This window comes from Streptomyces sp. NPDC093064 (assembly GCF_044754605.1).
In the GTDB taxonomy this organism is placed as follows: domain Bacteria; phylum Actinomycetota; class Actinomycetes; order Streptomycetales; family Streptomycetaceae; genus Streptomyces.
The window spans coordinates 1-54,335 of the sequence record NZ_JBIVPK010000009.1 but is presented as its reverse complement, the minus strand read 5'-3'; the positions used below and the strand labels follow the sequence as shown (position 1 = coordinate 54,335).

At 71.3% G+C, this 54,335-nt stretch carries 55 protein-coding genes, 1 tRNA gene, 1 pseudogene and 1 riboswitch (1 of these 58 running past the window's edge); of the genes and pseudogenes, 25 read left to right on the top strand and 32 right to left on the bottom strand.

Annotated features, from left to right (window positions below; all coding sequences use genetic code 11):
* The 4 genes from groL to thrC all read right to left on the bottom strand — a co-directional run.
* Positions 1-507, bottom strand: the 5' end (the start) of a protein-coding gene (gene groL / locus ACIQFZ_RS13635; RefSeq protein WP_365436971.1) for a chaperonin GroEL. 1,116 nt of this gene lie to the left of the window's left edge; 507 of the gene's 1,623 nt are visible here — the first part of the coding sequence; it begins with the start codon at positions 505-507; the stop codon falls past the left edge of the window.
* A gap of 382 nt (positions 508-889) precedes the next feature.
* The gene (locus ACIQFZ_RS13630; RefSeq protein WP_004986573.1) at positions 890-1,093 is read right to left on the bottom strand and encodes a cold-shock protein; all 204 of its coding nucleotides are present in this window, start codon (positions 1,091-1,093) and stop codon (positions 890-892) included.
* 430 nt (positions 1,094-1,523) lie between these two features.
* Positions 1,524-1,799 carry a MoaD/ThiS family protein gene (locus ACIQFZ_RS13625; protein WP_365774991.1) on the bottom strand — a complete coding sequence of 92 codons (276 nt, stop codon included), beginning with the start codon at positions 1,797-1,799 and terminating at the stop codon, positions 1,524-1,526.
* A complete protein-coding gene (gene thrC, locus ACIQFZ_RS13620) occupies positions 1,796-3,079 on the bottom strand; it encodes a threonine synthase (protein ID WP_365774993.1) in 1,284 nt (427 codons plus the stop codon). The genes ACIQFZ_RS13625 and thrC overlap by 4 nt, the downstream gene beginning before the upstream one ends.
* A gap of 18 nt (positions 3,080-3,097) precedes the next feature.
* A riboswitch (SAM riboswitch) is annotated at positions 3,098-3,267 on the bottom strand.
* A gap of 130 nt (positions 3,268-3,397) precedes the next feature.
* Here thrC and ACIQFZ_RS13615 point away from each other — a divergent pair.
* Together ACIQFZ_RS13615 and ACIQFZ_RS13610 are read left to right on the top strand one after the other, a co-directional pair.
* On the top strand, positions 3,398-4,378 hold the full coding sequence (locus ACIQFZ_RS13615) for a glucosyl-3-phosphoglycerate synthase (RefSeq protein WP_402691259.1): 981 nt from the start codon (positions 3,398-3,400) through the stop codon (positions 4,376-4,378).
* Between the two features lie 83 nt (positions 4,379-4,461).
* Positions 4,462-5,892, top strand: coding sequence for a trehalose-6-phosphate synthase (locus tag ACIQFZ_RS13610; RefSeq protein ID WP_402691258.1), 1,431 nt, complete (start codon positions 4,462-4,464; stop codon positions 5,890-5,892).
* 12 nt (positions 5,893-5,904) lie between these two features.
* Here ACIQFZ_RS13610 and otsB read toward each other — a convergent pair whose 3' ends face one another.
* A complete protein-coding gene (otsB, locus tag ACIQFZ_RS13605; protein ID WP_402691257.1) occupies positions 5,905-6,780 on the bottom strand; it encodes a trehalose-phosphatase in 876 nt (291 codons plus the stop codon).
* 53 nt (positions 6,781-6,833) lie between these two features.
* The gene (locus ACIQFZ_RS13600) at positions 6,834-7,076 is read right to left on the bottom strand and encodes a DUF3263 domain-containing protein (protein WP_141360135.1); all 243 of its coding nucleotides are present in this window, start codon (positions 7,074-7,076) and stop codon (positions 6,834-6,836) included.
* Between the two features lie 175 nt (positions 7,077-7,251).
* Between ACIQFZ_RS13600 and ACIQFZ_RS13595 the strand changes: the two genes are divergently transcribed.
* From ACIQFZ_RS13595 to ACIQFZ_RS13585, 3 genes are all read left to right on the top strand, one after another.
* On the top strand, positions 7,252-8,187 hold the full coding sequence (locus ACIQFZ_RS13595; RefSeq protein ID WP_402691256.1) for an ROK family protein: 936 nt from the start codon (positions 7,252-7,254) through the stop codon (positions 8,185-8,187).
* A gap of 7 nt (positions 8,188-8,194) precedes the next feature.
* Positions 8,195-9,337 (top strand): N-acetylglucosamine-6-phosphate deacetylase, encoded by a 1,143-nt coding sequence (gene nagA / locus ACIQFZ_RS13590; RefSeq protein WP_402691255.1) that lies wholly within the window; start codon positions 8,195-8,197, stop codon positions 9,335-9,337.
* 120 nt (positions 9,338-9,457) lie between these two features.
* Positions 9,458-10,390: a 1-phosphofructokinase family hexose kinase gene (locus ACIQFZ_RS13585; protein WP_383056423.1), complete on the top strand. Its 933-nt coding sequence runs from the start codon at positions 9,458-9,460 to the stop codon at positions 10,388-10,390.
* A 3-nt stretch (positions 10,391-10,393) separates the two neighbouring features.
* On the opposite strand, the gene ACIQFZ_RS13580 is transcribed toward ACIQFZ_RS13585, so the two are convergent.
* Together ACIQFZ_RS13580 and cdgB are read right to left on the bottom strand one after the other, a co-directional pair.
* Positions 10,394-11,302: a carbohydrate-binding protein gene (locus ACIQFZ_RS13580; protein WP_365423203.1), complete on the bottom strand. Its 909-nt coding sequence runs from the start codon at positions 11,300-11,302 to the stop codon at positions 10,394-10,396.
* A gap of 117 nt (positions 11,303-11,419) precedes the next feature.
* Complete coding sequence (cdgB, locus tag ACIQFZ_RS13575; RefSeq protein ID WP_365423200.1) at positions 11,420-13,078, bottom strand: diguanylate cyclase CdgB; 1,659 nt, start codon at positions 13,076-13,078, stop codon at positions 11,420-11,422.
* A 417-nt stretch (positions 13,079-13,495) separates the two neighbouring features.
* On the opposite strand from cdgB, the gene ACIQFZ_RS13570 reads away from it, so the two are divergent.
* A complete protein-coding gene (locus tag ACIQFZ_RS13570) occupies positions 13,496-14,014 on the top strand; it encodes a flavin reductase family protein (RefSeq protein WP_365423197.1) in 519 nt (172 codons plus the stop codon).
* 43 nt (positions 14,015-14,057) lie between these two features.
* Here the strand turns inward: ACIQFZ_RS13570 and arfB are convergent, their stop codons facing one another.
* Complete coding sequence (gene arfB, locus ACIQFZ_RS13565) at positions 14,058-14,495, bottom strand: alternative ribosome rescue aminoacyl-tRNA hydrolase ArfB (protein ID WP_365423194.1); 438 nt, start codon at positions 14,493-14,495, stop codon at positions 14,058-14,060.
* A 167-nt stretch (positions 14,496-14,662) separates the two neighbouring features.
* Here arfB and ACIQFZ_RS13560 point away from each other — a divergent pair, with 167 nt between their 5' ends.
* Together ACIQFZ_RS13560 and ACIQFZ_RS13555 are read left to right on the top strand one after the other, a co-directional pair.
* Positions 14,663-15,238: a TerD family protein gene (locus tag ACIQFZ_RS13560; RefSeq protein ID WP_361412706.1), complete on the top strand. Its 576-nt coding sequence runs from the start codon at positions 14,663-14,665 to the stop codon at positions 15,236-15,238.
* Between the two features lie 133 nt (positions 15,239-15,371).
* Positions 15,372-15,887 (top strand): GNAT family N-acetyltransferase, encoded by a 516-nt coding sequence (locus tag ACIQFZ_RS13555; protein ID WP_365423189.1) that lies wholly within the window; start codon positions 15,372-15,374, stop codon positions 15,885-15,887.
* A 39-nt stretch (positions 15,888-15,926) separates the two neighbouring features.
* Here ACIQFZ_RS13555 and ACIQFZ_RS13550 read toward each other — a convergent pair whose 3' ends face one another.
* Positions 15,927-17,375, bottom strand: a complete 1,449-nt coding sequence (locus ACIQFZ_RS13550; protein ID WP_402691254.1) for a M1 family metallopeptidase — start codon at positions 17,373-17,375, stop codon at positions 15,927-15,929.
* Positions 17,376-17,382: 7 nt separating this feature from the next.
* Between ACIQFZ_RS13550 and ACIQFZ_RS13545 the strand changes: the two genes are divergently transcribed.
* On the top strand, positions 17,383-17,883 hold the full coding sequence (locus tag ACIQFZ_RS13545; protein ID WP_225074566.1) for a hypothetical protein: 501 nt from the start codon (positions 17,383-17,385) through the stop codon (positions 17,881-17,883).
* A gap of 51 nt (positions 17,884-17,934) precedes the next feature.
* Here the strand turns inward: ACIQFZ_RS13545 and ACIQFZ_RS13540 are convergent, their stop codons facing one another.
* Entirely contained in the window at positions 17,935-18,612 is a 678-nt protein-coding gene (locus ACIQFZ_RS13540; RefSeq protein WP_402691253.1) for a pentapeptide repeat-containing protein, read from the bottom strand.
* A gap of 102 nt (positions 18,613-18,714) precedes the next feature.
* Here ACIQFZ_RS13540 and ACIQFZ_RS13535 point away from each other — a divergent pair, with 102 nt between their 5' ends.
* Complete coding sequence (locus ACIQFZ_RS13535; RefSeq protein ID WP_365423182.1) at positions 18,715-20,214, top strand: MFS transporter; 1,500 nt, start codon at positions 18,715-18,717, stop codon at positions 20,212-20,214.
* 24 nt (positions 20,215-20,238) lie between these two features.
* On the opposite strand, the gene ACIQFZ_RS13530 is transcribed toward ACIQFZ_RS13535, so the two are convergent.
* Positions 20,239-20,892, bottom strand: coding sequence for a rhomboid-like protein (locus ACIQFZ_RS13530; protein ID WP_383056425.1), 654 nt, complete (start codon positions 20,890-20,892; stop codon positions 20,239-20,241).
* Between the two features lie 22 nt (positions 20,893-20,914).
* Between ACIQFZ_RS13530 and ACIQFZ_RS13525 the strand changes: the two genes are divergently transcribed.
* The 3 genes from ACIQFZ_RS13525 (at position 20,915) to ACIQFZ_RS13515 (ending at position 24,026) form a co-directional block, all read left to right on the top strand.
* Complete coding sequence (locus ACIQFZ_RS13525; RefSeq protein WP_365775002.1) at positions 20,915-21,805, top strand: aminoglycoside phosphotransferase family protein; 891 nt, start codon at positions 20,915-20,917, stop codon at positions 21,803-21,805.
* A 90-nt stretch (positions 21,806-21,895) separates the two neighbouring features.
* Entirely contained in the window at positions 21,896-22,945 is a 1,050-nt protein-coding gene (locus ACIQFZ_RS13520) for a nitrous oxide reductase family maturation protein NosD (protein WP_383056409.1), read from the top strand.
* A 52-nt stretch (positions 22,946-22,997) separates the two neighbouring features.
* Positions 22,998-24,026 carry a methyltransferase gene (locus ACIQFZ_RS13515; RefSeq protein ID WP_361412713.1) on the top strand — a complete coding sequence of 343 codons (1,029 nt, stop codon included), beginning with the start codon at positions 22,998-23,000 and terminating at the stop codon, positions 24,024-24,026.
* Positions 24,027-24,157: 131 nt separating this feature from the next.
* On the opposite strand, the gene ACIQFZ_RS13510 is transcribed toward ACIQFZ_RS13515, so the two are convergent.
* From ACIQFZ_RS13510 to ACIQFZ_RS13480, 7 genes are read right to left on the bottom strand one after another with little or no spacing between them, the layout of a single operon-like run.
* Complete coding sequence (locus ACIQFZ_RS13510; protein WP_365430643.1) at positions 24,158-24,481, bottom strand: TcmI family type II polyketide cyclase; 324 nt, start codon at positions 24,479-24,481, stop codon at positions 24,158-24,160.
* A gap of 19 nt (positions 24,482-24,500) precedes the next feature.
* On the bottom strand, positions 24,501-24,983 hold the full coding sequence (locus ACIQFZ_RS13505; RefSeq protein WP_383062466.1) for an SRPBCC family protein: 483 nt from the start codon (positions 24,981-24,983) through the stop codon (positions 24,501-24,503).
* Between the two features lie 2 nt (positions 24,984-24,985).
* Entirely contained in the window at positions 24,986-25,243 is a 258-nt protein-coding gene (locus ACIQFZ_RS13500; RefSeq protein WP_365430641.1) for an acyl carrier protein, read from the bottom strand.
* 44 nt (positions 25,244-25,287) lie between these two features.
* Entirely contained in the window at positions 25,288-26,538 is a 1,251-nt protein-coding gene (locus tag ACIQFZ_RS13495) for a ketosynthase chain-length factor (protein ID WP_383062464.1), read from the bottom strand.
* Entirely contained in the window at positions 26,535-27,803 is a 1,269-nt protein-coding gene (locus ACIQFZ_RS13490) for a beta-ketoacyl-[acyl-carrier-protein] synthase family protein (protein ID WP_365430637.1), read from the bottom strand. Before ACIQFZ_RS13490 ends, ACIQFZ_RS13495 begins: the two co-directional genes overlap by 4 nt.
* Positions 27,800-28,243 carry a cupin domain-containing protein gene (locus tag ACIQFZ_RS13485; protein WP_172632925.1) on the bottom strand — a complete coding sequence of 148 codons (444 nt, stop codon included), beginning with the start codon at positions 28,241-28,243 and terminating at the stop codon, positions 27,800-27,802. Before ACIQFZ_RS13485 ends, ACIQFZ_RS13490 begins: the two co-directional genes overlap by 4 nt.
* Positions 28,244-28,284: 41 nt before the next feature.
* A complete protein-coding gene (locus ACIQFZ_RS13480) occupies positions 28,285-29,427 on the bottom strand; it encodes a SchA/CurD-like domain-containing protein (protein WP_383062460.1) in 1,143 nt (380 codons plus the stop codon).
* 233 nt (positions 29,428-29,660) lie between these two features.
* Between ACIQFZ_RS13480 and ACIQFZ_RS13475 the strand changes: the two genes are divergently transcribed.
* Entirely contained in the window at positions 29,661-31,307 is a 1,647-nt protein-coding gene (locus ACIQFZ_RS13475) for an FAD-dependent oxidoreductase (protein ID WP_402691252.1), read from the top strand.
* Positions 31,308-31,363: 56 nt separating this feature from the next.
* On the opposite strand, the gene ACIQFZ_RS13470 is transcribed toward ACIQFZ_RS13475, so the two are convergent.
* Positions 31,364-31,441, bottom strand: a tRNA-Thr gene (locus ACIQFZ_RS13470).
* Positions 31,442-31,677: 236 nt separating this feature from the next.
* Here ACIQFZ_RS13470 and ACIQFZ_RS13465 point away from each other — a divergent pair.
* The 3 genes from ACIQFZ_RS13465 (at position 31,678) to ACIQFZ_RS13455 (ending at position 35,007) form a co-directional block, all read left to right on the top strand.
* Positions 31,678-32,814 (top strand): sn-glycerol-3-phosphate ABC transporter ATP-binding protein UgpC, encoded by a 1,137-nt coding sequence (locus ACIQFZ_RS13465; protein ID WP_365430630.1) that lies wholly within the window; start codon positions 31,678-31,680, stop codon positions 32,812-32,814.
* A 243-nt stretch (positions 32,815-33,057) separates the two neighbouring features.
* Positions 33,058-33,513, top strand: coding sequence for a hypothetical protein (locus tag ACIQFZ_RS13460; RefSeq protein ID WP_383062457.1), 456 nt, complete (start codon positions 33,058-33,060; stop codon positions 33,511-33,513).
* 762 nt (positions 33,514-34,275) lie between these two features.
* Positions 34,276-35,007, top strand: coding sequence for a nucleotidyltransferase family protein (locus ACIQFZ_RS13455; RefSeq protein ID WP_365775008.1), 732 nt, complete (start codon positions 34,276-34,278; stop codon positions 35,005-35,007).
* 40 nt (positions 35,008-35,047) lie between these two features.
* Here ACIQFZ_RS13455 and ACIQFZ_RS13450 read toward each other — a convergent pair whose 3' ends face one another.
* The 7 genes from ACIQFZ_RS13450 to ACIQFZ_RS13420 form a co-directional block, all read right to left on the bottom strand.
* A complete protein-coding gene (locus tag ACIQFZ_RS13450) occupies positions 35,048-36,787 on the bottom strand; it encodes a DoxX family protein (protein ID WP_402691251.1) in 1,740 nt (579 codons plus the stop codon).
* 149 nt (positions 36,788-36,936) lie between these two features.
* A complete protein-coding gene (gene rlmB / locus ACIQFZ_RS13445; RefSeq protein WP_365430284.1) occupies positions 36,937-37,878 on the bottom strand; it encodes a 23S rRNA (guanosine(2251)-2'-O)-methyltransferase RlmB in 942 nt (313 codons plus the stop codon).
* A 97-nt stretch (positions 37,879-37,975) separates the two neighbouring features.
* A complete protein-coding gene (gene cysS / locus ACIQFZ_RS13440; RefSeq protein WP_402691250.1) occupies positions 37,976-39,376 on the bottom strand; it encodes a cysteine--tRNA ligase in 1,401 nt (466 codons plus the stop codon).
* 106 nt (positions 39,377-39,482) lie between these two features.
* Positions 39,483-39,887 (bottom strand): PPOX class F420-dependent oxidoreductase, encoded by a 405-nt coding sequence (locus ACIQFZ_RS13435; RefSeq protein ID WP_365430280.1) that lies wholly within the window; start codon positions 39,885-39,887, stop codon positions 39,483-39,485.
* 78 nt (positions 39,888-39,965) lie between these two features.
* Positions 39,966-40,460, bottom strand: a complete 495-nt coding sequence (gene ispF, locus ACIQFZ_RS13430; protein ID WP_361424710.1) for a 2-C-methyl-D-erythritol 2,4-cyclodiphosphate synthase — start codon at positions 40,458-40,460, stop codon at positions 39,966-39,968.
* A complete protein-coding gene (ispD, locus tag ACIQFZ_RS13425; protein WP_361424713.1) occupies positions 40,450-41,214 on the bottom strand; it encodes a 2-C-methyl-D-erythritol 4-phosphate cytidylyltransferase in 765 nt (254 codons plus the stop codon). Before ispD ends, ispF begins: the two co-directional genes overlap by 11 nt.
* A 309-nt stretch (positions 41,215-41,523) precedes the next feature.
* Positions 41,524-42,006, bottom strand: a complete 483-nt coding sequence (locus ACIQFZ_RS13420) for a CarD family transcriptional regulator (RefSeq protein ID WP_003953493.1) — start codon at positions 42,004-42,006, stop codon at positions 41,524-41,526.
* A gap of 691 nt (positions 42,007-42,697) precedes the next feature.
* Here ACIQFZ_RS13420 and ACIQFZ_RS13415 point away from each other — a divergent pair.
* Positions 42,698-43,363, top strand: coding sequence for a copper chaperone PCu(A)C (locus tag ACIQFZ_RS13415; protein ID WP_402691249.1), 666 nt, complete (start codon positions 42,698-42,700; stop codon positions 43,361-43,363).
* A 113-nt stretch (positions 43,364-43,476) separates the two neighbouring features.
* Here the strand turns inward: ACIQFZ_RS13415 and ACIQFZ_RS13410 are convergent, their stop codons facing one another.
* The gene (locus ACIQFZ_RS13410) at positions 43,477-44,157 is read right to left on the bottom strand and encodes a response regulator transcription factor (RefSeq protein ID WP_010358452.1); all 681 of its coding nucleotides are present in this window, start codon (positions 44,155-44,157) and stop codon (positions 43,477-43,479) included.
* On the bottom strand, positions 44,154-45,419 hold the full coding sequence (locus ACIQFZ_RS13405; RefSeq protein WP_365429878.1) for an ATP-binding protein: 1,266 nt from the start codon (positions 45,417-45,419) through the stop codon (positions 44,154-44,156). The genes ACIQFZ_RS13410 and ACIQFZ_RS13405 overlap by 4 nt, the downstream gene beginning before the upstream one ends.
* A gap of 235 nt (positions 45,420-45,654) precedes the next feature.
* Here ACIQFZ_RS13405 and phoU point away from each other — a divergent pair, with 235 nt between their 5' ends.
* The 3 genes from phoU (at position 45,655) to ACIQFZ_RS13390 (ending at position 47,651) form a co-directional block, all read left to right on the top strand.
* A complete protein-coding gene (gene phoU / locus ACIQFZ_RS13400; protein WP_365429880.1) occupies positions 45,655-46,344 on the top strand; it encodes a phosphate signaling complex protein PhoU in 690 nt (229 codons plus the stop codon).
* A 130-nt stretch (positions 46,345-46,474) separates the two neighbouring features.
* Positions 46,475-46,630: a hypothetical protein gene (locus tag ACIQFZ_RS13395; protein ID WP_172632924.1), complete on the top strand. Its 156-nt coding sequence runs from the start codon at positions 46,475-46,477 to the stop codon at positions 46,628-46,630.
* 454 nt (positions 46,631-47,084) lie between these two features.
* Positions 47,085-47,651 carry a lamin tail domain-containing protein gene (locus ACIQFZ_RS13390; protein WP_365775017.1) on the top strand — a complete coding sequence of 189 codons (567 nt, stop codon included), beginning with the start codon at positions 47,085-47,087 and terminating at the stop codon, positions 47,649-47,651.
* A 166-nt stretch (positions 47,652-47,817) separates the two neighbouring features.
* Here ACIQFZ_RS13390 and ACIQFZ_RS13385 read toward each other — a convergent pair whose 3' ends face one another.
* A complete protein-coding gene (locus ACIQFZ_RS13385; RefSeq protein WP_365429884.1) occupies positions 47,818-48,384 on the bottom strand; it encodes a nucleoside deaminase in 567 nt (188 codons plus the stop codon).
* 111 nt (positions 48,385-48,495) lie between these two features.
* Here ACIQFZ_RS13385 and ACIQFZ_RS13380 point away from each other — a divergent pair, with 111 nt between their 5' ends.
* The 3 genes from ACIQFZ_RS13380 (at position 48,496) to ACIQFZ_RS13370 (ending at position 52,496) form a co-directional block, all read left to right on the top strand.
* Positions 48,496-49,416: an antibiotic biosynthesis monooxygenase gene (locus tag ACIQFZ_RS13380; RefSeq protein ID WP_383063408.1), complete on the top strand. Its 921-nt coding sequence runs from the start codon at positions 48,496-48,498 to the stop codon at positions 49,414-49,416.
* Between the two features lie 39 nt (positions 49,417-49,455).
* Positions 49,456-50,835 carry an FAD-binding oxidoreductase gene (locus ACIQFZ_RS13375; protein WP_402691248.1) on the top strand — a complete coding sequence of 460 codons (1,380 nt, stop codon included), beginning with the start codon at positions 49,456-49,458 and terminating at the stop codon, positions 50,833-50,835.
* Between the two features lie 290 nt (positions 50,836-51,125).
* On the top strand, positions 51,126-52,496 hold the full coding sequence (locus tag ACIQFZ_RS13370; protein WP_383063416.1) for a phosphatase PAP2 family protein: 1,371 nt from the start codon (positions 51,126-51,128) through the stop codon (positions 52,494-52,496).
* 47 nt (positions 52,497-52,543) lie between these two features.
* Here ACIQFZ_RS13370 and ACIQFZ_RS13365 read toward each other — a convergent pair whose 3' ends face one another.
* Positions 52,544-53,206, bottom strand: a complete 663-nt coding sequence (locus tag ACIQFZ_RS13365; RefSeq protein ID WP_365775025.1) for a DUF4232 domain-containing protein — start codon at positions 53,204-53,206, stop codon at positions 52,544-52,546.
* 533 nt (positions 53,207-53,739) lie between these two features.
* Positions 53,740-53,961 (bottom strand): hypothetical protein, encoded by a 222-nt coding sequence (locus ACIQFZ_RS13360; RefSeq protein WP_361424740.1) that lies wholly within the window; start codon positions 53,959-53,961, stop codon positions 53,740-53,742.
* Positions 53,962-54,164: 203 nt separating this feature from the next.
* On the opposite strand from ACIQFZ_RS13360, the pseudogene ACIQFZ_RS13355 reads away from it, so the two are divergent.
* Positions 54,165-54,335 (top strand): annotated as a pseudogene (locus tag ACIQFZ_RS13355) (DNA-directed RNA polymerase subunit alpha); the annotation flags it as partial.

Here is a 54,335-nt window from a genome sequence, read left to right as displayed (position 1 = left end):
CTTGCCGACCTTGTCCATGGCCTCGGCGATGAGCTCGCCGATCTGGGTGTCGGCGGCGGAGATGGAGGCGGTGGAGGCGATCTGCTCCTTGGTCTCGACCTCCTTGGCCTGGTCGAGCAGGGCGGCGGAGACGGCCTCGACGGCCTTCTCGATACCGCGCTTCAGGGCCATCGGGTTGGCACCGGCGGCGACGTTGCGCAGGCCTTCCTTGACGAGGGCCTGGGCGAGCACGGTCGCGGTGGTCGTACCGTCGCCGGCGACGTCGTCCGTCTTCTTGGCGACTTCCTTGACCAGCTCGGCGCCGATCTTCTCGTACGGGTCCTCGAGCTCGATCTCCTTGGCGATGGAGACACCGTCGTTGGTGATCGTGGGGGCACCCCACTTCTTCTCGAGGACGACGTTGCGGCCCTTGGGGCCGAGGGTCACCTTGACGGCGTCCGCGAGCTGGTTCATGCCGCGCTCGAGGCCTCGCCGCGCCTCCTCGTCGAACGCGATGATCTTGGCCATGTGAAGTGGTCCTCCCAGGACTGGGGGTGATTACTTCGGACCGCGCCCGCGCCCGCGACGGACGGCCCCCGACCGGTGGTTCCTTGCCCCACCCGGCCCGTGGCCTCACCGACCCGGTCCTTCGTTGTCACTCTCACCTTCAGAGTGCTAACGCCAATGATTAGCACTCGACCCCTTCGAGTGCAAGCGCCTTCGGGGGTCGGCGGGGCACTCGGCCGGGCGCGAACACGGGCGTACCGGGCCGTGCGGGCGCGCGGTGCGCGGACACGGGCGTGCCGACCGCCGGACGGGGAAGTGCGCCGACACAGCGAAGGGCCCGCACCCCGGCAGCGGAGGTGCGGGCCCTTCCGAAGAAGAACGTCGCTTGCGGTGGTCGCGCGATTCAGGCCGTGACACGGACCATGTCGGCCTGTGGACCCTTCTGGCCCTGCGAGATCTCGAACTCGACCCGCTGGCCCTCTTCCAGCGTGCGGTAGCCGTCCATCTGGATCGCGCTGTAGTGGACGAAGACGTCCGCACCACCGTCGACCGCGATGAAGCCGTACCCCTTCTCCGCGTTGAACCACTTGACGGTGCCCTGAGCCATGCCTAACTCCCCTATTACTGGCCCTTGCACAGATCCACACTTCGCGGACCCGGGTCAGACCTCACCCCCCGTGGATCGGGGGCGTGCGCCGGAACGCGTCGACCGCGGCTGAATGTATCTGTCCAACTGCCGTCTGCAACAGGTCAATCGGACGAGAAATCTGGACGTACGCGGTCCGGAATATAGGAAGAATTCACGCGAATTCAGGGCAAGTCGGGCCCCGCAAACAAGGCAAATGCCACAAAAGGCCCGCAGACTTTGGCTACTTCTTGCCGGGCTCGCGGCAGGAATCCATGGCCCCGGATTCGGAGTTGGAGGGCGCGTTCCCCAACTCTACCGCGCTCAACCACACAGAATTGCCCCCTCCGCTTCTCTCACGGAGGGGGCAATTCGATGAACTCTGCGTAATCGGGATTACCGAAGGTAATGATCAGCCGCCGGCGACCGCCGGGATGATCGAGACGCCCGCGCCGTCCGGGGTGGCCGTCTCGAGGCCCTGCTCGAACCGGACGTCGTCGTCGTTGACGTACACGTTGACGAAGCGGCGCAGCTTGCCCTGGTCGTCCAGGACCCGTGCCGAGATGCCCGTGTGGTTCTTCTCCAGGTCCGAGATGACCTCGGACAGGGTCGCGCCCTCGGCGTTCACCTCGGCCCGGCCGCCGGTGTAGGTGCGCAGGATGGTGGGGATGCGAACGGTCACGCTCATGCCAGGCCAGCCTCTCGGAAGGAGTCCAGGGTCGGACGGATCGTCGCGGTCAGGCCGGTGCCGGCCACCGCGTCCAGCGTCTTCAGCCCGTCGCCGGTGTTGAGGACGACGGTGGTCTTCGTCGGGTCGAGGACGCCGTCCTCGACCAGCTTCTTCGTCACGCCGACCGTCACACCGCCCGCGGTCTCGGCGAAGATGCCCTCGGTCCGCGCCAGCAGCTTGATGGCGTCGACGACCTGCTCGTCGGTCACGTCCTCCACCGCGCCACCGGTGCGGCGCGCGATGTCCAGGACGTACGGGCCGTCGGCCGGGTTGCCGATGGCCAGGGACTTGGCGATCGTGTTCGGCTTCTGCGGCCGCACGACCTCATGGCCGGCCTTGAAGGCGGTGGACACCGGCGAGCAGCCCTCGGCCTGGGCGCCGAAGATCTTGTACGGCTTGTCCTCGACCAGCCCCAGCTCGATCAGCTCCCGCAGGCCCTTGTCGACCTTGGTGAGCTGGGAGCCCGAGGCGATCGGGACGACGATCTGGTCCGGCAGCCGCCAGCCGAGCTGCTCGCAGATCTCGTACGCCAGCGTCTTGGAGCCCTCGGCGTAGTACGGCCGCAGGTTGACGTTGACGAAGCCCCAGCCCTCGCCGGCCGGATCGCCGATCAGCTCGGAGCAGAAACGGTTCACGTCGTCGTAGTTGCCCTCGATGCCGACGAGTTCGCCGCCGTAGATCGCGGCCATCACGACCTTGCCCTGCTCCAGGTCGTGCGGGATGAACACGCAGGAGCGCAGCCCGGCGCGGGCGGCCGCGGCGCCGACGGCGCCGGCCAGGTTGCCGGTCGAGGAGCAGGAGAGGGTGGTGAAGCCGAAGGCGCGGGCCGCCTCCAGTGCCTGGGCGACCACGCGGTCCTTGAAGGAGTGCGTGGGATTGCCGGAGTCGTCCTTCACGTACAGCCCGCCGGTCACCCCCAGTTCGCGGGCGAGGCGGTCGGCCCGGACGAGCTTGGTCCAGCCCGGGTTCAGGTTCGGCTTGCCGGCGACGTCCGCGGGGACGGGCAGCAGCGGCGCGTAGCGCCAGATGTTCGCGGGGCCCGCTTCGATCCTCTTGCGCAGCTCCTCGGTGTCGTAGGCCGAGAAGTCGTAGGCGATCTCCAGCGGGCCGAAACACTCCTCGCAGGCGAAGACCGGGCCGAGGGGGACGCGGTGACCGCACTCGCGGCAGCTCAGCGCCGCTGCGGGGCCGAGGTCCACGGTGGAGTCGGTGCTGCTTACAACGGTCTGCACAGCCATGTGAGGCGAGGCCCTTTCTCCTCATCTTCCTCACGACGCATCTCGCCGTGAGACGGATTTGGCACCTTCCCTAGCCGGGAGCCTCGCGAAGACGATCGGCTGTGCAGGCACAGCAGTCGATACGAGAACCGGCTGGAGGGTTGCCGGGGCTTCATCGGGCCGTGTCCCTCTGCCCCTCTGGATGAGCTGTATTCGGTTGTGACGCGGAGGTGACCCCCGGCATGGGATGGTCGTCCGCGTTGTTCAGACTGTAACGGAAGGCCAGGACGGCTGAGTCAGTCGTCCGAAGCGCGAGACAACAGTGAGGAGCCGCTGACCGTGCTGGAAGAAGTCGAGTGCTGGCTGGCCACCCGCTCCTGGTCCGTGGCCGACCGGCCGCTCCACCAGATTCTGGCGGCCAAGCAGCGCACCGGCCAGTCGGTCTCCGTGGTGCTGCCCGCGCTGAACGAGGAGGCGACGGTCGGCGACATCGTCGCGGTGATCCGCCGCGACCTCGTGGAGCGTGCGCCGCTCGTCGACGAGATCGTCGTCGTCGACTCGGGCTCCACCGACCGCACCTCCGAGGTGGCCGCCGCCGCGGGCGCCCGCGTGGTGCACCGCGACGAGATCCTGCCGCGCCTGCCGGCCGTGCCGGGCAAGGGCGAGGTTCTGTGGCGCTCCCTGCTCGTCACCCGCGGGGACGTCATCTGCTTCGTCGACGCCGATCTGCGGGAGTTCTCCTCCGACTTCGTCACCGGCATCGTGGGCCCGCTGCTCACCGAACGCGACGTCGACCTGGTCAAGGCGATGTACGACCGGCCCTTCACCGTGCCCGGCGGGCACACCTCCAAACCGGCCGCGGCCGGGCAGGCCGGGCAGGGCGGACGGGTCACCGAGCTGATGGCACGCCCGCTGCTCAACATGCACTGGCCGCAGCTGGCCGGCTTCGTGCAGCCGCTCGGCGGCGAGTACGCGGCCCGCCGCTCACTCCTCGAACAACTGCCCTTCCCGGTCGGCTACGGCGTCGAGCTGGGCATGCTGGTCGACGCGCTGCACCTGGTGGGTCTGGACGCCCTCGCCCAGGTCGACGTCGGCGTGCGCAGGCACCGGCACCAGGACGGACAGGCGCTCGGCCGGATGGCCGCCGCGATCTACCGCACCGCCCAGCTGCGCCTGGCCCGGGGCCACCTCGTGCGCCCCTGCCTCACCCAGTTCGTCCGCGGCGAGAACGGCTTCGAGCCGCGGACGTACGGCGTGGACACGGAGGAGCGTCCGCCGATGGCCGAGATCGCGGAGTACGCGGCCCGGCAGGTGGCGTGAAACACCGGTCCCGCCCGTCGTCCGCCGGCTACGAAGCGGAACCGTACGTTTGAGCGTTTCGGGGCCGGGCTAAGTTGAGGCGTATGGCTTCTACGCACGGTGCCGAGGTACTGGTCGCGTCCAATCGCGGCCCGGTTTCGTACGAGGTGCGCGAGAACGGCTCGCTCCACTCCCGGCGCGGAGGCGGGGGGCTGGTGTCCGGGCTCTCCGCGATCGGTCCGGAGGCGGGCGCGGTGTGGGTGTGCGCCGCGCTGAGCGACGCCGACCGGGAGGCGGCGGGCCGCTTCGAGGGCGGGCGCCGGCTGCCGTCGGAGGCGACCGGCGGGCAGCAGGTGCGGATGCTCGACATCGACGCGAAGGTCTTCTCCGACGCCTACAACGGCATCGCCAACTCGGTGCTGTGGTTCGTCCACCACATGCTGTACCAGACCCCGCTGGAGCCGGTCTTCGACGCGGAGTTCCGGCGCCGCTGGAAGTCCTACGAGGCCTACAACCTGGCCTTCGCCGAGGCGCTGGCGGAGGAGGCGGCCGAGGGGGCGGCCGTGGTGGTCCAGGACTACCACCTGACGCTCGTGCCGGGGATGCTGCGCGACTTCCGGTCCGATGTGCGCATCGGGCACTTCTCGCACACGCCGTGGGCGCCGGCGGACTACTTCCGGATCCTCCCCGACGACATCGCCGAGCAGGTGCTGCGCGGGATGCTGGGCGCGGACCGGCTGGGCTTCCTCACCCAGCGGTGGGCGGACGCGTTCGCCGGCTGCTGCGACGCGCTCGTCGGCGGGCTCGGGGGCACCCGGATCGGGGTGCACGGGCTGGGCGCGGACGCGGAGTTCCTGCGGGAGCGGTCGCACCGTGCCGACGTCGACGAGCGGATGGCGGCGCTGCGCGAGGAGGTCGGCACCGGATCGGACGGGAACCCGCGCCGGACGATCGTGCGGGTGGACCGGACCGAGCTGTCCAAGAACATCGTGCGGGGGCTGCACGCGTACCGGCAGCTGCTGGAGGACCGCCCCGAGTGGCGCGAGCGGGTGGTGCACGTGGCGTTCGCCTACCCCTCACGGCAGGACCTCGCGGTGTACCGGGAGTACACGGAGGAGGTGCGGCGGGTGGCCGAGGAGATCAACACCCGCTACGGGACGCCCGGCTGGACCCCGGTCCTGCTGCACGTGGAGGACGACTTCGCGCGCTCGCTCGCGGCGTACCGGATCGCCGACGTGGCGCTGGTCAACCCCATCCGGGACGGGATGAACCTGGTCGCCAAGGAGGTGCCGGTCGTCTCCGACTCGGGGTGTGCGCTGGTGCTGTCGCGGGAGGCGGGCGCGTACGCGGAGCTGGGGGAGGACGCGGTCGTCGTCAACCCGTACGACGTGGTCGGGACGTCCGGGGCGCTGCACCGGGCGCTGAGCATGCCGGAGCACGAGCGGGCGGAGCGGACGAAGCGGCTGGCCGCCGCCGCGACCGCGCTGCCGCCCGCTCGGTGGTTCCTGGACCAGCTGGAGGAACTGGGCGGCTGAGCGGCCGAGTGGCTAGGCGAGGCGGTCCGCCAGGTTCCTCAGCAGTGCCACCACCCCGGCCGGGCCGTCCACCACCAGGTCGGCCCTCTCCGACACCTCCGTGACCTCCGTGCTGCCGCTGCAGACCAGGACGCCCGGAATCCCGTCCGAGCGGAGTTTGTCGACCGCGGCGAAGGCCGGCAGGTCGCCCAGGTCGTCGCCCGCGTACAGGACCGACGTGGCGCCCAGGTCGCGGGCGCAGTCCAGGAGGGCGACGCCCTTGTCCATGCCCGGAGGGCGCAGTTCGAGGACCATACGGCCGGGCTCGACGATCAGCCCGTGTCGGCGGGCCAGGTCGGCGAGGGGCTCGCGCAGCGCCTCGAACGCGGCCTGCGGGTCGTCCGCACGGCGGGTGTGGACGGCGAGCGAGCGGCCCTTCTCCTCGATCCAGGTGCCGTGCCAGGCGCCGATCCGGTCGAGGAGGCCGGGCAGTTCGGCGCGGACCGCGGCGACACCGGGGTGCGGGGGCGGGGCGGTGACCGTGCCCGTGGCGGCGTCCCAGCGCTCGGCGCCGTAGTGGCCGAGGACGACCAGGTGTTCCAGGCCGGGTACGCCCGCGAAGCCGCCGTGGCGCACCGCGACGCCGGGCGGGCGGCCGGTGACCACCGCGACGGCGGCCACCTTCGGGGCGAGCGCGGAGAGCGCGGGCACGGCGTCCGGGTGGGCGCGGGCCTGGTCGGGGTCGGGGACGATCGGGGCGAGCGTCCCGTCGAAGTCGAGCGCGATCAGCGCGTGCTCCGGCCGGGCAAGGATCGCGGCGAGCCCGTCCCGGCCCGCCAAAGTGGCGGGCGTCGGGAGGGAGGAGACGGGGGCGGTCGAGTCGGTGGCGTGACTGTCCTGGCTTCCCATAGGGCGAACCTATCCCTCCACGGCCGCGGGCACTCCTCCGTTCCGGGCGGGTCTCAGCGCTCGGCGCGCCGGGCCTCGCGCACCCGGCGCAGCCGGTTCACCGTGACCGGGTCGTGGGCGAGGGCACGGGTGTCGTCGAGGAGGGCGTTGAGGAGCTGGTAGTAGCGGACGGGCGAGAGGCCCAGTTCCTCGCGTATCGCGCGCTCCTTCGCGCCGGGGCCGGTGAAGCCGCGGCGCTCCAGGGCGAGGATGTCCCGCTCCCTGCGGCCGAGCCCCTGCTCCTCGTCGTCGTCCATACAGGGCACCGTAGCCTCCACCACCGACAGCGGCCCTCGTCGGACCCGACTGTCACGGCTGGGCCGGTGCCGCCGCGCCGTTCCGACCGTACCGGCGTCACCATGTGGACACAATTGGTCTGCACCAAGTAAGTGGACTAGACCTCTCCCGGTCGACGGGTCCACACTGTTCCACGTGAAACACGTCATCGCCCTCGATGTGGGCGGCACCGGGATGAAGGCTGCCCTGGTCGCCGCCGACGGCTCGCTGCTGCACCGGGCCCGCCGGGCGACCGGCCGCGAGCGCGGACCGGACGCCGTCGTCGAGGGCATCCTCGACTTCGCCGCCGAGCTGCGGGCGCACGGCGTCCGGCACCTCGGGGAGGAGGCGGCCGCGGCCGGTGTCGCCGTCCCCGGCATCGTCGACGAGGCGCGGGGTGTCGCCGCCTACGCGGCCAACCTCGGCTGGCGTGACGTACCCCTGCGCGACCTGCTCGCCGAGCGGCTCGGCGCCCCCGTGGCCCTGGGCCACGACGTACGCACCGGCGGGCTGGCCGAAGGCCGGATCGGGGCGGGCAAGGGCGCCGACCGGTTCCTCTTCGTGCCGCTCGGCACCGGGATCGCGGGCGCCATCGGCATCGACGGCCGGGTGGAGGCGGGCGCGCACGGCTTCGCGGGCGAGATCGGCCATATCGTCGTACGCCCCGGCGGCCTGGCCTGTCCGTGCAGGCAGCACGGCTGTCTGGAGCGGTTCGCCTCCGCGTCGGCGATCAGCCAGGCGTGGGCCGAGGCGTGCGGGAACCCGGACGCGGACGCGGCGGACTGCGCCAAGGCCGTGGAGTCCGGGGACGCGCGGGCGCGGGCGGTCTGGCAGGAGGCGGTCGACGCGCTCGCCGACGGGCTGGTCACCGCGCTCACCCTGCTGGACCCGCGCACGCTGATCATCGGCGGCGGGCTCGCCGAGGCGGGCGAGACGCTGTTCGCGCCGCTGCGCGAGGCGGTCCGGCGGCGCGTCACCTTCCAGAAGCTGCCGTCGATCGTTCCCGCGGCCCTCGGGGACACCGCCGGATGCCTGGGCGCGGGGCTCCTGGCCTGGGACCTGCTCAACACTTCTACGACTTTCCGGAGGTAGCCACCTGATGGCCCCCAGCAAGGTTCTGACCGGAGCCCGGGTGGTGTTGCCCACCGGGATCGTGGACGGCGGCCGTGTGATCGTCGACGGCACGCGGATCGCCGACACCGCCCGGGAGGACGCCGAGATCCTCGACGTACGCGGGCACTGGCTGGTCCCCGGCTTCGTCGACATCCACAACCACGGCGGAGGCGGCGCCTCCTTCTCCGGCACGGCCGACGACGTGCTGACCGCCGTCCGCACCCACCGGAAGCACGGCACCACCACCCTGGTCGCCTCGACCGTCACCGACGACATGGGCCTCCTCGTCAAGCAGGCGGGGCTGCTGTCGGAACTCGCCGAGCAGGGCGAGATCGCGGGCGTCCACTTCGAGGGGCCGTTCATCTCGCCGTGCCGCAAGGGAGCACACTCCGAGGAGCTGCTGCGCGACCCGGACCCCGCCGAGGTGCGCAAGCTGATCGACGCCGCCCGCGGCCGGGCCAGGATGATGACCCTGGCCACCGAACTGCCCGGCGGCATCGACTCCGTACGGCTGCTCACGGAGCACGGCGTGATCGCGGCGATCGGGCACACGGACGCGACGTACGAGCAGACGGTGGAGGCGATCGACGCCGGAGCCACCGTCGCCACCCACCTGTTCAACGCGATGCCGCCGCTCGGCCACCGCGCCCCCGGCCCGATCGTGGCCCTGCTGGAGGACGAGCGGATCACGGTCGAGCTGATCAACGACGGCGTGCACCTGCACCCCGCCGCCCTGGAGATGGCGTTCCACCACGCGGGCGCCGGGCGGGTCGCGTTCATCACCGACGCCATGGACGCCGCCGGGATCGGCGACGGCCGCTACCTGCTGGGCCCGCTCCAGGTCGAGGTCGACGGCGGGGTGGCGCGGCTGGTGGAGGGCGGCTCGATCGCGGGCTCGACCCTGACCCTGGACCGGGCGTTCCGGCGGGCGGTCACGATCGACCGGCTGCCGGTCACGGACGTGGTCGCCGCGCTGTCCGCCAATCCGGCCCGGCTGCTCGGGATGGACGACCGGGTGGGTTCCCTGGAACCCGGCAAGGACGCCGATCTCGTCCTGCTCGACGAGGACTTCGCCCTGAACGGCGTGATGCGGCAGGGCGCATGGGTGGTTGAGCCCCAACTGGGCTGATCCGTCCGCCCGTCCGGCCGCGGTGGCCGGTCCGAGGGGTGGGCGGTGGGCCGGGTCTTTGGCATGATCGAGTCTTCGGAACTTCGCGGCGGACGCGCTTACTCGGGGGAGGTCGGCCCGGTGATCCTCACGGTCACGCTGAACACCGCTCTCGACATCACCTATCGGGTGCCGTCCCTGCGGCAGCACGCCTCCCACCGAGTGTCCGAGGTGACCGAGCGGCCCGGCGGCAAGGGCGTCAACGTGGGCCGCGTGCTGGCGGCCCTCGGTCACGAGGTGACGGTCACCGGCTTCGCGGGCGGGGCCACCGGGCACGAGGTACGCGACCTCCTCGCGTCCGAGGCACCGGGCGTGGTGGACGCGCTGGTCCCGGTGGCCGGCGCGACCCGGCGCACGATAGCCGTGGTGGACCAGCACACCGGCGACACCACCCAGCTCAACGAGCCCGGCCCGGTCATCACACCGGCCGAGTGGTCCGCCTTCCAGGACGTCTACGAGGACCTGCTCGGCTCGGTGTCGGCGGTGGCGCTGTGCGGCAGCCTGCCGCCGGGGCTGCCGGTGGGCGCGTACGCCGGTCTGGTGCGCACCGCGCGCGCCGCGAACGTGCCGGTGCTGCTGGACACCAGTGGCGAGGCGCTGCGCCGGGCCGTGGCCGCCCGTCCCGACATCGTCAAGCCGAACGCTGACGAACTGGCCGAACTCACCGGCTCCCACGAGCCGCTGCGCGCCACCCAGGACGCCCGCCGGCGCGGCGCCCGCGCGGTGGTCGCCTCCTTGGGCGCGGAGGGCCTGCTCGCGCACACCTCCGACGGCCTGTGGCGGGCCGCCCCGCCGTCCCGCGTCCGGGGCAACCCGACCGGCGCCGGTGACTCCGCGGTCGCGGGCCTGCTGGTGGGTCTGGTGGAGCAACTCCCCTGGCCGGACCGCCTGAGCCGCGCGGTCGCCCTGTCCACGGCGACGGTCCTGTCCCCGGTGGCCGGCGAGTTCGACCGCGCGGCCTACGAGGAACTGCTGGGGCGGGTGGCGGTGACGGGGGAAGCCACCGCGGCGTGAACGTCAGCCCGACGTGACCCAGCCCTTGACCAGCCACAACTGGTCAAGGTTCGCATCACACTGGTTACCCTGCTCGCACGAGATCCTGATGGTGTTCGTGCCCTTGTTGAGCTGGATCCAGTTGTAGGTCTTCGTCCAGCCCTTCTCGTAGTCGCCCTCGGCTGCGTTCGTCCAGTTTTTCAGGTTGATCGGCCTGTCGGACACGGTGCCGTTGACCGTCAGAGTGGCGGTGCCGTCCTTTCCCGGGACGCCGTAACCGATGAACACGGTGTACTTGCCGTCCTCGGGGATGCCGTCGACGGTCCAGGTGGCCGAGGCGCCGACGTTGTTGAAGTTCGCCACATAGACGCCGCCGGCCGCCTTGGCGCCCTTGATGTCCGAGGCTTTGGTGGCGCCGCCGTCCAGCGGCAGCGCCTCGGCGTCGGTCTTCGGCAACTCGCCGTCGCTCGCTGCGCTGCTGCTCGCCGACGGGCTCGGCTCGGTGCTCTGCGTGGCCGTCGGGGGCGTACCGCCGGCCTGGTTGTCGTCCTTCTTGCCCGAGTCGTCGCCGATCATCGCCACGCCGATGCCGATGACGACCGCGGCGACCACCGCGATGGCGCCGATCAGCAGGCCCTTGGTGTTCGGGCCGCGGCCACGGCCGCCACCACCCTGGGGCTGCTGCCGCGTCGAGGCGCCGCCGGGGAGGGTCTCGGGTGCGGCGTAATGGGCGCTCGGCTGGCCGTACGCGCCTTGCTGCTGCGGGACCTGGCCGTACTGCCGCTGACCGACCGCGCGGACACGGTTGACCGAGTTCGGGTAGCCGTATCCGCCCGAGGGCGGCTGGGCTCCGTTGGCCTGGCCGTCGGCGTACAGGTAGCCAAACGGGTCGTCGTCCTCGGGCGTGCTCGCGCCGCTGTTGCCGGGCGTCATCCCTTGGTACTCCTCAACAGGTGCGGGTGGTGCGGTACGTCGTGAGAAAGGCGAGCCTACCCGCTTCGTGGGACCCAAACGGGTGACTCATGCCGCACAGGGTGGCTGACCTGCGGATCATCCGGCGCGGCGATGCTGTTTGGGACGAGATCGTTTCTCGACGTACATCCGTTCGTCGGCTGATTTCAGCACTTCGTCCGCCGTCATGCCGCAGTGCGCCCACCCGATGCCGAAGCTCGCCCCGACCCGGACGGCCCGGCCCTCGGCGCGGATCGGCTGGATGATCTCGTTGCGCAGCCGTACGGCGAGGTCCTGAGCGTCGGCCCGGCCGAGGCCGTCGGCGAGGATCACGAACTCGTCGCCGCCGAGCCGGGCCACGGTGTCGCCGTCGCGCACGCCGTTGCTCAGCCGCCGGGCCACCTCGATGAGCACCGCGTCGCCCGCGTTGTGCCCGAACCGGTCGTTGATCGACTTGAAGCCGTCGAGGTCGCAGAAGAGGACCGCGAGGCCCTTGGCGCCGTCGTCGTGGTCGCCCTCGGGGGCGACGGTGTGGACATGGTGGTCGTAGGCGTCGTAGGCCCGGGCGCCCGGCCGGAAGTCGAAGCCGTGGTCGCCGACGTCGTAGCCGGGGTGGCCGTAGGCGGTGTCCTGCGACTCGGCGTCGCCCGCGTGCGCGGACTGGGGCCGCCGGCACAGCCGGGCGGACAGGCGGGCGCGCAGCTCGGCGGAGTTCGGCAGGCCGGTGAGGGAGTCGTGGGAGGCGCGGTGGGCGAGCTGGAGCTCGCGGCGCTTGCGCTCCTCTATGTCCTCGACGTGGGTGAGCAGGAAGCGGGGCCCGTCGGCGGCGTCCGCGACGACGGAGTTGCGCAGGGACACCCACACGTACGAGCCGTCGCGGCGGCCCAGGCGCAGCTCCGCTCGGCCGCCCTCGGCCGAGGTCCGCAGCAGGGTGCCTATGTCCTCGGGGTGGACGAGGTCGGAGAAGGAGTAGCGGCGCATGGCGGAGGCGGGGCGGCCCAGCAGGCGGCACAGGGCGTCGTTGGTGCGCAGGATCCGGCCGTGCTGGTCGCCGCCCATCTCGGCGATGGCCATGCCGGAGGGCGCGTACTCGAAGGCCTGGCGGAAACTCTCCTCGCTGGCGCGCAGGGCCTGCTGCTCGCGCTCCAGGCGTATGAGGGCGCGCTGCATGTTGGAGCGCAGCCGGGCGTTGCTGATCGCGATGGCCGCCTGGAAGGCGTACATCTGGAGGGCCTCACGGCCCCAGGCGCCGGGCCGACGGCCGTTGCGCGGGCGGTCCACGGAGATCACGCCGAGCAGCTCGCCGGAGGAGCCGCCGGACCCGCCGGGGACGTCCATGGGCGCAAAGAGCCGGTCGGCGGGGTGCCACTCGTCCTCGAAGCGCGGCGCGGGCCCGTCGGTGTACCACGTCGGGACGTCGTCGTCGTCGAGGACCCAGCCCTCGGTGTGGGGTATGAAGACCAGGCCGTCCCACTGCTCGCCCATGGCCAGCCGTCGGTCCCAGGACTCCCGCGAGCCGACGCGGCCGGTGATCAACGCCTCCGCGGCGGAGTTCCCGGCGAAGGCGGCGACCACGAGGTCACCGTCGGCACGCACGAGGTTGACGCAGGCCAGCTCGTAGCCGAGGCCCTGCACGACGCCGTCGGCGACGGTCTGCAGTGTGTCCGCCAGGCTCCTCGCGGTGTTCATGTCCGCCATGACCTGGTGCAGTTGCCGCAGGGACGCCAGGCGGACGTACGGCTCCGAGTCGGTCTCCATGCTCGCCCTCCCCCCGAGACCTCGCCAGCGAATCAAGGGTGCTGTTCGGCGTTCGTCTGCGCATTCTCCGCCACTGAATCACAGCGCGAAGCCCACTCGGTACACAGGGTCAACAATTCACAGCTCTTGTGACTCAAGTCACAGACGAACGTGAACAATTGAGTGCGGTTTCTGTCTTTTCCCTGTGCGTTTGGTGAACGCGGGCCGCGCGGCCGTGGGGACATGATGCACGACATACTCGTCCGCTGGTCCTAGGTCCGGCTTCGGGCGGAGGCCCGATGCGGCGACCGCGGACCGGTGGTTAGCGTTCCGTGTGTGTTGAAGACTTCCTCCGTACCGCCCTCCTCCCCCACCGCCTCTGCCGAGCTCCGGGCTCCGCTCGGGCAGGGGGGACCCCCGCCCGGGCATGCTGAGGGGGTGACCAACGAGGAGTTCCGTGCCGCGATGTCCAGGCTGGCCGCCGGTGTGGTCCTGGTGACCGCGCAGGAGCCATCGCTCGACCCGGACGACCCGCAGGCGCCGGCCGGCGAGGACGCGGGCATGACGGCGACGGCGTTCATGTCGGTGTCCCTGGACCCGCCGCTGGCCCTGGTCAGCCTGCGCGAGGGCTCCCGCATGGACGACCTGCTCGCCGAACAGCCCCTGTGGGCGGTCTCGGTCCTCACCGACAGCCAGCACACCGCCGCCGGCCGCTTCGCCATGAAGGGCCGGGTCAGCGACCGCCTGCTGTTCAGGGACCTCCCCCACACCCGCGGCGAGGTCTCCGGCGCCCCGCTGCTGACCGACGCCCTGGCCACCCTGGAGCTGCGCACCGAGCAGCGGGTGCCGGCGGGCGACCACACCCTGGTCATCGGCCGGGTCCTGACGGCCCGCCTGCCCGGCACGGGCGGCGAACCGCTGCTGTACTACCGCGGCCGCTACCGCCGGCTGGGCTGACGCCCCGCCCGCGTCCGGCGTCCCGCCGGCGCCGTACCCGGGGCTACCCCCAGTTCTTCCCGGAGCGCCCCCGCTTCGTCTCGGAGCGCTGCTTCTTCTCGCGCAGCCGCCGCTCGTTGATGCCGCGCGGGATCCGGGTGGGCCTGCGCGGCCTGGGCGGGGGCGCGGTCGCCTCGGCGAGGATCGCGGCGAGGCGCACGGCGGCGGCCTCGCGGTTGCGCCACTGGGAGCGGTGCTCGGAGGCGCGCACGCTGATGACGCCGTCGACGAGCCGGTCCGCGAGGCGCTCCAGCGCGCGCTGCTTCCACACCTCGGGCAGCGCCTCGGTGCCGGCGAGGTCGAAACGCAACTCCACCTGGGAGTCCGTGGTGTTGACGTGCTGACCGCCTGGCCCGGAGGACCGCGAGAAGCGCCAGGCCAGTTCGGCCTCGGGGAGCGCGACGGAGCCGCGGATGAGATGGGGACCGGACATGTCGTCCATGTTCCCCTTCCCCACCGCGTCACGTCATCCTGTTTTCGCCGCGGACGCGTTCGATCGGGGTGGGTAAAAAAGGTAAAGGGACGCGGAACCCGCAGGACCCTCCTCGGCGTTCCTATGGGTGGCGGTAGCTTCGTCCGCACACGCAACGAGGGAAGGGACTCCCAACAATGGCTGTAAGCCTGTCCAAGGGTGGCAACGTCTCGCTCACCAAGGAGGCTCCGGGCCTGACCGCCGTCACCGTGGGCCTCGGCTGGGACGTCCGCACCACCACCGGCACGGACTTCGACCTGGACGCGTCCGCGATCGCGGTCAACGCGCAGGGCAAGGTCTACTCGGACCAGCACTTCGTCTTCTTCAACAACAAGCAGACCCCGGACAACTCCATCGTCCACACCGGCGACAACGTCACCGGCGAGGGCGAGGGCGACGACGAGGCGATCAACGTCAACCTCGCCGGGCTCCCCGCCGACGTCGACAAGGTCGTCTTCCCGGTCTCCATCTACGACGCCGAGAACCGCGGCCAGAACTTCGGCCAGGTCCGCAACGCCTACATCCGCATCGTCAACCAGGCCGGCGGCACCGAGATCGCCCGCTACGACCTGTCGGAGGACGCGGCCACCGAGACGGCCATGGTCTTCGGCGAGCTGTACCGCAACGGCGCGGAGTGGAAGTTCCGCGCCGTCGGCCAGGGCTACGCCTCGGGCCTGGTCGGCATCGCCCAGGACTTCGGCGTCAACGTCTGACGGACGCGGTCCACCGCCCGCAGCCCCGGCCCGCGCAGGGCCGGAGCTGCGGGCGCTGCTTCCCACCGCTCCGGTCGGCCGTCCTCCGCGCCAGGGGGCACCCGGGGCGTGTGGCGCGCGGTACGTTGCCCGGGTGTTCCTCGAGCCCCTGACCCTCCCGCCGGACCGCGGCCTCCCGGGCGAGCTGCTGACCGAGCTCACCGCGCTCTACGCCTCCCAGCGCGACTTCCACGCCCTCAGCGGCGACTTCCCCGACCCGGACGACATCCGCCCGGAACAGGTGGCGACCGCGCTGGCGGACGAACTGGCCGCCCCGGACGCGGAGGTGCTGCTCGCCCGCAGCGAGGGACGGCTCGTCGGAATCGCGATCACGCTCGCCCACCATCCCGACCCGGCCGACCCGGACCCGTGGATCGGCCTGCTGATGATCGACGCGGGCGCACAACGGCACGGCTACGGGCGCCGGTTGGCGTCCCTCGTCGAGGACCGCTTCCGTGCCGCGGGCCGCACCGCCGTGCGCCTGGCCGTTCTCGGGAACAACCCCGGGGGCCTGGCGTTCTGGACCGCCCTCGGCTACCGGCACCTCGCCCACCGCCGGGACCGGCGCATGGGCCGCCCGTGCGTGGTGCTGCGCAAGCGGCTGGACTGAGGAAACGGGCCGGCCGGCGAAGGGACCGGCCGGCCGCGGTCAGGGACCCGTCGGCTTGCCGTCCCCGTACAGCCAGTCGGCCCAGATCCCGCCGAAGTCCGTGCCCGGGGCCTTCTTCTCCACGTAGGCGGTGAAGTCGGTGGTGTCCGCGTTGCCGTGGCGGTGGGCCGCGGCCCAGCCCCGGACGATGTCGTCGAAGGCGTGGTCACCGACCGCCTGGCGGATCTTGTGCAGAACCATCGCGCCGCGTTCGTAGACGGGGCGTTCGGAGATGTGCGCGGCGTCGACCGGCTTGGCGGGTGGAAAGGACCACACGGCCCTGTTCTGGGCGTCGTCGGCGAAGTAGTCGCCGCGTTGGAGCGCGTCGAAGGCCTGCTGCGCGGTCCGGCCGCCGTGATCCTCGTCCCACAGCCACCGCGCGTACGTCGCGAAGGCCTCGCTCAGCCACATGTCCCGCCAGCTCTTCGGGGTGACGGAGTCGCCGTACCACTGGTGGACGAGTTCGTGGACGAGGGTTCCGATGTCGGGGGCGCCGGGGAAGACGGGCCGGTTCTGGGTCTCCAGGGCGTAACCGGCGTCCTCGCGGCGGCCGACGATCGCGCCGGTGGACGAGAAGGGGTACGGGCCGAAGCGGCGCTCCGCCCACTCGACGACCTCGGGAATCCTGGCCGGCACGGCCCCGCTCTCCCGTACCTGGGACGGCTCCACGGCGACGTACACCGGCAGACCGCTCCTCGTGGTGGAGCGGGTGATCTCGAAGCGGCCGATCGCGACGGTGGCCAGATAGCTCGCCATCGGCTCGGCGCTGCGCCACCGGAACGTCGTACGCCCCCCGCTGGTCGTCTCGCTCCTCAACTCGCCGTTGGAGACCGCCCGCAGCCCTTCGGGCACGGTGACCGAGATGTCGTACGCGGCCTTGTCGGAGGGGTGGTGGTTTCCCGGGAACCACGCCATCGAGCCGACCGGCTCACCGAGGGCGAGAGCGCCGTCGGCGGTGGGCAGCCATCCCTCCCGCGCCCCGTCGGGGTCGACGACGACCTGTGGCCGCCCCGAGTAGCGCACCGTCGTGGTGAACGTCTTCCCCTTCAGCAGATCGTCGTGCGGGCGCACGGTGAGTTCCTGCCCGGCCCGGCTGAACCAGGCGGCCCTCCCCTCCACCGTGACGCTCCGGACGTCGAGCCCCACGAGATCGAGGTCGAAGGCGGACAGGTCCTTGGCGGCCCGGGCGGTGATCACCGCCGTACCCGTGAGGTGACGTCGGTCCGGGTCGTAGTCGAGGGTCAGGCCGTAGTGGCTGACGTCGTACCCGCCGTTGCCCGCCCTGGGGAAGTACGGATCGTGCACCCCGGCCCCGCCCGGGGTGCCCCGGACACCGCCGTCGCACCCGGTCAGCGTCAGCGCGAGCAGGGCGCAGCCGGCCGCGGCGGTCCGAACAAGCAGGGCAGATCGATACACGCGCGCGATCCTATGCGGGGCACATGACACCATCGCCTACGTGCTCGACATCGGCTACGCCCTCTCCAACCGCTTCCCCGACCCGCCGCAGACGGACTACCGCCGCGCGGACGTGCGGGCGCTGCGGCACGACCTGTTCTGCGGCGACGTCTACCTGGCCGACACCGAGTCGGACCGCGAACTGGCCACGGCCTGGGGCTGGGTGCCCGTGCTCGACTTCGCCTGGGCCCTGTGCGACATCGTCGAGCGGCTGGACCGGGACCCGGCCGGCTCCCGCGCCTCCCGTCCGCAGCGGGCGGAGCTGGACTTCACCGAGTCCACGGACCGCATGCTCTTCGAGCGCCGCTTCGGCTGGGTCGACATCGAGTCCGACTGGATGCCCGTCGAGGAGTCCCCGCTGACCTTCTCGCACTCGGCGCTGCGCCGCGAGGCCCGTGACTTCCTGCACGACCTCGTCGCCGATCTGTGCGACCTGCACGAGGACCTGGCGGAGAACCCGGCGATCTGGACCCTCCAGGCCCGCTACCCCCGCGTCTCCTGACCCCCTCTTGGCCGGAAGCCCCTTTCCAGCCCTTCAGCCCTTTCAGTCCCCTCACCCCTCCACCCTGATCCCCAGCTCCGCCGCCAGCACCGGTGCCAGGTCCAGGAGCTGACCGGTGCTGATCACCGCGCCGGCCAGCCGGTCCAGCCCGCGCGCGATCTCCAGGGACGCGGCGCCCCGCAGGTCCACGTCCGAGAGCGTCGCCGCGCTGAAGTCGACGCCCTTGACCACGCAGTCCACGAACTCCACCCGCTCAAGCCGGGCGCCCCCGAAGTCCGGCTCGACGAGGACGCAGCCCTCGAAGACGACGTCCCGCAGCCGGGCCCTGCGCAGGTTCAGGTAGTCGATCTTGCCGCCGCGGATCCACACGCGCTCCAGGACCGCACCATGGCACTGCACACCGCCGAGGCGGGCGTCGACCACCTCCACATCACGCAGGGTCGCGTCGGCGAGGTCGGTGCCGACACCCCGTATGCCGGTGAGGACCGAGTCCAGGAAGCGGGCGTGCCGCAACGACGCGTCGTCCAGCGCGCAGCCTCCGAGCGCGCAGTCCAGGAACCGGGCCCCCGCCCCGTCCTGCCCGGCGAAGTCCTCCTCCCGGAACTCCAGCCCGTCGTAGTCCCCGTCCGGCGCCAGTCCCTCGCCGCCGTACGCCTCCAGCGCCGGCAACCGCACCTCGGGCCGCCGCGCGCCCTTCACACCGGCCCTACCGCTCGCTCCGCTCACCATGCCCCCATGCTGCACCCCGCCACTGACAATCCCCCTCCCGACCGCGGGGCGCCCTGCACACACGAGGATGCGATACCTCCCGATTCATGGTCTTCTGGCCAGATGAGCGCCGCCCTTCCAGGCCAAACCCCCTCCCGGGACACCGACCGGCACCGCTGGTGGGCACTGGTCGTCATCGCGCTCGCGCAGCTGATGGTGGTCCTGGACGCGACGATCGTGAACATCGCGCTCCCCTCCGCTCAGCACGCCCTGCACATGTCCGACGGCAACCGGCAGTGGGTCATCACCGCCTACTCCCTCGGCTTCGGCGGGCTGCTCCTGCTGGGCGGGCGGATCGCCGATCTGGTGGGCCGCAAGCGCACGTTCGTCGTCGGGCTGGCCGGGTTCGCCGCCGCCTCCGCGTTCGGCGGCGCGGCCACCTCCTCGGGCATGCTCTACGGCGCCCGCGCCCTTCAGGGCGCCTTCGCCGCCGTCCTCGCCCCCTCCGCGCTCAGCCTGCTGACCACGACCTTCACCCACCCCAGGGAGCGCGGAAAGGCGTTCGGCATCTACGGCGCCCTGGCGGGCAGCGGCTCGGCGATCGGCTTCATCGTCGGCGGCGTGCTGACGGAGTTCCTGAACTGGCGCTGGTGCCTGTACGTCAACGTGCCCATCGCCGTCGTCGCGGTCCTCGGCGCCCTGGCCCTGCTGCGCGACAGGCCGGGCCGGGCGGGCGCCCGGCTGGACCTGCCCGGGGCGGCGCTGGGCTGCGGCGGCCTGGTCGCCGTCGTCTACGGGTTCAGCGAGGCCCAGCCGCGCGGCTGGACCGACCCGCTGGTGCTGAGCCTGTTCGCCCTCGGTGCGGCGCTGCTCCTGACGTTCGTGTGGTGGCAGAGCCGGGCGCCGGTGCCCCTGCTGCCGCTGCACGTCCTGCGGGACCGCGTCCGGGCGGGCTGCCTCCTGACCATGCTGCTGGCGGTGATCGGCATGTTCGGGCTGTACCTGTTCATGACGTACTACCTGCAGGAGATCCTCGGCTACTCGCCGCTGCGCACCGGTCTCGCCTTCCTGCCGCTGACCGCCGCGATCGTCACCGGTTCGACGCAGATCTCGGCCCGGCTGCTGCGGCACGTGGCGCCGCGCGTGCTCATGGTCCCCGGCATGCTCCTCGCCGCGGGCGGGCTGCTGCTCCTGACCCGGCTCACGGTCGACTCGCGCTACCCGAGCGAGGTGCTGCCCGCGTTGGTGCTGATGGGCCTCGGCATGGGCCTGACCTTCATGCCGGTGTTCGCCACCGCCACCGCGGGCGTCGCTCCGCAGGACTCGGGGGTGACCTCCGCGACCGTGAACACCTCGCAGCAGGTCGGCGGTTCCATCGGCACCGCCCTGCTCAACACGGTCGCCACGACCAGCGGCGCCGCCTACGTCACCGCCCATCTGCGCAGCCCGGCGGACCGGGTCCGGGTGGTGCCGGAGGGCATCGTCCACGGCTACACGGTCGCCCTCTGGTGGGCGGCCGCCGTCATGCTGGTGGCCGGTCTGATCGCGGGCCTGATGGTGACGGGCAGGGCCCCCAAGCACGGGGCCCCGACGGAGGCGCCCGTATCGGAACCAGTGGCATGAGGCACAGGGCCCGAGGGCCGGGCGCTAACGCCTCAGGGCGAACAGCGCCTTCCCCGGGTTCCACGGCTCTCCCCGGCCCCTGACCAGCGGATAGCAGCCCAGGCCGATCAGGACGGCGGCGAAGTGCCCCAGATCGGTGAAGGTGTGCCTGGTCACCAGCGACACGGCGTAGAAGGCGAGGACGGCGGCCAGGTACAGGTACCGCCAGGGCGGGGCGATCCGGTACATCAGCACCCCCATCACCCCGGCCAGGGCGTAACTCACACCGACGTCCAGAGTGTTGACGGCCGACTCGGGCACCATGTGCCGCTGGATCGCCCACAGCACGGCGCCCTCGCTGATCAGCGTCGCCAGCACGTGCGCGGTCACGCACACCAGCAGCCAGCGCAGGGTGCCCAGCCAGCGCTCGGCCTGGGCGTGGGAGATCGTGTAGAGGACCGCGTACGGCAGCCAGTGGCCGCTGTCGATCCACATGGCGCTGGAGAAGAGCACCCGCACCGGGTCGTTCGACAGCTCGCGCAGGTTCGTCGAGCGGTGGCGCAGGAAGTGCTCCTCGAACTGCGGCGACATGTGGTGCAGGGCGACGGTGGTCAGGAACAGGATCAGCAGCCAGACGTACGTCCCCGGAGCGCTGCGGACGTACGCCGTCGCCGCCCGGAGCCCACGCCGCATCCGCATGACCCAGCTCACACGCGCAAGTATGGTCGTCGGTGTGATCGAGGTGCCCGGCGCGCTGGCCGCTTCCCAGGAGAAATTCAACGGGGCGGCGGGCCGCGCGTTCGTCGCCGGTCTGCCCCGGCAGGTGGCCGGCTTCCTCGACCGGTGGCGGCTGCGGATCGACGGGCCGGCGATGCACGGCGTGTGCGCGCTGGTCCTCCCGGTCGTCCGCGCCGACCGCCTGCCCGCCGTCCTGAAGCTCCAACTCCCCGACGAGGAGAGTGCGGGAGAGGCGCCGGCGCTGCGCGTGTGGGACGGCGCGGGGGCCGTACGGCTGCTGGAACACGACGAGCCGACCGGCACGCTGCTGCTGGAACGGCTCGACTCCGCCCGCCCGCTGACACGCCTGCCGGACACCCGTGAGGCCGTCCTGGTGATCGCCGGCCTGCTGGCCCGCCTGACCTCCGTACCGGCCCCGGCGGGGATACGGCGGCTGGGTGACATCGCGGGTGACCTGCTGGAGCGGACTCCGCGCGCGTTGCGGCGACTGCCCGGCGGGGACGACCGCCGGCTGCTCGCGGACTGCGCCGCCGCCGTGCGCGAGGTCGCCGGCGAAAGCGGCGACCGGCTGCTGCACTGGGACCTGCACTACGACAACGTCCTCGGCGCCGACCGCGAGCCCTGGCTGGCCATCGATCCCAAGCCGCTCGCCGGGGACCCCGGCTTCGAGCTGCTCCCGGCGCTGTTCAACCGCTTCGAGCCCGCCGAGGTCGTCCCGCGCTTCGAGGCCATGACCGGGGCGCTGGGCCTCGACCGCGACCGGGCCCGCTCCTGGACGCTCGGCCGTGTGCTGCAGAACGCCCTGTGGGACCTGGAGGACGGCCGCCCCCTGTCCCCCGAACAGCTGTGGATCGGCCGCGCCCTGCGCCGGTGACACGCCGCCGGACCGCGCCCGCGCCGATGACACGCCGCCGGACGGCCCATCGGGCGTTCCAGCCGACTATCGGGCCATACCGTACAGAATATGACGAAACGCCATATCGCTCTGCTCCTGAGCGCCGCCGCGCTGGCCGGCTCGGGCATCGCCGCCGCCCCACCGGTCCTGGCGCCCAGGACGCACCTGGTGCATCCGGGCGAGTCGATCCAGCGGGCGGTGGACTCCGCGAAGCAGGGTGACACCGTGCTGGTGCTGCCCGGCGTCTACCACGAGAGCGTCAAGGTGACGACACCCCGTCTGACCCTGCGCGGCAGCCGCGGCACCGTCCTGGAACCGGGCGGCCGGAGCGACTGCGGCAAGCGGGGCAACGGCATCTGCGTGATGGGGACCAAGGCCAAGCGCCTGGAAGGTGTCACCGTCTCCCGTCTGACCCTGACCGGCTTCTCCCACACCGGCCTGATGGCCGTGGGCACCGACCGGCTGACCGTGCGGCAGGTGACCGCCGAGAAGAACGGGATGTGGGGCATCGCCGAGGAGCGGTCCGTTCGCAGCGAATACCGGAGCAACACCGCCCGGGGCAACGGCGACGCGGGACTCTTCCTGGCCAACACGGTCACCGCCGAGCAGGGCGCCGCCGACACCGGCGGAACGCTGATCGCCGGCAACCGGCTGGAGGGCAACCGGATCGGCGTCACCGTCCGCCGGCTGCGCAACCTCACCGTCGCGAGCAACGACGTCTCCGGCAACTGCGTGGGCGTGTTCGTCGTCGGCGACGAGAACAAGCCGCGGGCCGGCGCCCTGACCGTGCGCTACAATCGGGTCGCGGAGAACAACAGGTTCTGCCCGGCGACCGCCCGCCTGCCCTTCCTCCAGGGCTCGGGCATCGTCCTGACCGGCACCGAGCAGACCGACGTGTTCCGCAACCTCGTCGTCCGCAACTCGGGCAGGTCCCCCTTCTCCGGCGGCATCGTGCTGTTCAAGAGCTTCGTCGGCGCGGCCGGCGAGCGGAACCGGGTGAGCCGGAACGTGCTCGACGGCAACTCCCCGGCGGACCTGGTCAACCAGGAGAGCGCCGCGCACCACAACACCTTCGCAGAGAACTCCTGCCGGGTCTCCAAGCCCGCGGGACTGTGCTGAGGCCGTAGCCACTCGTGGAACCCACGGAACCGAGAAGGAAGGAAGGCGGCACATGACGACCGCTCAGTCCGCCCCACCGCCGTCCATGCGGCTCAGGGAACTCGCGTTCGGGGCGGCGTGCGCCGCCGCCCTCCGCGCGGCCGCCCGGCTCGGTGTGGCCGACGCGCTCGGGGACGCACCCATGGCCGTGGAGGACCTCGCGGCCGCCGTGAAGACCGAACCGAAGCCGCTGCGCCGGCTGCTGCGGGCGCTGACCTGCTACGGCGTCTTCACCGAGCAGCCCGACGGAACGTTCGCGCACACCGACATGTCCCGGCTGCTGCGCGAGGACGACCCGGGCAGCCTGCGCTACATCACCCTCTGGTGCACCGAGCCGTGGACCTGGGACGCCTGGCCGAAACTGGACGAGGCGGTGCGCACCGGCCGCAACGTGGTGGAGGACCTGTACGGCAAGGAGTTCTTCGTCCACCTCAACGAGGACGCCCCCGAGTCGGCGGACGTCTTCAACCGGGCCATGACGACCTCCAGCAAGCAGTCCGCTCGGGACGTCGCCGCGCTCCTCGACCTGTCCGGCGCCTCCTCGGTCGCCGACATCGGCGGCGGACAGGGGCACGTGGTGGCGAGCCTGCTGGAGAAGTATCCGCACATGCACGGCACCCTGCTGGACCTGCCGCGAGTGGTGGACAACGCCGACCCCCGGCTGCGCGCGGGCGGCTCGCTGGCGGACCGGGTGCGGATCGTGCCCGGCGACTGCCGCGAGGCCATCCCGGTCAGGGCCGACGTCTACATCATCAAGAACATCCTGGAGTGGGACGACGACTCCACCGCCCGCTGCCTGCGCAACGTCATCGAGGCGGGCGGGCCCGGGGCGCGGGTCGTGGTCATCGAGAACCTCGTCGACGACACCCCCTCGATGCGGTTCAGCACCGCCATGGACCTGCTCCTGCTGCTGAACGTCGGCGGCGCCAAGCACACCAGCGCCAGCATGGCCGACCGGCTGAAGGCGGCCGGCCTGGTCATCGACGACATCAGCCCGGTCAACGCCTATCTGCACGCCTTCGACTGCGCGGTGCCCGCCTGACCGGACCCCGCCGGCGGCGCCGCCGCGACCTCCTCGGACACCGGCCGCCGGGCCCGCGACAGTGCGGGCCCGGCGGCCGGTGGCCGTCCGTGAGGGACCGGACGGCGCGTCAGGTGGCTCGGTCCGGCGGCTCAGTCGCGCTCCCACAGGTAGAAGCGCTGGGCCATCGCGTCCTTGGGCGAGCGCCAGGTCTGCGGGTCGTAGGCGCTGACGTACGCCGACAGCCGCTCGCTGATGCCCCGGAACTCGGGGTGGTTCGCCACCTTGGCGATGGAGGGCCCCGGGTCCCGTTCCGCATCGATCAGGTGCATGTACACATCGCCGAACTGGTAGAGGCTGCGTCGGGTGACACCGACCAGGTGCGGCAACTCCCCCCGGTCGGACTCCTCGAAGATCCTGGCGATGTCCGGGGCCGAACCCGGGGCCATTCGGGCGACGATCAGTTCTTGGTACACGGTCCTCTCTCCGTCCGGCTCAGTCGGTGGTCAGGGCCGGCTCGGCCCGGTGCCCGGCGGCGGCCTTCTCGATCCTGTCGCGGATCAGGGCCATCTGGACCTTGGAGTTCTTGTTGATGTTGTCGGTCATCCAGTCGTCGTCGACCGGCGCTTCCGGCTTCATCGCGAAGTCCTGTGTCCAGATCATCCGCGTGCCCCGGGGGACCTCCTCGTACCTCCAGTGGATGTTCATGTGGTCGAAGGGGCCCGTCTCGACCCGGCGGGCCCTGACAGAGAGCGTGGCCCGGTCGGGCTCGCGCTCGGAGACCCAGCTCCACACGGTGCCGTTCTCGTCCGGGTGCATGGTCAGACGGAAGGTGCACCTGTCGCCGTCCTGGGAAAGGATCTCGGCGGAGGCGTACTCGCTGAAGAGCCGTGGCCAGTTCGCCACATCGTTGGTCATGTCCCAGACGAGATCCACCGGCGCGGCGATGGTGACCTCGTTCTGCGTGTGTCCGGCCATGTCTACGCTCCTGCCAGAAGGGTGCTGTTGACGAGGTCGAGGAACTTCCTGGGCGTCTTGCAGCGCTCCGCGTCGGCCGGCATCGGGATACCGTGCCGGTTCTCCAGTTCGCCCACGATGCCGAGCAGGCCGAGCGAGTCGATGCCGATCTCGTCGAATGCGGTCTCGGACCGGTCTGCCAGCTCCTGCGGGCTGACGGTGATCCCGGCGGCCTTCTTCATGAGTTCGGCCAGTTCCTCCACTGTGATTCGGTCACTCATGCGGTTCCTCTCCTTGTTGCTCCCGGTTGATCCTGGCTGCCTCGCTACGAGGCGTCGGCGGCGCCGTGCCGCAGCACCAGCGCCGAGTTCGAGCCCATGAGCCCCCGGCTGAGGACCAGCGCCGTGCGCACCTCGGCGGCACGGGCACGACCGGTCACCAGGTCGAGGTCATGGCAGATGTCGGAGATGTTCGGGGTGGGCGGGATCAGGCCGTGCTCCATCGCGAGGACCGCCGCCGCCGTGTCCAGCACCGGCGCGGCGCAGTACGCCCGGCCGGTGCCCGTCTTGGGTGCCGTGACCGGCACGCTCCGGCCGTGCGCGCCGAGCGCGTCGGCGATCGCCAGCGCCTCGGCCCGGTCCGCCTCGGGGACGCCGAGGGCGTCGGCGAAGACGACGTCGACCTCCTCGGGTGCGCACCCGGCCTCGGCCAACGCGCCGCGGATCGCCTCCGCCAGCCCCTCCCGGGACAGCTCCCAGCGGGAGGCGCCGGTGAAGGTCGCCGCGTGCCCGGCCAGGACGGCCCGTACGGGCACGCCCCGCTCCCGGGCCGCGTCGGCCGCCTCCACGGTGAGCATCGCGCCGCCCTCGGCCGGCACGAACCCGCAGGCGTCCTCGGTGAACGGGCGGTAGGCGCGCTTCGGATCGGCCACCGGGCTCAGCTCCCGGTAACCGAGCTGGCAGACCATCGAGTACGGGGCCAGCGGCGCCTCCGTCGAACCGGCCACGATCACGTCGGTGCCGCGCTTGACGGCACGGGCCGCGTGCGCCAGGGCGTCCAGGCCGCCCGCCTCGTCGGCGGCGACCACCGAGCAGGGGCCCTTGAAGCCGCGCCGGATGGAGACCTGGCCGGTGCTGGCCGCGTAGAACCAGGCGATGGACTGCCAGGGGCCGACATAGCGGCTGCCCTTGCTCCACAGCTTCTGCAGCTCCCGCTGGCCGAACTCGCCGCCGCCGGACCCGGCCGCGGTGACCACGCCCGCGGAGAACGGGGCCGCGTCGGTGTCGGCCTGCCCCAGCCGGGCGTCCTGGAGGGCGGCGTCGGCCGCAGCCATCGCGAAGTGCGTGAAACGGTCGGTCTGGACGAGATAGCGCTCCTCGACCGCCGCCGAGGGTTCGAAGGACCGCACCTCGCCGGCCACCTTCAGCGGCAGGTGCTCGCAGCCCTCACGGGTCACGCGGTCCAGGACGCTCACGCCCTCCTGGGTGGACTTCCAGAAGGTCTCGGTGTTCGTGCCGCCGGGCGCGACGACACCGATGCCGGTGACGGCGGCCCGCCGTTCGCGCGGTGCGCTCATCGTGTCCTCTCCCTCTGCCGGGTCAGGATCACCGCGGACTGGAAGCCGCCGAAGCCGCTGCCCACGGAGAGCACGCTGTTCAGCTTCCGCTCACGGGCGATACGCGGGACGTAGTCCAGGTCGCACTCGGGGTCGGGGGTCTCGTAGTTCGCGGTCGGCGGGACCATCTGGTGGGCCAGGGCCAGCACACAGGCCACCACCTCGATCGCCCCGATCGCCCCGAGCGAGTGGCCCACCATCGACTTGATGGAGCTCATGGGGGTGCCGTAGGCGTGGTGGCCCAGCGCCCGCTTCACCGCGGCCGTCTCGTGCCGGTCGTTCTGGCGGGTCCCGGAGCCGTGCGCGTTGACGTAGTCGATCGCGGAGCCGTCCAGTCGGGCGTGGTCCAGCGCGGTCTCTATCGCCCGCGCCATCTCCAGGCCCTCGCTGGTCAGTCCGGTCATGTGGTAGGCGTTGCCGAACGTGGCGTAGCCGCTGAGTTCGCAGTACACATGGGCGCCGCGGGCCCTGGCGTGCTCCAGCTCCTCCAGGACGAGCACCGCGCCGCCCTCGCCCATGACGAACCCGTCACGGTCGTTGTCGAAGGGGCGGGAGGCGTGGGCGGGGTCGTCGTTGTTCGACGACGTCGCTTTGATCGCGTCGAAGCACGCCATGGTGATCGGTGATATCGGCGAGTCCGACGCTCCGGCTATGCAGATGTCCGCCCTCCCCTCTTCCACGGTGTGCAGCGCGTAGCCGACCGCGTCGAGCCCGGAGGTGCAGCCGGTGGAGACGGTCTGCACCGGCCCGCGGGCCCCGAACCGCTCGGCCACCGTGGAGGCCAGCGTGCTCGGTGTGAAGGCCCGCTCCAGATGCGGCCGGGCCCGCTCGTGGTCCACGTCCCAGCGCTCGCCGCGGTGGCTGACCAGGACGTAGTCGTTCTCCAGCCGGGTGGTTCCGCCGACCGCGGTACCCAGCGAGACCCCGACCCGCCAGGGGTTCTCCCCGGCGAGGTCGAGTCCGGAGTCCGACACCGCCTCCTGGCCGGCGGCCAGGGCGAACTGTATGTAGCGGTCGCAGCGCGCGACCTGCTCCTCGTCCAGCCCCGAGGCCGCCGGGTCGAAGTCGCACTCGGCCGCGATCCGGGACCGCAGACCGGCCGGGTCGAAGAACGTGATGCCCCGCGTCGCGGTGCGCCCGTTCGCCAGCAGGTTCCAGAAAGCGGCGGCGCCGATACCGCCCGGCGCCACGATGCCTATGCCGGTGACCGCCACCCGCCTGGTCATGATCGGACCTCTGCCACGCCCGCGGCCGGCGCCTCCGCGCCGGCCGCCGCCGGCTCGGTGCCCTCCGTGTCGACGTGGCCGAGTTGCGGGCGCGGGGCGAGCGGCCCCAGGTGGAAGACGATCCGCGCCTCCACGTCGCCCACGTTGCGGAAGCGGTGGCGCATGTAGGCGGGGATCATCAGGCCCTGTTCCGGCCTGAGCGGGTGCGGCTCGCCGTCCAGGTCCACCTCGAGGTCGCCGCAGACGACGTACACGAACTCCTCGGAGTACGGGTGGTAGTGCTCCCCGATGCGGTCGCCGGGCTGCACGATGGCCACGCCCATGAAGCCGCTGGTGGAGCCGACCGTGGCCGGGGTGAGCATGGCGCGCAGATCGCCTCCGCGCTTCGTGTTGGGCTCGGTCTCGCCGAGCTCCACGATCCTGGGCCTGGGTTTGATCACGTCGTTCCTCCGGTGGTGTGGTACGTCGGCTTCGGAATGCGTCAGGCGTCCGGCGCGGACCGGCGGTCGGTGATGAGGTCCATACGGGCGAGGGTGAGCAGACTGGCCAGGTCGCCGTCCTTCTTGGCGGCACCCGCGTCGAGCAGGGCGGCCAGCTCCGACACCTTCGCGGCATCCGCCACGCCCAGCGCGGCGGCCGGGTCGGCCTCCAGCCCGCCGTGGATGTCGATCAGGCGGACGACGACGTCGTCCCGCTCGAAGACCGTGCTGCGCAGCACCGGGCTGCCCGGGTCCGCCGCGGCCCGCTCGTCCTGATGGGACAGCAGCTCCGCCAGCTTCATGCCCATGCCCTGCCGCGCCGGGTAGTACAGCGCGTGCCGCTCCGCCTCCGGACTCTCCTGGTCGGCCGTCACGTGGTGCACCGCGGGCAGCGCCGCCCGGGTGAAGAAAACCCGTGCGGACTCCTGGTCGTTGAGGTCGCGGTCCTGCTCCAGGTAGGGGTTGAGGTCCTCCTCGACCTTCCGGATCTGCGGCTGCTGGGCCACGTGCCGCAGCGCCGCGAGGAGGTCGCCGCGCACCTCGATCGCCCGCACGACCCGGTTGCCGTGCATGAACAGGGAGGTGCGGCACAGCCGGGTGGTGCCGTCCACGTTCGCCTCGGGCGGCTCGTAGTCGGCCAGGATCTGGGCCACCTTCCGCTCGCTGCCCGGCTTCACCGTGAAGGTCAGCGCGTGCCGGATCACACCGTCCCCGATCCGCGGCGAGGTCTGGAGCCGGCGCTCGGCGGAAGCCTCGCCGACCGCCGTGTGTCCGGTCTCACGGACGATGTGGAAGCGCAGCGACCGGGTGTCCCGGATGCAGCCGTGCATCGGCTGCACCATCCGCACGTGCTCCTCGCTGTTCACCCAGGCGAGGAACGGCGGGGCGCTCTCCCACTCGCTGGTGATCAGCCACTGGGAGGGGTTCTCGATGGACTGGCACAGCTGGTCGCTGACGTGCCCGGGGACGGACGCGACCTGCTTGCACATCTCCTCGTACGCCTCCAGGAACTGCTGCTGGGCGCCGTCGTAGACGTTCACCAGCAGGATGACCCGGAGCCGGGAGCCGTCGAAGACGGACTGGGAGACACGTTTCGCGGCCTGCTGCTCGGTCGGTTCTGAAACTCGCTCAGAGATGGCGGTCATCTGCGTACGTCTCCTTGGCGGTGCGTGGCGGGGCAGAGGAAACGCCGGCCGCGGGTGACGCGACGTCAGCGTGATCTCGATCCTGAGCCGGTCCCGATCGGTGCGCGACTCGTGTGCACCACGCGGGTGATCACACGGGTGATTGGTGCCGTGGGCGCACGCACGACGACCCCCGGCAGGGCATGGACACTCCGACGCGCCCCGCACCCGCACCCCCGCTCCTGGAGGCATCGATGCGCCGAGAAGCCGACCACCGGGTACCCGTCCTCATCGTCGGCGGCTCCCTGGTGGGCCTGTCCACCTCCCTGTTCCTGGGCCGCCACGGCGTACCGCACCTGCTGGTCGAGCGGCACTCCGGCACGTCCATTCACCCGCGTGGACGCGGCAACAACGTGCGGACGATGGAGCTGTTCCGGGTGGCCGGCGTCGAACCGGAGATCAAGACGGCAGCATCGCTGCTCGCGGACAACCACGGCATCCTCCAGACGCCCACCCTGGCCGGCGACGCGGGCGAGTGGCTGTTCAAGCACATCGACCCGGACGGCGGCCTCGCCAGGTTCAGCCCCACCACCTGGTGCCTGTGCAGCCAGAACGATCTGGAGCCCGAGCTGCTGAGGGGCGCCCGGAGGCTCGGGGGCGATCTGCGCTACTCCCACGAGATGGAGTCCTTCGAGCAAGATGGCGAGGGCGTGACCGCGGTGGTACGGGACCGGGGCACCGACGAGCGGTACACCGTCCGTGCCGACTACCTGGTCGCCGCCGACGGCCCGCGCAGCCCGGTCCGGCGCCGCCTCGGCATCGCGCACAGCGGGCCCGGCGACCTGTTCGCCAACGTCAGCGTCACCTTCCGCTCCAAGCTGCTCGCCGAGGTGGTGGGCGAACGCCCCTTCATCTGCTGCTACCTCACCGGCCCGGACGCCGACGGGGCCCTGCTGCCCGTCGACAACAAGGAGCACTGGGTCTTCCACGCGCCCTGGCACCCGGAGCGGGGCGAGACGCTGCAGGAGTTCACCGAGGACCGGCTCCAGCGGCACATCCGCCGCGCGATCGGGGCCCCCGACCTGGATGTGGAGATCACCGGCAAGGCGTCCTGGCGTGCCGCCGAACGGGTCGCCGACCGCTACTCGGCCGGACGGGTGTTCCTCGCCGGGGACTCCGCGCACGAGATGTCCCCCACCGGCGCCTTCGGCTCCAACACCGGCATCCAGGACGCGCACAACCTGGTCTGGAAGCTGGCCGCCGTGCTCGGCGGCTGGGCCGGCCCCGGCCTCCTGGAGACCTACGACACCGAGCGCCGCCCCGTCGCCACGGCGACCAGCGCCCGCGCCTCCGCCCGCTCCGTCGAGCACAGCCACCCCGGCTTCGCCCCGGCACCCGGCATCGGCGGCGGCAAGCGCGGCGGCATTCTCAACGTCGTCCTCGGTTACCGCTACCCGCGCGGCGCCGTCGTGGGCGCCGACCCGGACCAGGAGGTCGTGCCCGAGGCGATGCGCCTGACCGGCGAGCCGGGCAGCCGGGCGCCCCACCTGTGGCTGCGCCGCGGCGGCGAGCGGATCTCGACGCTCGACCTGTACGAGCGCTCCCTGGTGCTGCTGAGCGACGCCCAGTCGACGGCGGGCTGGCACACGGCGGCCCTGCGCCTCGCCGAGAGCGACGGCGTGCGCCTGGACTCGTACCGCGTCGGCGCCGAGCTGACGTACGACCCGCACGACGGCGCGGACGGGGCGGCACCCGACTGGGCGCGGGCCCACGGCACGACGCCCGACGGGGCCGTACTGGTCCGCCCGGACGGGTTCGTCGCCTGGCGGGCGGCAGCCGCCGCACCGGACCCCGAGGCGACGCTCCGTCAGGTCGTACGGACGCTGCTCAGAACAGCCTGACCTGCGAAAACGAACGGAGGCCACCCGCACCTCGCGGCGCGGGTGGCCTCCGTGTGTGGAGCCCCCTGTCGGATTCGAACCGACGACCTGCTGTTTACAAGACAGCCGCTCTGGACCAGCTGAGCTAAGGAGGCCTGTATGGGTGTGTCCGTGCAGTGTACCCAGGTCCCCGCAGCGGCCCGGCAGGAATTTCCGTGAAGTTCACCAGCCCCCAAGTACTGACAGACCAGGTGAACGCCAGGTACCGTCCTGTGCCAGTTCACCCGTGTGGACTACACCATCACCACAACGGATTCACCCGTAGTGGCAACCACCTTCCTACAACGGATCGTCCGGCACGTTCCTGCCGGTAGAAGGGGGCCCATTCACCATGGCCACTGTCCAGTTCGACAAGGCGACCCGGATCTACCCGGGTTCCGACAAGCCGGCCGTCGACGCGCTCGAGATCGACATCGAGGACGGTGAGTTCCTCGTCCTGGTCGGCCCGTCCGGTTGCGGCAAGTCCACCTCCCTGCGGATGCTCGCGGGCCTGGAGGACGTCAACGCCGGGGCCATCCGGATCGGTGACCGCGACGTCACCCACCTGCCGCCGAAGGACCGGGACATCGCCATGGTGTTCCAGAACTACGCGCTGTACCCGCACATGACGGTCGCCGACAACATGGGCTTCGCGCTCAAGATCGCCGGCGTCAACAAGGCGGAGATCCGGCAGAAGGTCGAGGAGGCCGCGAAGATCCTCGACCTGACCGAGTACCTCGACCGCAAGCCGAAGGCGCTCTCCGGCGGTCAGCGCCAGCGTGTCGCCATGGGCCGAGCGATCGTGCGCGAGCCGCAGGTGTTCCTCATGGACGAGCCGCTGTCCAACCTGGACGCCAAGCTCCGGGTGAGCACCCGTACGCAGATCGCCTCGCTCCAGCGCCGGCTCGGCATCACCACCGTCTACGTCACCCACGACCAGGTCGAGGCCATGACCATGGGCGACCGCGTGGCGGTGCTCAAGGACGGTCTGCTCCAGCAGGTCGACTCGCCGCGCAACATGTACGACAAGCCCGCGAACCTCTTCGTCGCCGGCTTCATCGGCTCGCCCGCCATGAACCTCGTCGAGGTGCCGATCACCGACGGCGGTGTGAAGTTCGGCAACAGCGTGGTGCCGGTCAACCGCGAGGCGCTCAAGGCCGCCTCGGACAAGGGCGACCGCACGGTGACGGTGGGCGTGCGCCCCGAGCACTTCGACGTGGTCGAGCTGGGCGGCGGCGCGGCGGCCTCGCTGTCGAAGGACACCGAGGACGCTCCGGCCGGCCTCGCCGTCTCCGTGAACGTGGTGGAGGAGACGGGCGCCGACGGGTACGTCTACGGCTCGGCCGAGGTCGGCGGCGAGCAGAGGGACCTCGTCGTCCGCGTCAGCAGCCGTTCCGTCCCGGAGAAGGGCTCCACGCTGCACGTCGTGCCGCGGCCGGGCGAGACCCACGTGTTCTCGACCTCCACCGGCGAGCGCCTGTCGGACTGACGCGTCCGCGGCTGACGCCTTACGGCTGAAACCTCGGGACACTCCCGGGGGATTCACCCAAGTTGACGAGAAGGGCCCCGCGACCTGGCCGCGGGGCCCTTCTCCATGCCTCCGAACCACCCTGGCACACCGGACATTTCGAGCGGTGTGCGTCAACACGTCACCCGGGAGAGAGCGTCTGACCACCCCCCGAAGAGGTGACTAAATGTCGCCAAATCATTACCGGGCGCTACCCTCACTCGCGTGAAGCACTCCACCAACCACCCCACGCGACGCGGCCCGGGCCCCGCCCGCCGGATCGGCCGCTCCCTCGCCCTCGTCCTGCCCGTCGTCCTGGTGCTCTCCGGAACCCTCGCGGTCACCCGGGTCAACTGGTCGGGGAGCACCTCGAACTCGGTGCTGACCGCGTCGGACGCCGTGGCCGTCGGCGCCCCGGCAAAGTCCCGCGCCCGCGCCCCGCAGGACGTGCTGCGTGACCAGTTGCTGACCGAGTTGCAGGACCGGAACCCGGGCTTGGTCCTCACCCACCTCCAGGAGGCGGTCAACGGCCGCCCGTCGCTGGCCGGCCACTGCGCCTCCATCGCCCGCTCCCTGGGCCGCGCGGCCGTCCGCATCTACGGCCCCACCCGCGCCCAGTCCTACGCCCGCCCGGTCTGCGACACCTCCTTCGCCTCCGGCATCCAGTCCACCCACAACTGACACGCCGCGGCCCCCTGGCCGATTGAGCGAGTCCTTCGTGTCCAGGGCGGGGCACTTCGCGGGGGCCCGCCCTGGACACGACCGGGCAAGCCCACGGCGCGGCCTGTGGCAGCCCCGGGGCCAGGGCGAGGCCGCCCCGCGGAAACCGGGCAACCCACGCGGCCCGAGGGGGCCCAAGCCACGGCACAGCACGGCAGCGCGGGGCCGAGCCCACGTCTCGGCCCGACAACTCAGCGGGGCAGCCCCGAGCCTGGACACGGGCACTCGTGACGCGCGCCCCGAACGCCAAGTCCACCGGCCGACGGGCTTGGCGCCCCCACACACCTGGGCCCGCCGGGCCGACCCGCCCCCGCCGAACCGGGCCCCACGGCTCCGCGCCGCGAACCCCGCAGAGAGCCCGTCTCTTCCACTGGCGCACCGCCCGCCTCACCCTCCCCCCGACGGCGGCTCGCGCCCTGCCGTGCCAGTCCACCGCGCTGAACCGGCCCACACTGCCTCGCACGGCTGTCGAGCCAACCGCGCCGGACGCCTACGGCACGTACGGTGATCGCCCCTACCGGCCGCCCCTCTGCCGACCGGCCCGCCCCCACGGCAAGGCCCGACCGTACGTTCCTGCCCGAAGGGCACCGCACCCGCCCGTCCGTAGGGCCGGCCTCGCGCCCCCACCCGAAGGGCCCGATCCGGGTCGGAAGTCGGTTATCAGTCGGCAGGGAATTCCTTGGCGGCGGACGGGGCCCGAAGCGTGGGTCGTACAGTGCGGGCATGACCCATCCGAATGCGGCGTCCCGCCCCACTCAAGCCGTCGTCCTGGCCGGAGGCCAGGGCTCCCGGCTGCGGCCCTACACCGACGACCGGCCCAAGCCGATGGTCGAGATCCCCGGCACGGGCACCCCGATCATCGGCCACCAGCTCGCCTGGCTGGCCGAGGAGGGTGTGACGGACGTGGTGGTGTCCTGCGGCCACCTCGCCGAGGTGCTCCAGGACTGGCTGAAGTCGGCGGACCTGCCGGTCCGTGTCTGCACGGTCGTGGAGCCGGAGCCCCTCGGCCGTGGCGGCGGCCTGAAGTTCGCCGCCGCCCAGCTGCCCCACCCGGACCAGCCCTGGTACGCCACCAACGGCGACATCTGGACCCGGTTCTCGCTGCGCGACATGGCCGACTTCCACACCGAGCGCGACGCGGTGGCCACCCTCGCGCTGGCCCGCCCGCGGATTCCGTGGGGCGCCGTGCGGACGGACGGCTTCGGCCACATCACGGACTTCATCGAGGCCCCGCCCTCGACCTTCGAGATCAACGCGGGCGTCTACGTGTTCTCGCCCGAGTTCGCCACCCTCCTCCCGGAGCGCGGCGACCACGAGCGCACCACCTTCCCGCACCTGGCCCGTGAGCGAAGGCTCGCCGGCTTCCCCATCCCCCAGGGCGCCTACTGGCGCGCCATCGACACCGCGAAGGACCTCACGGAGGCCGCGAAGGAGCTGGCGGCGCTGGGGAGGTGAACCCGCAGCGCCGCACCCGTACGGCGAACCGGAGGGCGGGCTACCCCAGCAGTCCGCCCACCAGCCCCGGCTGACCCGAGGACGAGCCGCCGCCGTTGGAGCCGCCGCCACTGGAGCTGGGCCCCCCGGAGCCACCGCCCGATCCTGTGCTGCCACCGGTCTCGGTACCGCCGGAGGTCGGCCCCGAACTGGTGCTGGGTGCCTGCTGCGCCGGGACGGAGTGACGCGGCGGGGTCTGGCCGGTGCCCTGGGTCTCGCTGGGCACGCCGCCGGTCGCGGTACCGCTCTCGCGGGTCGCGCCCGGCGTGCTCGCGGGGCCGCGGGACGGGCCGGCCGAGGAACCGTGCCGGGCGGTCGACGAGGTCGACGCCGACGGCGACTTCTGCTGTCGCTCGCCCGTCTCCTTCGGCAGCGGCGAGCCGGGCAGCTCGTTGCGCGGGGCCTCGTCGGGTCCGGGCACGACCACCCGGTCGGCGTCGCGGACGGCTCCACCGAGCAGCGAGCCGACGAGCAGTGTCAGACCGGTGACGACCACCGTGACCAGGGCGCCGCGACGCAGCACGAACCGGCGCAGCTCCCAGATGTCGGAGCGCGGTCCGAGCCGTCGCCAGGCGGAGGCGGCGAGGCGGCCGTCCACGGAGTACACGGGTGCGCCGGCGATGACCAGCGGGGACCAGGCGGCGAGGTAGATGATGTCCGGCGCGTCGTAGACGGGCACCGTCTTCCAGCTCACCGTCACGATCAGCGCGGCCGACAGCAGCGCGCCGATCGCCGCGGCGACCCGCTGCCAGCAGCCCAGGACCGTGAGCATCCCCACGATGACCTGGAGGAAGGCGATGACGAGCCCGGAGCCGACGGGGTGCTGGAGCGCGAACTGGCGCAGCGGCTCGGCGACTTCCCAGGGGTGCAGGGTGTTGAGCCACTTGACCATGGAGCCGCGCTTGCCGCCGTCGAAGTAGAGCGGGTCGCACAGCTTGCCCATGCCGGCGTAGAGGGAGATGAACCCGAGGAAGATGCGCAGCGGGAGCAGCACGACGCCGAGGTTCATGCGCCGGCCCGGGTAGTACGCGTGCCGGGACGGGTCGTCGGCGTGGCGCCTGCCCTGCCGGTGCCCGCCCTGCTCGCCGTACGCGTCGTACGCACCGCGCTCGTCGTCCGCGAAGTCGGCGTCGTCGTACGGCGGTTGGCCGTACGACGGGGTGCCGTACCCGTTCTCGCCGTACCCGGCACCGCCGTGGGCGGACTCCTCGTAGGCGCTGCCCGCGGTCCGCATGTGCGGCAGCAGCCGGGTCCCACCGGGCCGGGGCGTGCGCTGGGCGCCGACGACGGGGGTCTCGACCGTCTGCGCGAGGTCGTAGGGGTCGTGGCCCGGCGCACCGCCGATACGCGGCATGACCTGCGTGGCCCCGGCGTCCGCGGACGGCTCCTCGGAGCACCACACGCTTCCGGTCCGCACGGCCTGGAGCAGCCGGTGGGCGCCGGTGTCGTCCGGGGCTGACCGGCCGCTCCAGACGACCGGGCGGCGGTGGGTCGCGGCCCCGGCCCGGCTCGCGGCGAAGGGCACGCGGCCGGTGTTCTCGGTGCCGCCGGGGTACCGGGCGATCCGCAGGGACTGGAAGCGCCTCGAGGTGGCGCCCAACTGCACGCGGAAACTGGCGTGGTTGACGATGACCTGCGCCGGATCGCTCGGCACCTTCACCATGCTCAGCGCGGGAGCGTCGTCGTATCCCGACGAGCGGTCCCCCGTGGGTGTGCGGGGTGTTCTGGTGTCCACACTCATCTAACCGAGTGACGACGAGTTAGGACACTGCCGTGACGCGTCGGATCTGTCCGGACCGCGTCAAGGTTGTACGGATCGCCCGGTTCCACCCGGGCGGGTGATCGTACGGACGACCGTTCGACCACCCGCGCGCGGCTCCGGACAACCGGTCAGGCGCGCCTGCGGGCCGCCTCGTAGAGCACGATCCCGGCCGCGACACCGGCGTTCAGCGACTCCGCGCCGCCCGGCATCGGGATCCGCACCCGCAGGTCGCAGGTCTCGCCGACCAGCCGGGACAGGCCCTTGCCCTCGCTGCCCACGACGATGACGACGGGCCCCTCCAGGGCCTCCAGGTCGCCGAGTTCCGCCTCGCCGTCCGCCGCGAGGCCGACCACCGTGATGCCCGCCTTCTGGTACGTCTCCAGGGCGCGGGTCAGGTTGGTGGCACGGGCCACCGGCGTACGGGCGGCCGTGCCGGCGGAGGTCTTCCAGGCACCCGCGGTCATACCGGCCGCGCGCCGCTCGGGGACGACCACGCCGTGCCCGCCGAAGGCGGAGACGGAGCGGACGACCGCGCCGAGGTTGCGCGGGTCGGTCACCCCGTCGAGGGCGACGATCAGCGGGTCCTCGCCCTCGTCGTAGGCGGCGTCGGCGAGGTCCTCGGGGTGCGCGTACTCGTACGGCGGCACCTGGAGGACCAGGCCCTGGTGGTTGAGCCCGTTCGTCATCCGGTCGAGCTCGGGGCGCGGGGCCTCCATGAGGTTGATCCCGCCGCGCTCGGCCGCGAGCTGGAGCGCCTCGCGGACCCGCTCGTCGTTGTCGATGAACTGCTGGACGTAGAGCGTGGTGGCGGGCACGCCCTCGCGCAGCGCCTCGACGACCGGGTTGCGGCCGACGACGAGCTCGGAGGACGACCTGCCCGAGCCGCGCCGCTGCTGCGGGCGGCCCTGGGCGCGGCGAGTCTTCGCATGGGCGGCGCGCTGCTTGGCGTGGCCCTTGCGCATCTCGGCGGGGGGCGTGGGCCCCTTGCCCTCGAGTCCCCGGCGCCGCTGGCCGCCGCTGCCGACCTGCGCGCCCTTCTTGCCGGACATGCGGCGGTTGTTCCCGGCCATGACCTACCTGTCTGTTGAAGCGTCGTACGTACGTCTATGCAGTGTGCCGCCCGGGAGGCCGGGCGGCACAATCGATCTTCCGCGCTCGCGGGCGGGCTCAGCGCGCGCCCAGGCTCCAGCGCGGTCCCTGCGGGCTGTCCTCGATCACCAGGCCCGACTGGTTCAGCTGGTCGCGGAGGGCGTCGGCGGTCGCCCAGTCCTTGCGGGCGCGGGCCGCCTCGCGCTGGTCGAGGACCATGCGGACCAGGGTGTCGACCACGCCGTGCAGGTCCTCGCCGCGCTGCTCGCCCCCTCCGGCCCAGTGCGGGTCCAGCGGGTCGAGGCCGAGGACGCCGAGCATGGCGCGCACCTCGGCGAGCCGGGCCACGGCGGCCTCCTTGTCGTCGGCGGCGAGCGCGCTGTTGCCCTGGCGGACGGTGGTGTGCACCACCGCGAGCGCCTGCGGCACGCCCAGGTCGTCGTCCATCGCCTCGGCGAACGCGGGCGGCACCTGCTCGGCCGGCTCGACCGGGCCCGCCTTCTCCACCACCCGCTGGACGAAGCCCTCGATCCGGGCGAACGCGGACTCGGCCTCGCGCAGCGCCTCCTCGCTGTACTCGATCATCGAGCGGTAGTGCGGGGTGCCCAGGTAGTACCGCAGCACGATGGGCCGCCACTGCTCGACCATCTCGGAGACCAGCACGCTGTTGCCCAGCGACTTGGACATCTTGTCGCCGGCCATGGTCACCCAGGCGTTGTGCACCCAGTACCGCGCGAATTCGTCGCCGTAGGCCTTGGCCTGGGCGATCTCGTTCTCGTGGTGCGGGAAGATCAGGTCCAGGCCGCCGCCGTGGATGTCGAAGGCGCTGCCGAGGTACTTGTGCGCCATCGCCGAGCACTCCAGGTGCCAGCCGGGACGGCCCGGCCCCCACGGGGTGTCCCAGGTCGGCTCGCCCGGCTTGGCCGCCTTCCACATGGCGAAGTCGCGCGGGTCGCGCTTGCCGGTCTCGCCCTCGCCGGAGGGCTGGAGCAGGTTGTCGAGCTCCTGCCGCGACAGCTCCAGGTAACCGGGGAAGGAGCGCACGTCGAAGTAGACGTTGCCCTCGGCGGCGTAGGCGTGACCGCGCTCGATGAGGCCCCGCATCATCTCGATCATCTCCGGCACATGGCCGGTTGCGCGGGGCTCGTAGGTGGGCGGCAGGCAGCCGAGCGCGGTGTAGCCGTCGTCGAACGCGCGCTCGTTGTCGTAGCCGATCGCCCACCACGGGCGGTGCTGCTCGTGCGCCTTGGCGATGATCTTGTCGTCGATGTCGGTGACGTTGCGGATGAACGTCACCTCGTAGCCGCGGTAGGCGAACCAGCGGCGCATGATGTCGAAGTTCAGCCCCGAGCGGATGTGCCCGATGTGCGGGGCCGCCTGCACGGTGGCGCCGCACAGGTAGATCGAGACACAACCCGGCTCGAGCGGGGTGAAGTCACGGATCTGCCGGGCGCTGGTGTCGTACAGGCGAATAGTCACCACACCAGGGTAGTGGGCCCCGGGCAGTACCTCGCTTGCCTCCCCGCCGCGTGCGCGCTGCTTTTCCGCACATGTTCCGCACATCCCCCGCGCGGCAGTGCCGCGGTCACAGGATCCCGACGACCTTCCGCGGCCTGATCCGTACGATCACGCGCTCGGCGTCCTGCACCGAGGAGGGGTTGAACTCGGCGTACTTCTTGCCGGTGTACTTCAGGGACAGCTCGTCGATGAGCTGCCGGCCGCCCACGGTGGTCAACTCGGCGGTGCCGCGGATCTCGGCGTACTCGTAGGGGGAATCGGGGTCCTGGACGACGACGCTCGCGCGGGCGTCGCGGTCGAGGTTCTTCTTCTTGCGGCGGTCGACGGTGGTGGAGACGAGGATGTCCTCGCCGTCCCGCTTCGCCCATACCGGGGACAGCTGCGGACTGCCGTCGGGCTGGATCGTGCCGAGGACGACGAAGACGGGACCGTCGAGCAGTGACTTGAGCCGGTCGGGCAGGGCGGCGGACATGGGGGACCTCCGTGAGCCTGGTCGGGCGTCGGGTGCCCGCGTCGGGGGCGAGGGGTACGCGGGTACCCTCGCACGCCGTCAGCCCGCTCGCACCACGAGCGCCGTGGCCACCGCCATCAGCCCCTCGCCGCGGCCGGGGAAGCCGAGCCCGTCGGTGGTCGCGCCGGAGACGGTGACCGGCGCTCCGGCCGCCTCGGACAGCACCTTCTGGGCCTCGTCCCGGCGCTTGCCGATCTTCGGCCGGGGGCCGACGACCTGCACCGCCACATTCCCGATCCGGAAGCCCGCCGCGCGTACGATCCGCGCAGCCTCCGCCAGCAGGGTGACCCCGGACGCGCCGGACCACTCGGGGCGCCCGGTGCCGAAGTGCTGCCCGAGGTCACCGAGGCCGGCGGCCGAGAACAGCGCGTTGCACGCGGCGTGCGCGACGACGTCGGCGTCGGAGTGCCCGGCCAGTCCCGGGCCCTCGCCCTCCCACTTCAGGCCCGCGCACCACAGCTCGCGGCCCTCCTCGAAGGCGTGGATGTCGGTGCCGATGCCGACCTGCGGAAGCAGGGGCGCGTCAGAAGCCATCGTTCAGCCTCCGCCGGGCCAGGACCGCCTCCGCGAGGACCAGGTCCAGCGGACGGGTGACCTTGAAGGCCTCCTCGTGGCCGGGCACGGCCACGACCCGCTCGCCGAGCTGCTCGACCATGCTCGCGTCGTCGGTGACGTCGTCGGTGACCGTCTCGTGGGCGCGGACCAGCGTCGCCCGGTCGAAGCCCTGCGGGGTCTGCACGGCCCGCAGCCGCGACCGGTCGGGCGTGGACACCACCGGCTCGGGCCCGCCGGGCACCGCCGCGGGCTCGACCTGCTTGACGGTGTCGGCGAGCGGCAGCGCCGGCACGACGGCGGGCGCCCCGGCCTGCACGGCCTCGATGACCGCGTCCACGGTGTCCACCGGCACCAGCGGGCGGGCCGCATCGTGCACGAGGACGATGTCGTGGCCCGGCGGCAGCGCGTCCAGGCCGAGCCTGACCGACTCCTGGCGGGTCTCGCCGCCCGGCACGACGAGGAAGTCCGTGCGCTCGGGCAGCGCGTGCGCGTCGAGAAGCGACTTGACCTCGGCGGCGCCGTCGGACGGGGCCACGACGACGACCAGGGAGACCGCCCGGGAGGCGGCCATGGCCCGCACGGCGTGGATGAGCATGGGCGTGCCGTTCAGCGCGCGCAGTGCCTTGGGGGCGCCCGGACCGAGGCGTACGCCCCGGCCGGCGGCCGGAATCACGGCGGCGACGGGAGCTCCCGGTCGGCCGCTCGTGGGTGAGGGGCGCGAATCGTCAGACATGGTTCCTGTCAGGTTTGTGTTGCGGCCCGGCGTGGGTATGGCCTGGGGGAGCGCCCCCCTGCTCGTAGAGCCCGGGGGGAATGCCGGGCATGCGGCCTCGACCGGACCCTTCCGTGACCCTGGTCGAGTCGGCTGCCCGGGCCCGGCACACAGTATCGGGGGGGCCTCCCCGGCCGTACGGCATGGAGGACACCCGCGCGGACGCGCGCGGGTACGAACATGCCGCAGCGCCCGGCGACGTGAAACGCGCCATCGGGCACCGCGGCATTTTCTGTGCTGAACTGAGGCGGGTGTGGCAGTCGCCTCGCGTCAGGACGCGAGAACCTCGTCGAGCAGGGCCTCGGCCTTGTCCTCGTTGGTGTTCTCCGCGAGGGCAAGCTCGCTCACCAGGATCTGGCGGGCCTTGGCGAGCATGCGCTTCTCACCGGCGGAGAGTCCGCGCTCGCGCTCGCGACGCCACAGGTCACGCACGACTTCCGCGACCTTGATGACATCGCCGGAGGCGAGCTTCTCCAGATTTGCCTTGTAACGACGCGACCAGTTCGTGGGCTCCTCGGCGTACGGAGCGCGCAGGACCTCGAAGACCCGGTCCAGCCCGTCCTGACCGACCACATCACGCACGCCGACGAACTCCGCATTGTCCGCTGGCACACGCACCGTCAGGTCACCCTGGGCGACCTTCAGCACCAAGTAGGTCTTGTCCACGCCTTTGATCTGGCGAGTTTCGATAGCCTCGATCAGCGCGGCCCCGTGATGGGGATAGACCACGGTGTCGCCAACCTTGAACGTCATGTGACAGGTACCCCTTCCGTGGCTATCCAGGGTAACACGGATACGGCGTCTTCTGAATGGCGTTTTCGCAGGTCAGGGCATATCTCGGGGCTTGACAACAGCGACGGGGACGTGCTTCGGAAGGGTCACGGGGGTCAAGGGGAAGCAGGTATTCGCAGGTCGGAGGGGCTCTCCACGCGGGGTGAAACGCGTACGTTACACACATCCGGCGCCCCGTCCAAACGGCTGAACATCCCGTTTTGTCTGGTTCCAAGCGCTCGACTTCCGCTACTCCGTTCGGTGCTCCGGAGCCGTCTCCAAGACGAATCCGGAATTGATCACGCCGTTCGCGCCATCCCTCGGACGGACGGCCGGTGATCAATTCCCGCCCCCGGCGCGCATTCCTTCACCGGAAATCCCCGGCAGGCCGATGACGGGCTATGAGCGGGCTATGCGGGGGTGCTTATCGGAAAGGCGGACGGCCGCCCGGCCCAATGCGCGGGCGTCTGCACGACCCCGGCCCGCACGACCGGATTCGGGGCGCCGGGACGGCCGCGCCGCGGGGGCGCGGGGTGTGGCGGAAGGCACAGGGGGCGGGTCGGGTGCGGGCCCGTGGGAACGGCTCGGTAACCTATGGCCGCTGACAGACGCTTAGGACGGCTTTATAAGGGAGCCGCCCTGTTCCGCCCACGTTCAAGGAGTTGCCGCCGCCGTGAGCAGCAGCCTTCGACGCGGCGCCCTCGCCGCCGCCGCCATCGCGTTCTCGATCGCCTCGCTCGCCGCGTGCGGCGCCGGCAACGATGCCCAGACGCTCCAGATCCGCCCCGACCACGCGGCCACAACGGTCGGCACGATCAAGGTCCAGAACGCGGTGGTCGTCACCCAGCCCGGCGTCCAGACCAAGGGCCCGGCCGTGATCATCGCGACGCTCTTCAACAACGGCACGACCGACCAGACGCTGGACGGGATCCGCGTCGACGGCGACGGCTCCGCCCAGATCACCCCGGCACAGGGCGGCGGCAAGCTGACCATCCCCGCGCACGGCTCCGTGATCCTCGGCGGCAAGGGCAACGCCTCCGCCGCGCTGACCAACCCCGGCCCGGTGCTCAAGGACGGCAACGCGCAGAAGATCACCTTCACCTTCAGCAAGACCGGTGACGTGAGCCTGCGCGCCTTCGTGGTCCCGGCCCAGGGCTACTTCGACAAGTGGGGCCCGAGCAACATCCCGGCGGCACCGGGCGAGCCGGCCGCGTCCCACTCCGCCGCGGGCGAGCAGTCGAAGTCGCCGGCGGCCCAGCGGTCCGGGTCGGCCTCCGCGTCGGGCGGCGACGCCGCCGCCCCCAGCGACTCGGCCTCGCAGTCGACGGCCGGCAACTGAGACCCGGTCCGCGACAAGCACGGCAAGCACGCCGAGGGCGGCACCCTCTTCAGGAGGGTGCCGCCCTCGGCGTGCAGGGGACGGACGGTGCGCGCTGCGCGGCCCGCACCGGTCTACGGCTCGAACTTGTAACCGAGCCCCCGGACCGTCACCAGATAGCGCGGGGCGCCCGGATCCGGCTCGATCTTCGCGCGCAGACGCTTGACGTGGACGTCCAGCGTCTTGGTGTCGCCGACGTAGTCGGCACCCCAGACGCGGTCGATGAGCTGCATCCGGGTCAGGACCCGGCCGGCGTTGCGCAGCAGCATCTCCAGCAGGTCGAACTCCTTGAGGGGGAGGTCGACCTTGGAGCCGGAGACCGTGACCACGTGCCGGTCGACGTCCATACGGACCGGCCCGGCCTCCAGGGCCGCCGGAGTGACCTCCTCCGGCTCACCGCGCCGGCGCAGCACCGCGCGGATACGGGCGACCAGCTCGCGGGAGGAGAACGGCTTGGTGACGTAGTCGTCCGCGCCTATTTCCAGGCCGACGACCTTGTCGATCTCGCTGTCCTTGGCGGTCACCATGATCACGGGAACGTTGGAGCGGCCGCGCAGCTGGCGGCACACCTCCGTGCCGGGCAGCCCCGGCAGCATCAGGTCGAGGAGGACGAGATCGGCGCCGTTGCGCTCGAACTCGTCGAGTCCGTCGGGCCCCGTGGCCGCGACGGCGACCTCGAAGCCTTCCTTGCGGAGCATGTACGACAGGGCGTCGGAGAAGGACTCCTCGTCCTCGACGACGAGCACTCGGGTCACGGAAGGACCTCCGGGGCGGGAAGCGGTTCGTAAGGGGCTGGTTGGGTGAGTGGCTGCCCGGCCTCCTCGTCGAGGGCGGGGTGCTGCTGCGCGCGGTCGCGGGCCTCTCGGGCCGCGGCCGCCTCCGGCAGCCGCAAGGTGAAGGTGGAGCCCTGTCCCTCGGCGCTCCACAGGGTGATCTCCCCGCCGTGCGAGGCGACCACGTGCTTCACGATCGCCAGACCCAGGCCGGTGCCCCCCGTGGCACGCGACCGGGCCGGGTCGACGCGGTAGAAGCGCTCGAAGATGCGCTCCTTGTCCTTGTCCGAGATGCCGATGCCCTGATCGGTGACGGCGATCTCGATGAGGTCCCCGCCGGGGACGTTGACCCTGCGGGCGGCGATGCCGACGCGGGTGCGGGACGGGGAGTAGTTGACGGCGTTCTCCACGAGGTTGCCGAGGGCGGCGGCGAGCTGGCCGCGGTTGCCCCACACACGCAGGTCGGCGGTGCCGCCGGCGGCCATCGTGATCTGCTTGGTTCCCGCCTGGTGGCGGCAGCGGTCGATGGCCTCGGCCACCAGCTCGTCCACGCGGACGGGCTCGGCGTCCTCCAGCGGGTCGTCGTTCTGCACCCGGGACAGGTCGATGAGCTCCTGCACCAGGTTGGTGAGCCGGGTCGCCTCGATCTGCATGCGCCCGGCGAAGCGCTCCACGGCCTCCGGGTCGTCGGAGGCGTCCATGACGGCCTCGGACAGCAGGGAGAGCGCGCCGACGGGCGTCTTCAGCTCGTGGCTCACATTGGCAACGAAGTCGCGTCGTACGGCCTCGATGCGGCGGGCCTCGGTCAGGTCCTCGACCAGGAGCAGGACCAGCCGGGAGCCCAGCGGCGCGACACGCGCGGAGACCGCGAGAGCCTCGCCGCGTCCGGTGCCGCGTCGCGGCAGGTCCAGCTCGACCTGCCGTATCTCTCCGTCCCGCCTGGTGTCCCGGGCCATCTGGAGCATCGGCTCCACGGCCAGCTTGCCGCCGCGCACCAGCCCGAGGGCGTACGCTGCGGAGCTGGCCTTGACCACGGCGTCGGCCTCGTCGAGGACGACCGCGGAGGAGCGCAGCACGGAGAGGACGGTGTCCACACCCGGCGGCAGGACCGGGTCGATGTGCAGGGAAGTACGGGTCGGGCGCCTCTGCTCGCGCTCGCTCCAGCGGAACGCCAGCATGGCGATGACGCCGGTGAGCACTCCGGCGATCGCTGCCGCTGCGGCGACCGCCGCGTTCACGTCCATGCGTCCAGGTTAGGCACGGGACAGGACCCGTCCACAGCCGTCGAGGTGCGACCTCGGACACTCGTCGCCCAGAGTTCACCTTGGAGCCAGTAATGGTTCATTTGGGGTGACGGAAACGGACGCGTACGCCCCGGACCGTGGGAGCGTGGGGTTCGTACCCCAGGCTCCGCCGTGGCCTCCGGCCCCGGAAACCCCTACCGAACCCCCGAACGACGACGCACGAGAGGGAACCCTGATGCGGGACGCGTACCACGAGGAACTTGACTCGATCGGCGACGGTCTGGTGGAGATGGCCCGGCTGGTCGGGTCGGCGATCGGGCGCGCCACGACCGCCATCCTGGACGCCGACCTGAAGCTGGCCGAGAGCGTGATCGAGGCCGACCAGAGGGTCGACGAGCTCCAGCACGACCTGGAGGCCCGGGCGATAGCCCTGCTGGCCAGGCAGCAACCGGTGGCGACGGACCTCAGGATCGTCGTCACGTCCCTGCGGATGTCCGCCGACCTGGAGCGTTCGGGCGACCTGGCCCAGCACGTGGCCAAGCTCGCCCGGCTGCGCTTCCCGCAGCGCGCGGTCCCGCAGGACCTGCACGCCACCATCCTGGAGATGGGGCAGCTGGCCCAGCGCCTGATGGCGAAGGCGGCCGAGGTGATCGTGACCAAGGACGTCGACCTGGCCCTCCAGCTGGAGCAGGACGACGACGAGATGGACCTGCTGCACCGCACCCTGTTCCAGCACCTGATCGACGACCGCTGGAAGCACGGCATCGAGACGGCCGTGGACGTCACCCTGCTCGGCCGCTACTACGAGCGGTACGCCGACCACGCGGTGGCGGTCGCCAAGCGGGTGGTGTACCTGGTGACCGGTGAGCACGCGGACGACCTCCAGCAGGACATCCAGCCGGTGACGGGGGTGGAGGGCGCCTGACGGCCGGGGGCCGGCCGGGGACCGGCGCGAAGCGGGGACGCCGAGGTGTGCTCGAGCCACCGTGCGCCGTTGATGCGCCCAGTGCGGCGGGCATGAAATGGGCAAAGGCACCAGCCTCGAGGAGGGACCCATGGCCGAATCCCCCAGCACCACACCCGACCCCACGCAGGAACGCGAGACCGAGCAGCCCGCCGAGATCAGGAGCCTCCCGCTCTTCGGCGCCTGCGGCTGCGGCTCGGGCTGCGGCTGCGGCTGCCAGTCGGGCGGCCCCTGCCAGTGCGGCTGACGGGCCGCCGACGCCCACCACGTCCACCTGTCTCGGTTCACCTACATCCGCACCGCTGCACGTCGCCGCGGTGGTCGCAGGGCCCCGGTGCTCCACCGGGGCCCTGCGCCGTATGCGCCGGCACCCGCACCGGCTGTTACCCACGGAGGAGTGACGGCCGTGCCGCGTCCGGGGTGGCGCGCCATGGCGAGCGCGCGCTGCGGCTCAGTGCCCGCAAGGGCCTTCCCGCCGACGGCCCGTCAACTGTCCGTGTTCGGTGAGTGAATGATCCCTACAGGCAACCGTCACAGAAATATGGGCACTCTGTAACACCAGTCGGGAATTACCGTCATGTCCGGGAATCGGCGGACAAGGTGTGAGGGAGCGGCCGGCCGGCCGCCACCGCACAGCGCACACCCTCCCGCGCGGCTCGTCCCCGCAGGCGGAGTGTGCTCGCACCAAGCAGGGAGAGCCTGTGTCCGTTTCCGTTTCTGTGACCGCTCGTCGTCTGGCCGCCACCGTTGCCGCCGCCGGAGCACTGGTCGGTACGGTCGCGCTGCCGGCGTCCGCGGCCGACCACGCCCGGCGCTCGCACCGCGAGAACGTGGTGATCAGCAACGTGCACCTCGGCACCGAGGGCCGTGACTACCGCTCCAACCGCGCCCTGAACCAGGAGTGGGTGGCGATCACGAACAACAGCCGCCAGCACGTCAACCTGAGCGGCTGGACGCTGTCCGACAAGCACGGACACACCTACACCTTCCGCCACTTCCGCCTCAGCGGCCACGACACGGTCCGGGTCCACACCGGCGTGGGCCGCGACACACGAAACGACTTGTTCCAGGACCGCCGCAACCAGGTCTGGGACCGCCGCGACACCGCCACCCTGCGCAACGAGCGCGGCCGCGTGGTGGACACCGCCGCCTGGAACAACGACCGCCACGACCCCCGTGACACCCGCGGCTCGCACAACGACCGCGACGACGCGCGTGACACCCGCGGCTCGCACAACGACCGCGACCACCACGGCGGCCGTCGCTGACCCCTGGCACCCTTTGCTGACGGCCCGGGCAGGCCCCGACCACTGAAAGGCCCCCGGCCGGCGGAGATTCCGCCGGCCGGGGGCTCCTTCGTGCGGGCCTTGCATCCGCGCCTACGGCCTTCTCTCCATGCCGCGGGACGCCGGCGCACCCACGAGCGAGCGACCGTCAGTACGGATGGTGGTTCGGCTTGTCCTGCCACGCCTGGTAGGCCTGGGCGCCCAGCTCGGGGTACATCTGCTTGATGCTGATGCTCCGCTGGTCCGGAGGCCGCTGGAAGTCCTCGTACTGGAAGTCGTCGCTGAACCCGATCTCCTCGGTGGCCTTCCAGTCACAGCTGTAGTAGACGGCGCCGATTCGCGCCCAGTAGATGGCGCTCATGCACATGGGGCAGGGCGCGCCGCTGGTGTAGATCGAGCACCCCTGGAGCATGCGGGCACGCTCCGGCAAGATGTCCGGGGACCCCTCGGGACGGGGCACCAACTCCAGTGTGTACTCGTTCTGGTGGTCTTCCGAGACAGTGGGAGCATCCGGGTTGAGGTACTGGATGGCCTTGCGTATGGCCTCCACCTCGCCATGCGCGGTGGGATCCGCCGTGAGCAGCACGCGGTTCTGGCCTCGAGCGATCACCTCGCCATCATGGGTGATCACCGCACCGAAGGGGCCTCCCCAGCCGTTCTCGACGGATTCGGTGGCCAACCGCGCCGCTTCGGCCAGGTGCTCCCTGTGTCCCATCTCGGCGCCTCCGGTCCCACGTTACTTTTGCGGCATATGGGGCTTTTATCTACTCTAGGAGGCGTGAGTCCTCGTGCAACTCCTGGCTCCCACGGCGACAGTGCGACCGTCGTGATCTCACAGAAGGTCCGTCCGGGATGTGAAGACGACTACCTGCGCTGGCAGGATCGAACCAACGAGGTCGTAGGCGAATTCGACGGGTTCGAGGGAACGGAGCAGTACCCTCCGCCCTCCGCCGAGGGAAACGAGTGGGTCGTCGTCTTCCGCTTCTCCCATCTGGATCAGCTGACCGCGTGGATGAGCTCCGATACGCGCCGCGAACTCCTCGAACAGGGACGCGAACTGTTCGAGGAGGCCCCCACGCAGGAAGTTCTCGCGGGTGGCACGCCGGTCCATGACGCCGTCACCGCGGTGATCTCGCACGACGTGCGACCTGACCAGGAACGGGCGTTTGTGAGCTGGCAGGAGAAGATCCTGTCGGCTCAACGAAGGTTCCCGGGCTTCATGGGCTCGGAGTTGTTCCGGCCCGTGAAGGGGATCCAGGACAAGTGGGTCACCGCCTTCCGCTTCGACACCCGTCAACACCTGGACAGGTGGCTCGAATCCACCACTCGTCGAAAGCTCCTCGACGAAGGGCGCGGCACCTTCGTTTCCTACGACGTACGCAAGGTCGGATCCGCGTTCGGCAGTTGGTTCCGCTTCGAGCAGGGTGCGGAAGAGGGTGGCCCGCCGAACTGGAAGCAGGCCATGTCCGTGGTGCTGGCCCTCTATCCCACCGTCGAGATCCTCAACCTTGTGGTGGGCCCCCGACTTGCCGCTCTCGGCCTGCCCGGATATCTCGCCTTGTTCGTCTCGAACGTGTTGAGCGTGTCCATCCTGACATGGCTGCTGATGCCGTTGGTGAACAGAGCCCTCGCCTTCTGGTTGATGCCCAGTCAGGCGCGATCCCTCCGCATCGACGTGGCAGGTGCCGCGGTGGTGGCGATCTGCTGGCTGGCGTTCATCGTGATCTTCGGCCTGACCACCGGCTGACAGCCGGCTCCGGGAGATGCTCACGACGAGGAGGCCGTCATGAGCGAACAGAACCGGCGTTCACGGATCGAGGGCGCGCTCCTCCGCAGGGGCGACGCGGACTACGAGACCGCCCGTGCCCGTTCTCTGTGGAACGAACTCAAGCCGGACCGGTACCCCGATCTGATCGTCCGAGCCGCCAGCGAGCGGGACGTTCAGGAAGTCCTGAAGCTGGCCGTCTCCAGCGGACTGCGACTCGCCGTACGCGCGGGCGGGCACAGTTGGTGCGGTTCACCACTGCGGGACGGAGGCATACTCCTCGACCTCTCGGGGCTCGATCAGTGGAAGATCGATGCCGACTCGGCGACGGCGACCGTGCAGCCAGGTGTCATCGGCAACAGATTCGCGAGGGAGCTCGCCCGGCGCGATCTCGCCTTCCCTGCAGGGCACTGCCCCTCCGTCGCTCTGGGCGGCTACCTCCTCAGCGGCGGCCTCGGCTGGAACTCCGGTCTGTGGGGGGTGGCTTGCGCGAGCGTACTGGAGATCACCGCTGTGACAGCCGGCGGTGAAGTACTCAGGTGCACCGAAGAAGAGCATCCCGGCCTGTTCTGGGCAGCACGGGGGACCGGGCCCGGCTTCTTCGCCGTCGTCACCAGCTTCCGTCTCCGTCTGCGGCCGCGCCCGACCGCACTCGCCACGACCTCCTATGTCTTTCCCCTCACGACAGTCGGCCCCGTAGCCGACTGGGCCACCGAGACGGCGCGCGAACTGCCCGCGAACGTGGAACTGTCCTTCCTGCTGGCCGCCGAGGATGCGCCAGGCGTGCCGGATGGGCCGTGGCCCGAGGTGGTCGTCGTCACCGCCACCGCGTTCGCGGACTCGCACACCGAAGCCGTCGGCGCCCTGCGTCCGCTGCGGAGCTGCCCTCTCTCCGAACGACCGCTGCGCCGGCGACTCGATGAGCCGACGTCTCTCGCCGCTCTCTATGACGGCTCCATGGGCCTGTGGCCCGAAAAGCACCGCTACGCGGCCGACACGCTGTGGTCGCACGAGGACTACGCATCGCTCCTGGCGAAGCTGGGCGACCCGGTCGCCAAAGCCCCTTCCAGGAAGTCCTTCGTGCTGGCGCCCGTCTCACCGGTCTCGCGGGAGGACGAGTCGCTGCGGAACATGGCGTTCTCCGTGCTCGGAGAGAGCTACGTCGTGCCCTACGCCGTCTGGACCGATCCCGCGCATGACGACGTCAACGTGCACTGGCTGCGCGACGCCATGCGCGCGGTGGAACCGTTCGGAACCGGTCACTACATCGCCGAAGCGGACCTGACCGCCGACCCGTCCCGGGCCCGGCGATCGTTCACGACTGCCGATTGGCAGCGCCTGCGATCCTTGCGGGCGGAGTACGACCCGCAGGGTCTCTTCTTCTCCTACCTGTCCGCCTGAGGCGGTCCGGCGCCCAGAGCAGGCGGCGACGGCCGCCCCGTGACGACGGTGTCCGAGCCCTCAGCCGGCGAAGCGAGGGCGCTTGTGCGCCGACACGGCTATTGACCTGCGTAGATCCACTGTGCTTCCCTCCCCGTGGGGGCTTGGGGGACCGCTGTTGACTGTGGCTGTCCGCTCTGAAGGGCACACCAAGGGCACGGGTGGCGTGCAGGGGCGGACCAAGGGGGTATGAGGTGTCTCGGGGCTTTGGGAGACGCATCGGGATCGCGGACGAAGTGACCACTCCGCCCATGCGCATACCGCGACCGGACCTGCCCCGACGACGGGAGAGACTCTGGGCCGTGGCGGGTGTCGCGGCCCTCGGATTCCTCATCGTGCTGGAGTTCGCCGCGCGTCGCTACGGCCTACCAGGGCCGATCACCACCCAGGTGCGAGAGGTGGTGGCCGCCCCCAAGTCGGGCGGTCTGCTGTACGCCGCCATGGCGTTGATGATGGTGGTCCTCACCTGGCGACAACGGTTCATCGCGGCGGGTGCGGCGATCGGTATCGACATCGCCTTCGCGCTGGTCCGGTGGGCGGTGGACGCCAAGGTGACCAGCGGCCACCCCTTCGGCAACGGTGCGTTGTGGGTGATTCTGGGCTACGGGGTCATCGCTGCCACTCGCCGCGCCGGCTCGGAACGTGTCCTGCTGCTGAAGGGCGTCGGGCTGGGCCTGCTGCTGGTGGCCGGCCGCAAGACCGGCGACACATGGCTGCTCATCACCTCGAAGACCCGCCCCGCGGTGCTCGACCAGTACGTGGCGACAGCCGATCACGCGCTGGGCAGTCCGTCGTGGCTGGTAGGCCGGGTCGTCGCGGCCACCGGCCCCATCGGCTTCAATTTCCTCGACATCGTCTACGGTCAGCTCGCGGTGGCCGCAGTCGTCGTCGCGCTGTATCAACTGCGCGGCGTGGCGGTCGAGCGCCGCTTCCCGGGCCATCACCTGGTGCGCACCTTTCTGGTGATCGGCCTTCTCGGGCCGGCGTTCTACATGATCTTCCCGGTGGTCGGACCGATCTTCGCCTACGGCACCGGCACCGAGTACTGGGCGACGGTCAGCCTGTGGTCGCCGGACATTCCGTCCAGCGGGCACTGGGCGGTGGCCGACCTGTGGCCGCAAACGCTGCCGCCGATCGATACCCCGCTCTCCATGCCGTTCGACGAGATCACCCCGCGGAACTGCATGCCCAGCCTGCACACGGCGTGGGCCACCGCGATCTTCATCCATACCCGGAAGGGCCCACGCGTTCTGCGGTACGCGGGCACGTTCTGGCTGGTTGCCACGCTCGCCGCAACGCTGGGATTCGGCTACCACTACGGCGTGGATCTCCTTGCCGGCGTGGTGTTCGTGCTCACCATCGAGGCAGCTCTGCGGTCGCTCGACCGCGGCTGGGATCGATCGGGGATCCGGCTGGCCGCTTACGGGGCAACGGTCTTCACCGCGCTGCTGGTGGCTTACCGCTTCCTGCCGTTGACGATGGCCGAGCATCCGTGGGTGTCCGGCCCCCTGCTCGTGCTGGCGATGACCTCCGTGATCTACGGCTATGTACGGACCACCGCGGCGTGGGAACCGAAGGCCACACCAGCGCGACAACCGGTGCCGCAACCAGAACCGATCTGAATCGTGTTGCACCGGGTTGTCGGCTGCGCGCCGAGTGATCGGTCCGTTCAGCTGAAGGGAACGGCGTCCGCCGGGGCGGTGTGCCAGTTGGTGACGATCGGGTCTTCGACAGTGATGGTGCCGACCGGCAGGGAAACCGGGTTGGGGTCGTCGTCACCGACGCCGACGATGATGAAGTCCAGTTCCTTGCCACCGTTTCCCTTGGTGGTCTTCGGGTTCACCCCGGCGTAGGCGGTGGTGCTCCCGCTCAGCTTGATCTGCTTGCCGGCGGTCTGCTCCGCGGGACCCGCCTGGGTGCCGTCGGATCCGAACGCCACGGTCGGAAGCGCGGCGGGCAGGTAGCAGGTGATCCCCGGCTTCGCCTTGGCGATGATCAGGATGTATCCGCCGGCCTGGGTCTCGGACCTGGTGTTCCAGGAGATGTCGTTGGCGCCGCAGCTCTGCCCGACCGGCTCCCGCTTGCCGTTGCCGGTGTCGGCGCCGGAGCCGGCCGCGTCCTCGGTTCCCTCGCCCGTCGCGTTGGAGCTCTTGTCGGTGCTCGCGGCCGACGAGCCGGCCGGGGTGGCCGCATCGCCGACGGGGGTGGCGGACGAACCCTGTGCGGCGCCGGTGTCCGTGGCCGCGTCCCCGTTCTGGCATGCGGTCATCAACATGGCGCCGCCCACGATGGCTGCGGAGACGAGGAAGGCCTTGCGACGGTTGCCGGACATGAAATCCCCTTTGGTGATCAGTGGTTGAGGCCGAAGCCGTTTCGGCTCTCGGTGGTCGCTTGATCACTATGAGGGGGCTGCGCGCCGAACGGATCCCGGCGCCTTCGTTCCAGGACAACGCTGTCACAGACCAGTGACATGATCACGAAGAGGTGGGGGAGCCCATGCCGGTTCGACGACGGTGAACGGGGCTGACCGAGACGGGAACTGAAACGGCCGCGCTCCTCACCGCAGCACCGGAGACGGCCCGCGGCCGTCTGCCGAAGCCACCGCACTCGTGGGAGCTAAGCCGCCTTGGTTCGCGCGGCACGCATGCCCCGGGCGGGCTCCTGTACATCCTCGAGCACGAAGGTCTCGTCTTCCCCGAAGTCCGGGGCCTGGAAGGGGTTTGTCGTCGGAGGCGGCAATGCTCCGGCGGCGCGGCGGGGTTGCCCTTCCAGGGCGGAGAACAGCGACGTCGGATCGATGAGAGGTCTCCCTTCCGTTACAGGTCCCTGAAGGGGCCTGGCGTGCCATGACCGGGCACAGCGGTCCTACAGCTTGGTCATCTTGGCGTACGGGCTCAAGATCCGCATTTGCGCGGAGCCGAAATCCACGAGCACCGCGATTCCATCCTCGATGCCGATCACCCGGCCGAGGCCGTACATGTCGTGTGTGACCTGGTCGCCCACAGCGAAGTGCTTGGGAGCAGGCGTGACCGGGGCCTTGAAGGGGCTGGTAGGCAAATGACGCTTCGGTGCAGCAGGCTTTGTCATTGCCTCCAGTATGCGCCTACGGACCGCGCTGGTGGCTACCTCGCTGATCGTTGGACTCCACTCCGGCGAGAGCTGAGCCCGCCGACCGGCCGGCAGACGAGCGAGGTCGGGCGGTTCGTCCTCCCTGGAGGCCGAACCGCCCGTACCCTTCGTAGTGACTACGGCGTCACATAGCGGGCGCCAAACACTGGAGGCAATACCCCGTGCTGATTGCTCAGCGTCCATCACTGACCGAAGAGGTCGTCGACGAGTTCCGTTCCCGGTTCGTGATCGAGCCGTTGGAGCCGGGCTTCGGCTACACCCTCGGCAACTCGCTCCGCCGCACCCTCCTGTCGTCGATCCCCGGTGCTGCTGTCACCAGCATCCGCATCGAC

What these genes read in the sequence shown, in the direction of transcription:
- arfB (WP_365423194.1), bottom strand. Translation starts at nt 14,495, where the DNA reads ATGGACGACATGTCCGGTCCCCATCTCATCCGCGGCTCCGTCGCGCTC.
- ACIQFZ_RS13405 (WP_365429878.1), bottom strand. Translation starts at nt 45,419, where the DNA reads ATGGACGTGAACGCGGCGGTCGCCGCAGCGGCAGCGATCGCCGGAGTG.
- ACIQFZ_RS13385 (WP_365429884.1), bottom strand. Translation starts at nt 48,384, where the DNA reads ATGGGACACAGGGAGCACCTGGCCGAAGCGGCGCGGTTGGCCACCGAA.
- ACIQFZ_RS13610 (WP_402691258.1), top strand. Translation starts at nt 4,462, where the DNA reads ATGGCTTCTACGCACGGTGCCGAGGTACTGGTCGCGTCCAATCGCGGC.
- ACIQFZ_RS13480 (WP_383062460.1), bottom strand. Translation starts at nt 29,427, where the DNA reads ATGACCGCCATCTCTGAGCGAGTTTCAGAACCGACCGAGCAGCAGGCC.
- ACIQFZ_RS13560 (WP_361412706.1), top strand. Translation starts at nt 14,663, where the DNA reads ATGGCTGTAAGCCTGTCCAAGGGTGGCAACGTCTCGCTCACCAAGGAG.
- ACIQFZ_RS13515 (WP_361412713.1), top strand. Translation starts at nt 22,998, where the DNA reads ATGACGACCGCTCAGTCCGCCCCACCGCCGTCCATGCGGCTCAGGGAA.
- ACIQFZ_RS13375 (WP_402691248.1), top strand. Translation starts at nt 49,456, where the DNA reads ATGAGCGAACAGAACCGGCGTTCACGGATCGAGGGCGCGCTCCTCCGC.
- ACIQFZ_RS13420 (WP_003953493.1), bottom strand. Translation starts at nt 42,006, where the DNA reads ATGACGTTCAAGGTTGGCGACACCGTGGTCTATCCCCATCACGGGGCC.
- ACIQFZ_RS13360 (WP_361424740.1), bottom strand. Translation starts at nt 53,961, where the DNA reads ATGACAAAGCCTGCTGCACCGAAGCGTCATTTGCCTACCAGCCCCTTC.
- ACIQFZ_RS13505 (WP_383062466.1), bottom strand. Translation starts at nt 24,983, where the DNA reads ATGGCCGGACACACGCAGAACGAGGTCACCATCGCCGCGCCGGTGGAT.
- ACIQFZ_RS13395 (WP_172632924.1), top strand. Translation starts at nt 46,475, where the DNA reads ATGGCCGAATCCCCCAGCACCACACCCGACCCCACGCAGGAACGCGAG.
- ACIQFZ_RS13600 (WP_141360135.1), bottom strand. Translation starts at nt 7,076, where the DNA reads ATGGACGACGACGAGGAGCAGGGGCTCGGCCGCAGGGAGCGGGACATC.
- cdgB (WP_365423200.1), bottom strand. Translation starts at nt 13,078, where the DNA reads ATGGAGACCGACTCGGAGCCGTACGTCCGCCTGGCGTCCCTGCGGCAA.
- nagA (WP_402691255.1), top strand. Translation starts at nt 8,195, where the DNA reads ATGGCCCCCAGCAAGGTTCTGACCGGAGCCCGGGTGGTGTTGCCCACC.
- phoU (WP_365429880.1), top strand. Translation starts at nt 45,655, where the DNA reads ATGCGGGACGCGTACCACGAGGAACTTGACTCGATCGGCGACGGTCTG.
- ACIQFZ_RS13450 (WP_402691251.1), bottom strand. Translation starts at nt 36,787, where the DNA reads ATGAGTGTGGACACCAGAACACCCCGCACACCCACGGGGGACCGCTCG.
- ACIQFZ_RS13455 (WP_365775008.1), top strand. Translation starts at nt 34,276, where the DNA reads ATGACCCATCCGAATGCGGCGTCCCGCCCCACTCAAGCCGTCGTCCTG.
- ACIQFZ_RS13370 (WP_383063416.1), top strand. Translation starts at nt 51,126, where the DNA reads ATGCGCATACCGCGACCGGACCTGCCCCGACGACGGGAGAGACTCTGG.
- ACIQFZ_RS13435 (WP_365430280.1), bottom strand. Translation starts at nt 39,887, where the DNA reads ATGTCCGCCGCCCTGCCCGACCGGCTCAAGTCACTGCTCGACGGTCCC.
- ACIQFZ_RS13500 (WP_365430641.1), bottom strand. Translation starts at nt 25,243, where the DNA reads ATGAGTGACCGAATCACAGTGGAGGAACTGGCCGAACTCATGAAGAAG.
- ACIQFZ_RS13520 (WP_383056409.1), top strand. Translation starts at nt 21,896, where the DNA reads ATGACGAAACGCCATATCGCTCTGCTCCTGAGCGCCGCCGCGCTGGCC.
- ACIQFZ_RS13580 (WP_365423203.1), bottom strand. Translation starts at nt 11,302, where the DNA reads ATGACGCCCGGCAACAGCGGCGCGAGCACGCCCGAGGACGACGACCCG.
- ispD (WP_361424713.1), bottom strand. Translation starts at nt 41,214, where the DNA reads ATGTCTGACGATTCGCGCCCCTCACCCACGAGCGGCCGACCGGGAGCT.
- ACIQFZ_RS13475 (WP_402691252.1), top strand. Translation starts at nt 29,661, where the DNA reads ATGCGCCGAGAAGCCGACCACCGGGTACCCGTCCTCATCGTCGGCGGC.
- ACIQFZ_RS13535 (WP_365423182.1), top strand. Translation starts at nt 18,715, where the DNA reads ATGAGCGCCGCCCTTCCAGGCCAAACCCCCTCCCGGGACACCGACCGG.
- thrC (WP_365774993.1), bottom strand. Translation starts at nt 3,079, where the DNA reads ATGGCTGTGCAGACCGTTGTAAGCAGCACCGACTCCACCGTGGACCTC.
- ACIQFZ_RS13625 (WP_365774991.1), bottom strand. Translation starts at nt 1,799, where the DNA reads ATGAGCGTGACCGTTCGCATCCCCACCATCCTGCGCACCTACACCGGC.
- rlmB (WP_365430284.1), bottom strand. Translation starts at nt 37,878, where the DNA reads ATGGCCGGGAACAACCGCCGCATGTCCGGCAAGAAGGGCGCGCAGGTC.
- ispF (WP_361424710.1), bottom strand. Translation starts at nt 40,460, where the DNA reads ATGGCTTCTGACGCGCCCCTGCTTCCGCAGGTCGGCATCGGCACCGAC.
- ACIQFZ_RS13465 (WP_365430630.1), top strand. Translation starts at nt 31,678, where the DNA reads ATGGCCACTGTCCAGTTCGACAAGGCGACCCGGATCTACCCGGGTTCC.
- ACIQFZ_RS13365 (WP_365775025.1), bottom strand. Translation starts at nt 53,206, where the DNA reads ATGTCCGGCAACCGTCGCAAGGCCTTCCTCGTCTCCGCAGCCATCGTG.
- ACIQFZ_RS13525 (WP_365775002.1), top strand. Translation starts at nt 20,915, where the DNA reads ATGGTCGTCGGTGTGATCGAGGTGCCCGGCGCGCTGGCCGCTTCCCAG.
- ACIQFZ_RS13630 (WP_004986573.1), bottom strand. Translation starts at nt 1,093, where the DNA reads ATGGCTCAGGGCACCGTCAAGTGGTTCAACGCGGAGAAGGGGTACGGC.
- ACIQFZ_RS13540 (WP_402691253.1), bottom strand. Translation starts at nt 18,612, where the DNA reads ATGGTGAGCGGAGCGAGCGGTAGGGCCGGTGTGAAGGGCGCGCGGCGG.
- ACIQFZ_RS13530 (WP_383056425.1), bottom strand. Translation starts at nt 20,892, where the DNA reads ATGCGGATGCGGCGTGGGCTCCGGGCGGCGACGGCGTACGTCCGCAGC.
- otsB (WP_402691257.1), bottom strand. Translation starts at nt 6,780, where the DNA reads ATGGGAAGCCAGGACAGTCACGCCACCGACTCGACCGCCCCCGTCTCC.
- ACIQFZ_RS13495 (WP_383062464.1), bottom strand. Translation starts at nt 26,538, where the DNA reads ATGAGCGCACCGCGCGAACGGCGGGCCGCCGTCACCGGCATCGGTGTC.
- ACIQFZ_RS13490 (WP_365430637.1), bottom strand. Translation starts at nt 27,803, where the DNA reads ATGACCAGGCGGGTGGCGGTCACCGGCATAGGCATCGTGGCGCCGGGC.
- ACIQFZ_RS13550 (WP_402691254.1), bottom strand. Translation starts at nt 17,375, where the DNA reads ATGGTGTCATGTGCCCCGCATAGGATCGCGCGCGTGTATCGATCTGCC.